At 72.2% G+C, this 57,671-nt stretch carries 47 protein-coding genes and 2 pseudogenes (2 of these 49 cut by a window edge); 21 read left to right on the forward strand and 28 right to left on the reverse strand.

Annotated elements, in window-relative coordinates:
- On the reverse strand, positions 1-2,650 hold the 5' portion of the coding sequence (locus Actob_RS07215; RefSeq protein ID WP_284919280.1) for an AfsR/SARP family transcriptional regulator. It extends 119 nt beyond the left edge of the window; 2,650 of the gene's 2,769 nt are visible here — the first part of the coding sequence; it begins with the start codon at positions 2,648-2,650; the stop codon falls past the left edge of the window.
- Positions 2,651-2,732: 82 nt separating this feature from the next.
- Here Actob_RS07215 and Actob_RS07220 point away from each other — a divergent pair, with 82 nt between their 5' ends.
- From Actob_RS07220 to Actob_RS07240, 5 genes are all read left to right on the forward strand, one after another.
- Positions 2,733-3,479 (forward strand): hypothetical protein, encoded by a 747-nt coding sequence (locus tag Actob_RS07220; RefSeq protein WP_284919281.1) that lies wholly within the window; start codon positions 2,733-2,735, stop codon positions 3,477-3,479.
- Positions 3,480-3,492: 13 nt separating this feature from the next.
- Positions 3,493-5,286, forward strand: a complete 1,794-nt coding sequence (locus Actob_RS07225) for a hemopexin repeat-containing protein (RefSeq protein ID WP_284919282.1) — start codon at positions 3,493-3,495, stop codon at positions 5,284-5,286.
- Positions 5,287-5,298: 12 nt separating this feature from the next.
- On the forward strand, positions 5,299-5,919 hold the full coding sequence (locus tag Actob_RS07230; protein WP_284919283.1) for a hypothetical protein: 621 nt from the start codon (positions 5,299-5,301) through the stop codon (positions 5,917-5,919).
- A gap of 14 nt (positions 5,920-5,933) precedes the next feature.
- A complete protein-coding gene (locus Actob_RS07235; protein ID WP_284919284.1) occupies positions 5,934-6,470 on the forward strand; it encodes a M23 family metallopeptidase in 537 nt (178 codons plus the stop codon).
- Positions 6,471-6,566: 96 nt separating this feature from the next.
- Positions 6,567-9,026 carry a LamG-like jellyroll fold domain-containing protein gene (locus tag Actob_RS07240; RefSeq protein WP_284919285.1) on the forward strand — a complete coding sequence of 820 codons (2,460 nt, stop codon included), beginning with the start codon at positions 6,567-6,569 and terminating at the stop codon, positions 9,024-9,026.
- A 62-nt stretch (positions 9,027-9,088) separates the two neighbouring features.
- Here the strand turns inward: Actob_RS07240 and Actob_RS07245 are convergent, their stop codons facing one another.
- On the reverse strand, positions 9,089-9,976 hold the full coding sequence (locus tag Actob_RS07245) for a LysR family transcriptional regulator (RefSeq protein WP_284919286.1): 888 nt from the start codon (positions 9,974-9,976) through the stop codon (positions 9,089-9,091).
- 260 nt (positions 9,977-10,236) lie between these two features.
- On the opposite strand from Actob_RS07245, the gene Actob_RS07250 reads away from it, so the two are divergent.
- On the forward strand, positions 10,237-10,398 hold the full coding sequence (locus Actob_RS07250; protein ID WP_284919287.1) for a hypothetical protein: 162 nt from the start codon (positions 10,237-10,239) through the stop codon (positions 10,396-10,398).
- Positions 10,399-10,487: 89 nt separating this feature from the next.
- On the forward strand, positions 10,488-12,263 hold the full coding sequence (locus Actob_RS07255) for an aKG-HExxH-type peptide beta-hydroxylase (protein WP_284919288.1): 1,776 nt from the start codon (positions 10,488-10,490) through the stop codon (positions 12,261-12,263).
- Positions 12,264-12,370: 107 nt separating this feature from the next.
- Here the strand turns inward: Actob_RS07255 and fxsT are convergent, their stop codons facing one another.
- The 3 genes from fxsT to Actob_RS07270 are packed head-to-tail and all read right to left on the reverse strand — an operon-like array spanning position 12,371 to position 19,198.
- Positions 12,371-16,645 carry an FxSxx-COOH system tetratricopeptide repeat protein gene (gene fxsT / locus Actob_RS07260; protein WP_284919289.1) on the reverse strand — a complete coding sequence of 1,425 codons (4,275 nt, stop codon included), beginning with the start codon at positions 16,643-16,645 and terminating at the stop codon, positions 12,371-12,373.
- A complete protein-coding gene (locus Actob_RS07265) occupies positions 16,645-17,697 on the reverse strand; it encodes an AAA family ATPase (protein ID WP_284919290.1) in 1,053 nt (350 codons plus the stop codon). Before Actob_RS07265 ends, fxsT begins: the two co-directional genes overlap by 1 nt.
- On the reverse strand, positions 17,690-19,198 hold the full coding sequence (locus Actob_RS07270; RefSeq protein WP_284919291.1) for a VMAP-C domain-containing protein: 1,509 nt from the start codon (positions 19,196-19,198) through the stop codon (positions 17,690-17,692). Before Actob_RS07270 ends, Actob_RS07265 begins: the two co-directional genes overlap by 8 nt.
- 276 nt (positions 19,199-19,474) lie before the next feature.
- Between Actob_RS07270 and Actob_RS07275 the strand changes: the two genes are divergently transcribed.
- From Actob_RS07275 to Actob_RS07295, 5 genes are all read left to right on the forward strand, one after another.
- Positions 19,475-20,725 carry a DUF7402 domain-containing protein gene (locus tag Actob_RS07275; RefSeq protein ID WP_284919292.1) on the forward strand — a complete coding sequence of 417 codons (1,251 nt, stop codon included), beginning with the start codon at positions 19,475-19,477 and terminating at the stop codon, positions 20,723-20,725.
- Positions 20,726-20,775: 50 nt separating this feature from the next.
- Positions 20,776-21,084: a hypothetical protein gene (locus tag Actob_RS07280; RefSeq protein ID WP_284919293.1), complete on the forward strand. Its 309-nt coding sequence runs from the start codon at positions 20,776-20,778 to the stop codon at positions 21,082-21,084.
- Between the two features lie 6 nt (positions 21,085-21,090).
- Complete coding sequence (locus Actob_RS07285; RefSeq protein ID WP_284919294.1) at positions 21,091-21,966, forward strand: GDSL-type esterase/lipase family protein; 876 nt, start codon at positions 21,091-21,093, stop codon at positions 21,964-21,966.
- A 68-nt stretch (positions 21,967-22,034) separates the two neighbouring features.
- Positions 22,035-23,222: an extracellular solute-binding protein gene (locus tag Actob_RS07290; protein ID WP_284919295.1), complete on the forward strand. Its 1,188-nt coding sequence runs from the start codon at positions 22,035-22,037 to the stop codon at positions 23,220-23,222.
- Between the two features lie 43 nt (positions 23,223-23,265).
- Entirely contained in the window at positions 23,266-23,625 is a 360-nt protein-coding gene (locus tag Actob_RS07295) for a hypothetical protein (RefSeq protein WP_284919296.1), read from the forward strand.
- Here Actob_RS07295 and Actob_RS07300 read toward each other — a convergent pair.
- A complete protein-coding gene (locus Actob_RS07300; RefSeq protein ID WP_284919297.1) occupies positions 23,553-24,461 on the reverse strand; it encodes a hypothetical protein in 909 nt (302 codons plus the stop codon). The genes Actob_RS07295 and Actob_RS07300 overlap by 73 nt on opposite strands.
- A gap of 27 nt (positions 24,462-24,488) precedes the next feature.
- Positions 24,489-24,941 (reverse strand): protein-tyrosine phosphatase family protein, encoded by a 453-nt coding sequence (locus Actob_RS07305; RefSeq protein ID WP_284919298.1) that lies wholly within the window; start codon positions 24,939-24,941, stop codon positions 24,489-24,491.
- Positions 24,942-25,135: 194 nt separating this feature from the next.
- Between Actob_RS07305 and argS the strand changes: the two genes are divergently transcribed.
- Both argS and Actob_RS07315 read left to right on the forward strand, forming a co-directional pair.
- Positions 25,136-26,815 (forward strand): arginine--tRNA ligase, encoded by a 1,680-nt coding sequence (gene argS, locus Actob_RS07310; protein ID WP_284919299.1) that lies wholly within the window; start codon positions 25,136-25,138, stop codon positions 26,813-26,815.
- A 120-nt stretch (positions 26,816-26,935) separates the two neighbouring features.
- Positions 26,936-28,729, forward strand: coding sequence for a bifunctional metallophosphatase/5'-nucleotidase (locus Actob_RS07315; RefSeq protein ID WP_284919300.1), 1,794 nt, complete (start codon positions 26,936-26,938; stop codon positions 28,727-28,729).
- A 7-nt stretch (positions 28,730-28,736) separates the two neighbouring features.
- Here Actob_RS07315 and Actob_RS07320 read toward each other — a convergent pair whose 3' ends face one another.
- The 5 genes and pseudogenes from Actob_RS07320 to Actob_RS07345 all read right to left on the reverse strand — a co-directional run bounded on the left by Actob_RS07320 (position 28,737) and on the right by Actob_RS07345 (position 33,153).
- On the reverse strand, positions 28,737-29,540 hold the full coding sequence (locus tag Actob_RS07320) for a hypothetical protein (protein ID WP_284919301.1): 804 nt from the start codon (positions 29,538-29,540) through the stop codon (positions 28,737-28,739).
- Between the two features lie 82 nt (positions 29,541-29,622).
- A complete protein-coding gene (locus tag Actob_RS07325) occupies positions 29,623-30,483 on the reverse strand; it encodes a MerR family transcriptional regulator (protein ID WP_407653573.1) in 861 nt (286 codons plus the stop codon).
- Positions 30,484-31,249: 766 nt separating this feature from the next.
- Positions 31,250-32,011, reverse strand: a pseudogene (locus Actob_RS43870) (serine/threonine-protein kinase); the annotation flags it as partial.
- A 74-nt stretch (positions 32,012-32,085) separates the two neighbouring features.
- Complete coding sequence (locus Actob_RS07340) at positions 32,086-32,676, reverse strand: YdeI/OmpD-associated family protein (protein WP_284919302.1); 591 nt, start codon at positions 32,674-32,676, stop codon at positions 32,086-32,088.
- 63 nt (positions 32,677-32,739) lie between these two features.
- Entirely contained in the window at positions 32,740-33,153 is a 414-nt protein-coding gene (locus Actob_RS07345; protein ID WP_284919303.1) for a hypothetical protein, read from the reverse strand.
- A gap of 295 nt (positions 33,154-33,448) precedes the next feature.
- Here Actob_RS07345 and Actob_RS07350 point away from each other — a divergent pair, with 295 nt between their 5' ends.
- A complete protein-coding gene (locus Actob_RS07350; protein WP_284919304.1) occupies positions 33,449-33,799 on the forward strand; it encodes an STAS domain-containing protein in 351 nt (116 codons plus the stop codon).
- 422 nt (positions 33,800-34,221) lie between these two features.
- Here the strand turns inward: Actob_RS07350 and surE are convergent, their stop codons facing one another.
- From surE to Actob_RS07375, 5 genes are all read right to left on the reverse strand, one after another.
- Positions 34,222-35,070, reverse strand: a complete 849-nt coding sequence (gene surE / locus Actob_RS07355) for a 5'/3'-nucleotidase SurE (RefSeq protein ID WP_284919305.1) — start codon at positions 35,068-35,070, stop codon at positions 34,222-34,224.
- Positions 35,067-36,011: a PfkB family carbohydrate kinase gene (locus Actob_RS07360; RefSeq protein ID WP_284919306.1), complete on the reverse strand. Its 945-nt coding sequence runs from the start codon at positions 36,009-36,011 to the stop codon at positions 35,067-35,069. The genes surE and Actob_RS07360 overlap by 4 nt, the downstream gene beginning before the upstream one ends.
- Positions 36,012-36,067: 56 nt before the next feature.
- A complete protein-coding gene (locus tag Actob_RS07365) occupies positions 36,068-36,376 on the reverse strand; it encodes a hypothetical protein (RefSeq protein WP_284919307.1) in 309 nt (102 codons plus the stop codon).
- A gap of 52 nt (positions 36,377-36,428) precedes the next feature.
- Entirely contained in the window at positions 36,429-38,552 is a 2,124-nt protein-coding gene (locus Actob_RS07370; RefSeq protein WP_284919308.1) for a HelD family protein, read from the reverse strand.
- 154 nt (positions 38,553-38,706) lie between these two features.
- Positions 38,707-39,648: an alpha/beta fold hydrolase gene (locus tag Actob_RS07375; RefSeq protein ID WP_284919309.1), complete on the reverse strand. Its 942-nt coding sequence runs from the start codon at positions 39,646-39,648 to the stop codon at positions 38,707-38,709.
- A gap of 148 nt (positions 39,649-39,796) precedes the next feature.
- Here Actob_RS07375 and Actob_RS07380 point away from each other — a divergent pair, with 148 nt between their 5' ends.
- Positions 39,797-40,405 carry a carbonic anhydrase gene (locus Actob_RS07380; protein WP_284919310.1) on the forward strand — a complete coding sequence of 203 codons (609 nt, stop codon included), beginning with the start codon at positions 39,797-39,799 and terminating at the stop codon, positions 40,403-40,405.
- 93 nt (positions 40,406-40,498) lie between these two features.
- On the opposite strand, the gene Actob_RS07385 is transcribed toward Actob_RS07380, so the two are convergent.
- The gene (locus Actob_RS07385; protein WP_284919311.1) at positions 40,499-40,825 is read right to left on the reverse strand and encodes a hypothetical protein; all 327 of its coding nucleotides are present in this window, start codon (positions 40,823-40,825) and stop codon (positions 40,499-40,501) included.
- Positions 40,826-41,070: 245 nt separating this feature from the next.
- Between Actob_RS07385 and Actob_RS07390 the strand changes: the two genes are divergently transcribed.
- Both Actob_RS07390 and Actob_RS07395 read left to right on the forward strand, forming a co-directional pair.
- On the forward strand, positions 41,071-41,562 hold the full coding sequence (locus tag Actob_RS07390) for a DUF3145 domain-containing protein (protein ID WP_284919312.1): 492 nt from the start codon (positions 41,071-41,073) through the stop codon (positions 41,560-41,562).
- Positions 41,563-41,586: 24 nt separating this feature from the next.
- Positions 41,587-43,329 (forward strand): glycoside hydrolase family 3 protein, encoded by a 1,743-nt coding sequence (locus Actob_RS07395; protein ID WP_284919313.1) that lies wholly within the window; start codon positions 41,587-41,589, stop codon positions 43,327-43,329.
- Positions 43,330-43,343: 14 nt separating this feature from the next.
- Here the strand turns inward: Actob_RS07395 and Actob_RS07400 are convergent, their stop codons facing one another.
- From Actob_RS07400 to Actob_RS07425, 6 genes and pseudogenes are all read right to left on the reverse strand, one after another.
- Positions 43,344-44,591 (reverse strand): carboxyl transferase domain-containing protein, encoded by a 1,248-nt coding sequence (locus tag Actob_RS07400; RefSeq protein WP_284922253.1) that lies wholly within the window; start codon positions 44,589-44,591, stop codon positions 43,344-43,346.
- A gap of 99 nt (positions 44,592-44,690) precedes the next feature.
- On the reverse strand, positions 44,691-45,917 hold the full coding sequence (gene fabF / locus Actob_RS07405) for a beta-ketoacyl-ACP synthase II (protein ID WP_284919314.1): 1,227 nt from the start codon (positions 45,915-45,917) through the stop codon (positions 44,691-44,693).
- 1 nt (position 45,918) lies between these two features.
- Positions 45,919-46,161 carry an acyl carrier protein gene (locus tag Actob_RS07410; RefSeq protein ID WP_215795843.1) on the reverse strand — a complete coding sequence of 81 codons (243 nt, stop codon included), beginning with the start codon at positions 46,159-46,161 and terminating at the stop codon, positions 45,919-45,921.
- 54 nt (positions 46,162-46,215) lie between these two features.
- Entirely contained in the window at positions 46,216-47,163 is a 948-nt protein-coding gene (locus Actob_RS07415; RefSeq protein WP_284922254.1) for a beta-ketoacyl-ACP synthase III, read from the reverse strand.
- 37 nt (positions 47,164-47,200) lie between these two features.
- A pseudogene (locus tag Actob_RS07420) lies at positions 47,201-48,127 on the reverse strand (ACP S-malonyltransferase); the annotation flags it as partial.
- A gap of 154 nt (positions 48,128-48,281) precedes the next feature.
- Positions 48,282-49,490 carry a PucR family transcriptional regulator gene (locus Actob_RS07425; protein WP_407653574.1) on the reverse strand — a complete coding sequence of 403 codons (1,209 nt, stop codon included), beginning with the start codon at positions 49,488-49,490 and terminating at the stop codon, positions 48,282-48,284.
- A gap of 235 nt (positions 49,491-49,725) precedes the next feature.
- On the opposite strand from Actob_RS07425, the gene Actob_RS07430 reads away from it, so the two are divergent.
- Entirely contained in the window at positions 49,726-49,956 is a 231-nt protein-coding gene (locus Actob_RS07430; protein ID WP_284919316.1) for a hypothetical protein, read from the forward strand.
- A gap of 320 nt (positions 49,957-50,276) precedes the next feature.
- A complete protein-coding gene (locus Actob_RS07435; protein WP_284919317.1) occupies positions 50,277-50,849 on the forward strand; it encodes a TetR/AcrR family transcriptional regulator in 573 nt (190 codons plus the stop codon).
- A gap of 556 nt (positions 50,850-51,405) precedes the next feature.
- On the opposite strand, the gene Actob_RS07440 is transcribed toward Actob_RS07435, so the two are convergent.
- The 3 genes from Actob_RS07440 to Actob_RS07450 all read right to left on the reverse strand — a co-directional run bounded on the left by Actob_RS07440 (position 51,406) and on the right by Actob_RS07450 (position 54,844).
- Positions 51,406-52,152 (reverse strand): hypothetical protein, encoded by a 747-nt coding sequence (locus Actob_RS07440; protein WP_284919318.1) that lies wholly within the window; start codon positions 52,150-52,152, stop codon positions 51,406-51,408.
- Positions 52,153-52,457: 305 nt separating this feature from the next.
- Positions 52,458-53,870, reverse strand: coding sequence for a glutamate--tRNA ligase (gene gltX, locus Actob_RS07445; RefSeq protein ID WP_284919319.1), 1,413 nt, complete (start codon positions 53,868-53,870; stop codon positions 52,458-52,460).
- Entirely contained in the window at positions 53,867-54,844 is a 978-nt protein-coding gene (locus tag Actob_RS07450; protein WP_284919320.1) for a winged helix DNA-binding domain-containing protein, read from the reverse strand. The genes gltX and Actob_RS07450 overlap by 4 nt, the downstream gene beginning before the upstream one ends.
- Before the next feature lie 76 nt (positions 54,845-54,920).
- On the opposite strand from Actob_RS07450, the gene Actob_RS07455 reads away from it, so the two are divergent.
- Complete coding sequence (locus Actob_RS07455) at positions 54,921-55,454, forward strand: dihydrofolate reductase family protein (RefSeq protein ID WP_284919321.1); 534 nt, start codon at positions 54,921-54,923, stop codon at positions 55,452-55,454.
- Positions 55,455-55,491: 37 nt separating this feature from the next.
- On the opposite strand, the gene aceE is transcribed toward Actob_RS07455, so the two are convergent.
- Positions 55,492-57,671: the 3' portion of a pyruvate dehydrogenase (acetyl-transferring), homodimeric type gene (gene aceE, locus Actob_RS07460; protein ID WP_328518419.1), read on the reverse strand. The gene runs 559 nt beyond the window's last position; the window shows 2,180 of its 2,739 coding nt (coding positions 560-2,739); the start codon falls outside the window, past its right edge — the gene reads right to left on this strand; it ends in the stop codon at positions 55,492-55,494.

Here is a 57,671-nt window from a genome sequence, read left to right on the forward strand (position 1 = left end):
CGTCGCCCAGCGAGGCCGTGCTGTCCGCCTCGTTGTACCGGTCATCAAACTCCTGGTACAGCGCCACCGCTGTCCGGTACGCGTCGATCGCCTCCCGATGCCGGCCCAGGCGCTGGCTGGCGTACCCGAGGCTGTCCCACGTCTCGGCCTGCCCGAACCGGTCGCCGGCGGCGGACTGCAGGCGCAGCGCCGCCCGGCAGACGGTGACCGCCTCGGCGTAGTCGCCTAGCATCGCGTGGAACCAGCCGATCGCGTTCAGCCCCCGGCCCCGCCCGGCCCGGTGCCCGGCCGCGGTGAACAGCTCGACGGCCTGCTCCGCGTGCCGCAACGCCTCCCGGTACCGGCCGCGCACCTCCAGCAGCCACGCCTGATGCCGGTGGGTGTGCGCCCGGCCGACGATGTCGCCCGCCTCCCGGTAGAGCCGCAGCGCCTCGGTCAGGTGGCCGTCGGCCTCGTCCAGCCGGCGCAGCCGCAGGTACGCGCAACCCAGGTACCGGTGGGCGAAGGCCGCCTTGGCCGGCTCACCGAGCCGCCCGGCGGCGTCCAGCGCCGCGGACAGCGCCTCGATCGAGTCGTGCCACCGGCCGTGGTACGACAGGTACCGGGTCAGCACCCAGGCCAGCTGCCACACCGTCTCGTCGTCCGCGCCGCCGCGCAGCGCCGCGAGCATCACGTGGTACTCGGCGCCGAACCAGGCCAGTGCCTCCGGCTGCCCGGCCGGCCGCTCCGGCGTGGTGCCGGCCGGCAGCGGCGGCGGCCCGGCCGCCGGCTCGTCCCGCAGCGGGTTGAGCAGCAGGTCGGCGGCGTACGCGCTGTGCAGGTAGTAGGCGAGCACCCGGCGCCGGGTGGCGGCCCGGTCCGGCTCCGGGTCGAGCGTGCCGGCCAGCTCGGTGGCGTACGCCCGGAGCAGGTCGTGCAGCGTGTACCGGCCGGCCGCCCGCTCCAGCAGGTGCGCCCGGGTGAGCTCGTCCAGCACCGGGCGGACCGCGGCGACCGGCGCGCCGGCCAGCGCGGCCGCGGCCGGGGCGCCGAGGTCCGGGCCGGGATGCCCGGCCAGCCGCCGGAACAGCTGCGCCGCGGCCGGGCTCAGTTGCCGGTACGACCAGGAGAACACCGCACGCACGTTGCTCTCCAGGTCCGGATCGGTGAACTCGGCGAGCCCGCCCTGCGCCTCGCGCAGCTCACCGGCGAGCGCCGCGAGCGGCACCTCGGGTGCCACGGCCGCGCGGGTGGCCACGACGGCCAGGGCCAGCGGAAGCCGCCCGCAGCGCGTCACGATCTCGTCGGCGGCGCCGGGTTCGGCGGCCACCCGGCGGCCCCCGATCCGGTACGCCAGCAGGTCCCGGGCCTCACCGGCCGGTGGCAGCCCGAGCGCCAGCGGATGCGCGCCGGCCGTGGTGACCAGCCCGGCCAGCCGGTTGCGGCTGGTCACCACGGCGAGACAGCCGGGCGCGCCAGGCAGCAGCGGCCGGACCTGCTCGGCGTCGCGGGCGTTGTCGAGCAGGATCAGCACCCGCCGCCCGGCCAGCAGGCTGCGGAACAGGCCCACCCGGGCCGCCAGGCCGGCCGGGACGCGCTCCGGCGGCACGTCCAGCGCGTCGAGGAAGCCCCGGACCGCCTCGGCCGGCGTGACCGGGTCCCCGGTCGCGTCGAAACCGCGCAGGTTGACGTAGAGCTGCCCGCCGGGGAAGTGCCGCGCGGCACGGTGCGCCCAGTGCACGGCCAGGGTGGTCTTGCCGATGCCGGCCATCCCGTCGATGGCCACCGGCCGGGCCGGCGTCGCCGCGCGGACCGCGTCCAGCTCCCGCAGCTGCGCGGTGCGCCCGGCGAAGCCGTAGACGTCCGGCGGCAGCTGGGCCGGCACGGTCACCGCGCGGCCCGGCGGGGTGCGGGCCCCGCCGGGCGCCTCGCCGCGCAGGATCGCCTCGTGCAGGGCGCGCAGCGCCGGCCCCGGATCGGCACCCAGCGCCTCGGCCAGCCGGGTGCGCACCGCCGCGTACCGGTCCATCGCCTCGGCGTCCCGCCCGGCCAGGTGCAGCGCCTCCATCAGCAGCGCCTCCAGCGGTTCGGCGAGCGGGTACTCGGCGATCAGCGGTGGCACCGCCTCGATCACCGCGTCGGTGCGGCCGAGCCACAACTCGGCACGGGCCCAGGCGACGACGGTGTCGAGCCGGCGCTGCTGCCAGGTCTGCCGGACGCCGGCCGCCCAGTCACCGGTGAGTGCCGCCAGCGGCGCGCCGCGCCACAGGCTCAGCGCCTGGGCCAGCGCCGCCGCCCGGTCGGCCGCCGGGCGGTCCGGGTCCCGGCCAAGATCGGTGAGGCGGCCGAAGCGGTGCAGGTCGACCCGCTCCGGGTCGATGTCGAGGACGTAGCCGGCGTGCCGCCGGTCGAGCCGCCCAGGGTCGTCGTCGCCGAACACGACCGCCGTGCGGAGCAGCCCGCGGATCCGGCTGATGTGCGAGTAGAGCACGTTGCGGGCCTCGGCCGGCGGGTCGTCGCCCCAGACCCGGTCGACGAGCGTCGCGATCGGCACCGGCCGGCCCGGTTCGACGGCCAGCGCGGCCAGCACCGCCTGCTGCCGCGGGGTACCGGTGTCGAGTTGCCGGCCCGCGGCGAGCAGTTGGACCTCCCCGAGCAGCCGAACGTCCACAGCGCGCCCCCGTACCCATGCTTTCCTGCGCCGCAAGGTGGCCGCAAGGTACGTGAGCAGGACAGGGGACGACCGTTCGGGCATGACTGACCACCACCATCACCCGAACGGTGAGTGCGACACCACCGGACGCCACGGCATGCTGCTGTTCGGTGCCGGTCCGGTCTACCTGTCGCACCTGCCGATGTACCACTGCCCGCATCACTTCCAGGTCCTGCTCGAGGCGGAACTGCCGGCCGGCGCGCTGGACACGCTGACCGCCGACCGGGCGCGGCACGGCGACGGGCAGTACACCTTCGACCCCGACCCGTTCCCGATCGCCGAGCTGGAGCCGGGGAGCGACGGCGTACCGGCCCGGACCACGCTGACCGGGACGGTGTTCCGTGGCCACTTCGAACGCGGCGGCACCCCGATCGTCAAGGGCGTGCCGGTGACCGTGCGGGTGGTCTGGTTCCGCGACCTCGAGGAGGCGGCGGCATCCGGCGACGGGCTGCCGTACCTCTGCTTCGGCCGCGGCGAGCAGGTCTTCCTGGCCCACGAGCTGACCACCCGGCCGAACTTCGACCAGGTGCTCGCCGTCCGGTTCGTGCCCGGCACGGTACGCACCCAGGTCGGCCACCCGCTCGACGACGACGTCGCCGAACTGCGCTTCGCGCGGGCGCAGCCGGTCTCGTTCGGCCGCGACGACGGCGTCGACCGGCGGCTGCACGACGGCGAGGTCGCCACCGGCCTGTTCCGGCTGACCCGGTCGCCCAGCGCCGCCCGCGGCTTCAGCGTCGGCGTCGAGGTCGAGCGGGAGCTGTACCTCGAGATCGACGAACTCGCCTGAGGGGTGCGCCGCGATGACCGATCAAGCGTTCACGGTGTCCCTCGACCCGGGCACACCACAGGTGAGACCCCTTTTCGCCATCTCGCCCTCGCTGCCGGAGAGCATCGAGGCGCAGCTCAAACCGGTACGGATCGCGCTCGATGTGGCGCCGTCGGCCTTCCCGGCGCGACTGGGCGGCTTCGCGAGCCCGGCCGATTCGCCGTACGCCCGGCGCAAGGGCGCGTTCGGCTGCGCGGTCCGGGGTTTCGGCGGTACCGCTGATCGCATCTGGTTCTTTCGTGGCAAGCGGTACCTGAGGTACTTCGAGAAGCCGGAACGCCGCGACGAGACGTCCGACTGGTTGCCGATCGCCGGCAACTGGAACCTGCCGCCGGCCTTCGCCAACCGGGTCGACGCGGTGCTCACCGGCGGCATCCCGCCGTTCGAGGGGCACGTCTGGCTGTTCAGCGGCGACCAGTACCTGCGTTACGACCCGAACGACGACGTCGTGATCATCGGCGCCCAGCCGATCGAGGGCAACTGGGGCCTGCCGCCGGAGTTCTGCTCCGACCTGGACGCGGCGGTCCACGGTGTCGGCCCGTTCCTCGGCATCGTCTGGTTCTTCAAGGGCGGCAGGTACGTCCGCTACAACCTGCGGGACGACGTCACCGAGTTCGGCCCGGCCGACATCGGCCTGAAGTGGAACGGCTGGCCGGACGCCTTCGCCGACGGGGTGGACTTCGCGTTCTACGGCACCGGACCGCACGAGAACCACCTCCACTTCTTCCGCGGCGACCAGTTCATCAGGTACGACCTGGACGCCGACCGGGTGGTGGACGGCCCGGTCAAGGCCACCGAGGGCTGGCCCGCCCTGGGCCGGTTCATGCCGGTGCCGCAGCTGTTCCTCGACGAGCGGTACAAGCTGTTCACCTTCCACGGCCAGCTGGGCAACGGCGGCATGGTCGACAACAAGAAGATCGAGGCGCGCAGCCGTACCGAGGTCTGGATCATCACCCGCCGCCAGGAGCAGGTCGACACGAAGACCTCGTCGAACGTGCTGGAGAGCAACTCGCAGCAGGTCGTCGACAACTTCGCCGACCAGGTCCGGCGGGACGACGCCGAGCAGCGCAGCCGCGACGACTACGACTACGGCACCGATGCCTCGTTCCACGGCGAGGCCGAGGCCACCGGCCTCACCGGCGGCGAGGTGGACGCCGACCTGCACGTGCGGGGCCAGACCCACGACGTGCGGTCGTCGTTCGCCAAGGCCGTCGGCAGACAGATCGACCGGGCCAAGCAGGAGTCGCAGGAGCGGCACACCCAGCAGGTCCGGATGGAGGAGAGCGACAAGAGCATCAACCAGCAGACGGAGATCGGTTTCCGGCAGGTGGTGGACAACGCGTCGAGCGCCGAGTCGCTCAACTTCGTGCTGTTCCAGCTCACCCAGGAGTACATCCTGGTGCTGAGCCTGGTCGACGCGCAGCTCGTCTTCCGCAACGGCGACGACCGGGCCACCGTCGCGGCCCCGATCCGGGACATGCGCCGGCTGCTCGACTCGGTCGTCGAGGACCCGGGCGTGCGGGCGGACGTGGCGCGGGCGGTGACCGCCGCGCTGACCGCTGTCACCGACGCGACCACCGACACGGAGCGTTCCCTGCTGAACGCCGCCGGGACCGCTGTGGATCCCAAGGTGCGCACCACCTTCCAGGTCACCGACACCGAGGGCCGGCCGGTGCGCGCGATCGCCGTCGACGGCATCGTCGTCGGCGTGGACCGCCCGGTCGTCCTCACCCCCAACACCGCTATCGCCCCCATCGGCGTCTTCTGATCGGACAGTGACATGACACTCGAACCCGGCGACCACCTGTGGTACTGGGAGATCACCGGCCGCGTCTCGTTCGGCCTGAACATCCCGCAGGCCGAGTGGTTTCCCGGCTTCCAGGGCCCGACCGACTACCAGGGCCACGGCGCGGAGATCTACAACTACGTCGTCTACGAGTCGGAGATCGTCCGCGGCCGGCCGCACATGCGCCACCACCCCGGCACGTACGCCTGGCTGAACAACAACCCGGGCAACCTCACCGGGCAGCCGGGCGGCCCGGACTTCGGCCAGTACCCGGACAAGTTCAACTGGCACCACTTCCTGATCTTCCCGACCTGGGAGACCGGCTTCGCCGCGATCGCCCAGCTGCTGCGCGGTGGCGGTTACGCCGGGCTCACCCTGCTCGCGGCGTTCCAGAAGTACGCGCCGGCCTCGGACGGCAACGACCCGGCCCGGTACGCCAAGGACGTCGCGGCCGCGGCCGGCGTCGACGAGTCGGCGATCGTCGGCGACCTCGACGACGACCAGATGCTGATCATGCAGAACAAGATCACTGAGATCGAGGGCGCGGTGGCCGGCGAGACGTTCGCCTACGACGCGCCGGACCTGCCGGCCGAGATCGCCGCCCTACTGCCCTGAGAGGACCCGTCATCATGGAACCGTTCGACATCGACATGTCCGCGCCGGTCGACCCGTCCGGCGCGGGAGCCGGCCTGGGTGGCCCGGGCGACGGCGGCCACACCGGCCCGAACTGGTACATCGCGTTCGGCATGGATCTCGGCGCGGAGGAGGGCACCCAGGTCTTCGCCGCCTTCGACGGGCACGTCACCAAGTTCCAGCCGCACCAACCGGCCGCCGACACCGCCAAGGTCTACGGCGCGCAGATCTTCATGCGCTCGCCGAACGACGGCATGGGCGGCTTCTACACCCACCTCACCGGCACCCCGGACGGCCTGGGCATCGGCACCGAGGTCAAGCGCGGCGACCTGCTCGGCACCGTCGTCCGGCACGGCACCACCGCGACGCACCTGCACCTGGCGCTCTGCGAGGTGCTCGGCGGGGTGGACGGCGAGCGCCGCGGCGTCGACCTGTACCGATTCTTCCTCGACCTGGAGCAGTCGGGGCCCGGCACCGTCATCCCGGTGACCTTCGCGCAGGACGGCTCCGCTCCGATCCCGCGAACCGACTGACGCAAGACCTTGACGACGGTCGATCTCTGTTGTTCAACTGTGTTTGCTCACGATTGAACACGAGCGCTTCTTAACCGTCCTCAAGGAGCATCGCGCGTGAAGAAACAGATCCTCACCCTGGCGGCCGTTGTCGCCGTCGTCCTGGCGGCGGCGCCACCGGCCGCCGCCGATCCCGAACCCGTCTGGCACGCCGGCGTCCCGCCGCTGGCCACCCCGTGGACCGACCAGGTCGGCCCGGACAACGCCCTGCCCGAGTACCCGCGCCCGCAGCTCACCCGCGGCCGGTGGCAGAGCCTCAACGGGATCTGGCAATTCGCCAAGGCCGCCACCGGCCAGGCCGTGCCGACCGGGACCACCCTCGGCGAGCGCGTGCTGGTGCCCTACCCGATCGAATCCGCGCTCTCCGGCATCCAGCGCCACGAGGACCGGATGTGGTACCGCCGCACCTTCACCGTCCCGAGCGGCTGGGACATCAACACCGGCAACCGGCTCCGGCTCAACTTCGGCGCCGTCGACTACGACGCCAAGGTCTACGTGAACGGCAAGCTGGTCGCCACCCACCGCGGCGGCTACGACAAGTTCGACGCCGACGTCACCGACGCGCTGACCGGCGGCGGCGAGCAGGAACTGATCGTCTGGGCCGAGGACCTCACCGACGCCACCGGCCAGCCGATCGGTAAGCAGCGCCGGACCAGCGACCACGGCATCTTCTATCAGGGCAGCTCGGGCATCTGGCAGACCGTCTGGATGGAGCCGGTCCCGGCCAGCGGCATCACCGGGCTGCACCTCACCCCGGACCTCGGAGCCGGCGTCCTGCGGCTCACTGTCGACGTCGCGGGACGCGAGGACCTGCAGGTCAAGGCCGTCGCGCGGGGCAGCGGCACGGTGGCCGGCAAGATCCAAGGCGCTTCCGGTACGGAGTTGGCCCTCCCGGTGACCCGCCCGCACCTCTGGTCGCCCGACGACCCGTACCTCTACGACCTCGACGTCTCCCTGGTCGACGGCAGGACGACGGTCGACAAGGTCGGTTCGTACTTCGGGATGCGCTCGGTCGGCACCACCAAGGGTGAGGACGGCCGGCTGCGGATCACCCTGAACAACAAGATCCTGTTCAACATGGCCAACCTCGACCAGGGCTTCTGGCCGGACGGCCTGTACACCGCACCCACCGACGCGGCACTCAAGTGGGATCTCCGCAAGGACAAGGAGATGGGCTTCAACGCGGTGCGCAAGCACATCAAGGTGGAGCCGGACCGCTGGTACTACTGGGCCGACAAGCTGGGCCTGATGGTCTGGCAGGACATGCCGGCGGCGAACACCGGCCCGATCCCCGCGGAGTGGCGCGGCCAGTTCGAGGCCGAGCTGCACGAGATGGTCCGCGAGCACCAGAACTGGACCTCGATCGTCGCCTGGGTGCCGTTCAACGAGGGCTGGGGCGAATGGGACCGGGCCGCCACCGGCCGGATCGCCGACGAGGTCAAGGCGCAGGACCCGACCCGCCTGGTCAACGCGCACAGCGGGGTGAACTGCTGCAACTCCAAGGGCGACGCGGGCCGCGGCGACGTGATCGACTTCCACCAGTACCTCGGCCCGGCGTCACCGCGGCCGACGACCGAGCGGGTGTCGATCGACGGCGAGCACGGCGGATACGGCCTCAAGGTGTCCAACCACATGTGGTTCGGGGACGGCAACGCGTACCAGATGACGCCCGACAAGGCGACGCTGACCAGCCGGTACGTGCAGAACCAGGAGGACGTGCTCACCTCCGCGCAGCGCTGCGGGATCAGCGCGGCGATCTACACCCAGCTCTCCGACGTCGAGGGTGAGCTGAACGGCTTCTTCACCTACGACCGCCGGGTCACCAAGATGGACCTGGCCCAGGTCAAGGCGATCAACCAGAAGATCATCGCGGGCGCCGACGGCACCACCGCCGGCATCCCGCAGCCGGGCCCCGGCACGCCGGGGCTGAGCGGGGTCGCGTTCTGGCCGCTCGACGGGTCGTTCGGCGACCTCACCGGAGTCAACGGCCCCACCTTCACCGACGGGCACACCGGCCAGGGCGTCGCGTTAAACGGCAGCGACCAGTACCTGGACGCCGGCCGCGCGGTCCTGAACACCGCCGCCGACTACTCGGTCGCGGCCTGGGTCAAGCTCGACAAGGCGGACGGCGCGTTCCAGACCGTGGTCAGCCAGGACGGCGCCGCCAACAGCGACTTCTTCCTGCAGTACTCGGGCGCCGACCAGCGCTTCGCGATGAGCAACGCCAGCGTCCGGGCACTCGGCCCGGCCAAGCCCGAGACCGGCCGCTGGTACCACCTGGTCGGCGTGCGCGACTCGGTCAGGGGCGAGCTGCGCCTCTACGTCGACGGCGCGCTCGCCGGCACCGCCGACGCCTGCCTGCCGCAGGCCGCCCCGACCGGCCACACGGTGATCGGCCGGGGCAGGTTCGGCGGCAACCCGGTCGACTACCTGGACGGCACCGCCGACCAGGTCCACCTCTACGACCGCGCGCTGTCCGCCGCCGAGATCCAGCAGCTCTACGCCACCAACCAGTAGCGGACACGAAAGGGGCCGGTGCGATCGCACCGGCCCCTTTTCCGGTACGCCCGGTGGCCGGCTCAGCGACCCGGCACGACGTCGTCCACGGCTCGCAGGAACGCCCGGAGCAGCGGCGTCTCGCCGGCTCGGCGCCAGACCGGCGCGTACTCGAGCACCGGCGCGTCGGCGATCGGCAGGAAGACCATGTCCGGGCGTACCCGGGAGACGGTGGCCTGCCTGCCGATCGGCGAGATGACGCCGCCGGCGCTGATCGCGCTGAACGCCTCGTTGAGGGTGGACACCGGGGTCCCGCGCCGGATCGGCCGCCCGGCCGGGGTCACCGGCGGGGTGTGCGCCGCCCAGACGTAGTCCGGGATCGGCCCGTCCGGACAGACCACCGGGTGGTCGCCGAGGTCCTCCATCTCGACCTTCTCCCGGCCGGCCAGCGGGTGACCGGGCGCGACGGCGAGCACCAGCGGCTCGGTGAACAGGACCGGCCCCACGGCCAGGTCCGGTTCGCGGACGGGCAGCCAGAGCAGCGCCACGTCGGCGCGACGGTCGCGCAGCACGCCGAACGGGTCGACCGGGAGCGCCTCCCGCATGCGCAGGGTGGCTTGCGGATGCCGCTGGCGGAACAGGTCCAGGACGGCGGTGAGCTCCTGATGGTGCGTATCGAAGGCGGCCACGCTCAGAGTGCCCGCCTGACCGCTGGCGATCGAGGTGGCCTCGTCGACACCCGCCATGATCTCGGTGTACCCCGCGGTGAGCCGCTCGCGGAGTCCCTCGCCGAGGGGCGTGAGCCGGACGCTGCGGCTCGTCCGCTCGAACAGCGCGCCGCCGATCCGGCGTTCCTGCTGCTTGATCGACTGGCTGACCCGGGCCTGCGAGACGTGCAGCCGCTCCGCCGTACGCCCGAAGTGAAGCTCCTCGGCCAGGGTCAAGAAGATCTCGATGTCGCGTAGTTCCACCTGGCCTCTTCCTCCGGTCGCCGACGCGCGAGTCTACGACCGTACGAAAACCGTGCGGTGTCCCCGAGTCGGCTGAGTTCCGGCGGGTCGCCGTTAGTGATCAACATCGCCGCGTACGATCCCATGCGGTATAGCCGTACCCTCTGCCGACGATCCGCTCGCTGTCCGGTAGGGCTTCGTTGGCCGTCGCGAGGCCGCGGGTGGAAGGACTGCCACAGATGCCTGGATCCTCACAAGAGGTCGAGTGCGAGTTGATCGACTTGTCGTCTGTCGCTCTCGCGGAACTGCGCCAGATCGATCTCACCGAGGCCGCGGCCCGCGTTCTGCTCCGCCTGCGGAATTCCGGTGGCAGCATCAGCGGTTACAACGGCAAATTCGCCGAGCCGGGCACGGCGGCGCCGACCCACGCGCCAGGGTCATGACTGTTGAGTCGGTTGCCGCGCTTGCCCGGCATCGCCTGAGCGGTGACAGTTTCCGCACTCTCTCCGCCGGCCTCGGCGACGAACGAACGGTGGGCGAGCTTCGTTCCGCCGAGCGCAGCTGGCGCATGATCGTGCTGTCCCTCCTCCTCGACGCGCTCGGCGGGGACACCCCGACGGGTGAACTCGCCCCGGCCGCCGACGCCTGGCAGCTCGTCGTGGCGGCGGACCGGGCGGCCTCGGCGGCAGCCGACGACGTCCTGATGCGACCACCCGTCGGGATCTGGGCCGCCCACATGCTGCGCCGGATCCAGAGATCGGCAACTGGGCCGGTGCCGCTGTGGGTGGAGGCCGGGTACCTGCACGCGCTGGCTGCGGCCGCAGCGATCCGCGCCGGGCTCTCGTTCGAGTTGACCGTGCCGGCCCGGCACGGCGTCGCGGTGCTCCCCACGCTCGGCCACTCGGTCCTGCCCGTCACCACGCCGTGGTCCACGGTGCGGGTCACGTGTCGTGATGGGGTGTTCGAAGTTCGCACCACCGACGGAGCCTCGGTGGGGCCGGGCACCCCCGCCTGGCGGGACCCGGTCATCGTGACGGCGACCGCCGACGGTCAGGAGCTGACCGTCGAACTGATGGACTGTGATCCCTATCGGGACCTCCGCGGCCCGACCCCGCCCCACCCGCTCCCGCCCGCCGAGATCGAGCACTGGCAGCGGCTGCTGACGGCGGCGTGGTCCCTGCTCGTCCGGGAGCAACCGGACCGCGCGCCGGCGATCGCCGCGACCGTCCGAGCGTTCACCCCCGTCGAACCCCGCGAGCGGTTCCGTCATCTGTCGGCCTCCGGCGGCGAGGCGTTCGGCAACGTGCTGCTCTCCGATCTCGACGACCCGGTGGACCTGGCGGTCACCCTGGTCCACGAGGCGCAGCACCAGAAGCTCGGCGCGCTGCTGCACCTGCTCACGCTCAGCGACGAGGATCCCGGGCATCGCTACTACGCCCCCTGGCGTGATGATCCGAGGCCGCTCGGTGGCCTGCTGCAGGGTGTCTACGCGTTCGCCGCGATCACCGAGTTCTGGGGCGGCCACCGGTCGCCCGAGCACGCCGCCCTGGCCGCCTTCGAGCTGGCTCTGTGGCGCGGTCAGACCGCCGCCACGATCCGGACACTGCTCGCCGGCGAGCAGCTGACGTCCTGGGGGCGCCGGTTCGTCGAGCACCTGCGCGAGCCGGTGGCCGCCTGCCTGCGCCGGCCGGTGCCGGAGCACGTGGACCGCCTGGCGCGGCTGGCAGCGCTCGACCACCAGGCCATGTGGCGCGGGCATCACCTGGTGGTGGAGCCGGCCACCGTGGCGGCTCTGGCGCAGGCCTGGCGACACGGCGCCCCGGCCCCGGCCGTCCCGGCCGACTCCCGGGTCACCACGTCGGCCAGTCCCGAGGTGGGGCGCTTCGACACGCGGGCGGTGCTGATCCGCTACCTGCTCACCGACCCGGACCGGTTGCGCCGGCTGCGCGACGATCCGGAGCTGCTGGCGACCGCCGTGACCGGGGCGCAGCCGGCCGACGCCGACCTGATCCGCGGTGACCGGGCCGCGGCGGCCGTGGCGTACGCCGGGCTCGTCACCGCCGACCCCGCCAGCGTGCACGGCTGGGTGGGCCTCGGCCTGGCGCTGTCCGACCAGCCGGACAGCGCGGCGGCACGTGCCCTGCTGAGCCGGCCGGAACTGGTCCGCGCGGTGGCGTGCCGGCTGGCCACCACCGCCGGCCCGGACGAGGCTCGCCCGGATCCGGTCCGGCTGGCCGCCTGGCTCGGCGCGGACCTGCCGGCGGCCTCGCCGGAGATGCCGGTGCCCGCGGTCTGGCCGGTCGCCTGACCATCAGCGCCGGTCACCGACCGGCAGCGCCGGTCGCCTGACCATCAGCGCCGGTCACCGATCCGGCAGCGCCGGTCGCCTGGCCCGTCGGCCGGTTGCCTGACCGGTCAGAGGGGCAGCGGGTCGATGTCGCAGTTGGCTCGCAGGCCGGCCGCCGCGCTGACGGTGGCCGGGTGGGACGCGCCCAGGACGGCGCCGAAGCGGGTCAGGGTGTCGGCCAGCAGCCGCTCCCCGTCGTCGCCCCGGCCGACCCGCTTGAGGTCCATGGCGACGTTGACAGCACAGGCCAGGGTCGTCGGATGGTTGGCACCGAGCAGGTCCCGGCACTGCCGGAGCACGATCACCCCCTCGTCCAGGGCGAGCCGTGCCTCACCGACGGCGTGGTAGTCGCTGACCACGTTGATCCGGGCGTGCAGGACGACCGGATGCTCCGGGCCCAGCCGTGCCGTGAGCCGGCGCAGGGCCCGTTCGTCGAGTTGCCGCACCGCCTCGATCTCACCCTGCAGGCGCATCGTGACGGCCAGGTTCATCTCGGCGCTGGCGGTGTGCGGATGATCGGGTCCCAGGAGGTCGCGCAGCTGGTCGGCGGCGAGCTCACCGGCCTCGCGCGCGGCGCTCAGGTTGCCCAGCACCCGCTGGTCGATCGACACGGTCAGCCGCGCGAGCGTGGTGTCCGGATAGCCTTCGCCGTAACGCTCCTGGTAGCGGATCAGAACGCCCTGGGACAGCGTCAGCGCGTTGCTCAGGTCCCCGGCCTTGCGCCGGGTGACCGCCAATTGCTGTGTCTGGCTGAGTAGCAACGCGTGCCGCTCATCCGGCAGCAGGCTGCGCAGCAGGGCGACCAGGGTCTCCTGGTCGGTCCGCGCGGTAACGTGCTCACCGAGCTCACGCCGGTCCAGGTTGATGCCGCCACGGGTCTGCAGGGTGTCCAGATGGTCGGCGCCGAGCACCTGGATCAACTGGAGGTGGGTTCGCTCGCCGAGCTGCAGGGCTCGGCTGAACATCCCCGACAGGCGGAGGCTCACCGCCAGGTTGTGGGCGGCTCGGAGGGTGAACGGCTCGCCCTCCCCGAAACCGGCGCGGGCGCGCTCGTAGACCGTCAGTGACCGGTCCAGCGCTCCGGAGAAGTCACCGGCGACCCGCAGATCCGCGGCCACCGCCCCGATGGCGTTCAGGGTCTCCTCACGGTCGTCGCCCAGGGCTTCCCGATACAACTGGAGCGTGTCGGCGTTCAACTTGGCGGCGGCCCGGTAATCGCCCACCGAGAACTGCATGTAGCCCAGCCAGTTGGCCATCCGCAGGGCGTCGAGATGGGCCGGCCCCTCGATGCGGACCAGCACCTCGTAAGCGTGCATGGCCAGGTCGCGGGCGCCCCGGAAATCACCCCAACGGGACAGGTACCGCGCCTCGTTGAGCACCAGGTCACGCACGTAGCCGTGCCGGCACTCGGTGGCGTCCGACGCCAGTACGTGCGGGTACAGCTCGGCGTACCGGGGCCAGTGGTCGGTCTCCTCCGGCAGGTTGGGGTCGTTGGCGGCCAGCAACAGGTGGGCGCTGTGGCGCAGCAGCTCCCGCTCGTCCGGCTCCATCTGGGCGATGAGCACCCGCTGGACCAGGCGGTGCATGTGCAGTGAGTTGGTCCGGTAGTCCACCCGGGCCAGCGAGTACCGGCCGATGGTGCGTACCGCCTGGTTGAACCGGGTCGCGTTGCGCAGCACTGGATCAAGGTCCGGGTGGATGCCCAGGCCCCGGGCGTTGGACAGCAGGATCCGGCTGATCGGCTCGGGTGCGAAGAACGCGCAGACCTGCAAGAGGCGCAGCGCCGCCGGTTCCCGCTCCCGCAGGCCGATCAGCGACATGCTCCACGCCGCCGCGACCTCCTCCGGGTAGTCCAGCGGCGGCGCGGCCGTCGGCGTACCGCCCACCGCCTCGGTCAGCGACGGCCGGCCGGCATCCAGCAGGCGCAGGTACTCGTCGGTAGCCATGCCCGTCTCGGCCATCCACGCGGCGGCCAGTTCGACCGCGAGGGGAAGGTCGCTCAACGCCTCGGCCAGCCGGGCGGCGTCGCTCTCGGCGAGGGTGGGCGCGCGCCGCCGCAGCAACTGGACGCTCTCCGCGCGGCTGAACACGTCGACCTGGATCGGGCTGGCCACCTCGACCCATTCCGGATTCCGCGAGGTGACCATGATCTTGCCGGACTCGCTGGAGGGGAAGAACGGCTGCACGTCCTCCGGGAGCTCGGCGTTGTCGAACACCAGCAGCCAGGACGCGGAGGGCCGGCCCCGGCTCAGCGCGTCGATGACCGCCGGCACCGCCGAGCCCGCCAGCGGCGGCACCGGCAGCTCCAGACGTTGCGCCAGCTCCACGAGCGCGGTGCGGATCTGGGCCGGGCGTTCGGCAGGTATCCACCAGACGATGTCGTAGTCGTGCTGGTAGAGGTGGACGTACTCGATAGCCAGCTGGGACTTGCCGACTCCGCCGAAACCGTGGATCGCCTCGGGCAGCACGGCGGTCGTCCCGGAACCGAGCCGTGTGTGCAGGACGGCGAGCAACTCGGTCCGTCCGGTGAAGTTCACGTTCCGGGGCGGGATGTTGCTGATGGTGGCGACCTGACGGCTCTCCCGTGTCGACACCGGCTCGGCGTCGATGCCGATGCCGAAATCGGCGCCGCGGCGGCGCTCGGGTCCGAGCAGCTCGTCGAGCCGGGCAGCGGGAATCTCCGACACATCGCCCGGCGGCACCATGGTGCCCAGCCTAGAGCCTTCCTCCCGGACCGCCGGGCGTTCCGCCAAAAGCCCCTTCAACTGGTTGGCCGCGTCCAGGTGCGGCCCGCTCAACGCCTCGTTGACCGCCAGCTCCACGCGCAGGAACGGGCGGCTGCCCTCGGTCAGGGCCGGATGATCGGCGGCGGCCGGCGCGGCGATCCGGCGGCTCAGCCCGCGCACCGCCGCCACCTCGTCACCCAGTTCGGCCTCCACGGTCCGGAGGACGTCGAGGGTCCGGTCGCGGTGACCGAGTTCCAGCAGCCGTTTCCGGACACCCTCGGCGAAGTCGAAGGTCACCCGGACCGGATCGGTCACCTCGCCGTCCGGCACCACCGGACGGATCAGCCCGCTGGTGAGCACCTCGGCCAGCTCGGCCGGGCCGGCCCGGGGCAGCCTGCGCTGCACGGCCAGCATCGTCCGCACGTTGAGCGGCGCGGCGGCCAGCGCCACCGCCAGCCGGACCGCGGTGGGTGAGGCCATCGCCCGGAACCGCGCGACCGCGTACTCGGCGGGCTCGCCCAGGCGGTCGTCCGCCGCGGCGGTCGCCCGGGGGTGGCTGGCCGAGACCAGGATCGCCGGCAGCGCCACCACGCCCGGCCCGATCCCGGCGACCAGATCCGCCCACCGGCGTACCCACCCGCTGTCGATCTCCAGTACCGGCACCGCGATCGGGTCGACCAGGCGGGTGGACGCCGTGCCCACCGTGTCGATCGCCGACCTGGTCCAGGTGGTCAGCGCGGTCGGGGTCGGCCCGGTCGTCCGCAGCCAGGTCCGGCGCGGATCGAGCGCGGTCTGCGACCAGCGTTGCTGTGGCAGCGGGTTGAGCACCGCGACGACCATGTGCGCGGCCCACAGCGCGACCGCCGACTGCGCGACGCCGGTCCACCACAGGTCCGAGTAGCCGTCGGTGAAGACCAGCACCACCGTCCGGCCGGTCGGGTCCACGATGCCGCCCGGCGTCGTCGTCACCCGGCCGGCGCCGGACCCGATCTCGACGCCGCCGTGCCCGTCCGAGCCCAGCGTCCGCACCCGGACGTCGCGGAACACCCCCTGGCGTTCCAGCAGCGCGGAGATGGCCGTGGCGTGCCCGGCCCAGATCCACATCGACGGCCCGGTGTCGACCAGCAGCACGACGTTCCAGCGGCGCTCGGTGGCCTGGCGCAGCATCGGCAGCCAGCGGCGGTCGATCATGCCGCGTTCCGCGGTGGCCTCCTCGTCGAGGATCATCTCGGTGCTGGACGGCACGTCGTGGCGCAGGCTCGCGAAGAAGTCGGTCCGCCGCTGCGCGATCGGCACGGCGGCGCGCGGTTCCCGCGGCGCCGGCTGCCGCGGGCCGGGCGGGGCCACGGCCTCGGTGCCGTCGACGGACGGCGACTCGGCCGGGGGCGGGCCGGCGGCCGGGGGAGTCCCGTCGGGCTGCTCCGCGCCGGGCCCGGGACCGGTCGTGCCGACCGGCGGGACGGTCTCGTCCGGAGCCGGCGGGGCCGGCCGCTGGGCGCCCTCGAAACCGTCGCGGCTGGCCAGCCAGAGGGCGTCGGCGATGTCCGACCAGTGCAGCGCCGTCGGCCGCGGCCACCGCTGCGGCCGCTGGTCATCGGCTCCGGTCGGCGAGGTCATCACACACCGGTCGCCGACAGGTTGCGCCACACCGTCTCGAGCAGGCGCGTCCAGTCCGCCTCGTTTCCCGTCGCGTGCGCGCCGGAGACGGCCAGGAAGATCGCGTTGAGCAACTGGTCCGCCGCCAGCGGGCCGCGCGCGCCGCGCCGCTCGATGAATGTCCTGATCAGCTGCCGGGCGTTCTCGTCGGTGCCGGGGAAGTGGGCGGAGACCAGGTCGGCGAGCCGGTGCTCGTCCGGGTCCGGCAGGTCGAGGCGGATGCACCGGCGCAGGAACGGGGCGGGGAAGTCGCGCTCGCCGTTCGACGTGATCACCACGATCGGGAACACGTGGCAGGTCACCACGCCGTCGCGGATGACCGCGCGATGTCCCGGATCGGCGGTGTGCACCTCGACGGCGGGCATCCGGTTGCGGGCGCGGATCAGCTCGGGGATCGAGAACGTACCGTCCTCGAAGACGTTCAGCAGGTCGTTCGGCAGGTCGATGTCGCTCTTGTCCAGCTCGTCGATCAGCAGGACCCGCGGCCGGCGGTGCGGCAGCAGGGCGGTGCCCAGCGGTCCGAGGTGGATGAACTCGCCGAGCGTCGACTCGGGGCCGGCCGCCGTCTGATCGCCGGCGGGTCGTTCGGCGGCGGCCTGCGCGCGCCCGATCGCGTCGTAGTCGTAGAGGCCGGAGCGCAGATTCGACCGGGAGGTGATCGGCCAGTGCAGGACCCGGCCCAGCCCGAGGTCGCGGGCGAGTTGATAGGCCAGGCTCGACTTGCCGGCGCCCGGGCGCCCGGTCACCAGCAGCGGACGGAAGAGCAGCAGTGCCGCGTTGATGACGTCCAGCTGGTTGCGGTCGGGACGGACCATTCCCGGTACGCCGAGCCGGCGCGCGGTCTCGTCCGGGTAGTCCGGTGGTGGCGGCAGGTCGGGACCACCGTGGAAGGCCCGCCAGTGCGGTGGTTCCGGCCAGTCGCCGGCGTCGGTTGCCCCGCCGGGCCGGCCGGTTCCGTCGTACAGCCACCAGCCGGCGGCCGGGGGCGGGACCTGCTGGTTCCGGTCAGTCATCGCGAGCCTCTCTCGGTGCGCTGTCTGATGGCCAGATACGACCGGGCTGCCGATCCGGATCGTCCCACAGAACGGCGATACCGTGCCCGACGTGTTGCTCCCGGCGGCCCGCGTCCTCACTCCACGCCCGCTGCCGCAGCCGGGCCATCCGGACCGGTAGTTGCGCCAGTTCGGACGGTCCGGACGCGCCGCCACCCAGCAGCGCCGCGACCGCCGACCGCAGGCCCGAATCGGCTGCCTGGCTGCGGTGCCAGATGAGGATCGGCAGGCCGGCCCGGAGCGCGGCGAGGGCCTGGCTCTCGCCGAGACTGCTCGGTGTCGGCGGCTGGTGGAGGACCATCGCGACGATGCCGGCGTCGCGCTTCAGCATCGCCTCGAGTCGTAGATCGGTCTGATCGGGTTCGGCGAAGTGGATCGGATGCGGCTGCCGTGGATTGTCGGTCAGCAGCCGCCAGCGTGATCGCCACAGCCGGTGCCACTCCCGGGTCTGCAGGCGTTCCAGGCTGCGGACCACCACCGGGTAGTCCATCGCCAGCGGCGTCGGTGACCGGGACGCGAGTTCCTTGCGCCAGGCCTCCACCGGGGTGTTGAGCAACTCCCAGGGCAGTACGAACTCGATCGTGACCGGCCCGTCCTTCTCCGCCCAGTCCCGCTCGGTCCGCAGCACGATCCGGTCGACCGCCGCCTCCAGCTCGTCGCGGCCGACCCGCTGGTCCTCGCCGCGGACCGGCCGCCAGACCCGCGAGGCCCACTGCCGCCAGTGCGAGACGATGTACGACTCGTCGTCGCCGCCGTACTTCTCGAACTGGATCACCAGGTACGCCATGCTGGGCCCGGGCGACGGCGCGGGCAGCTGGGCTCGCAGGGCGGCCAACTGGGCGGACAGCTTCCACTGCGCGGCCAGCGCGGTGGTCAGCTCGCGCAGCCGGGGCTCGGTCTCGGGCGGGAGCAGCGGCGTCACGGTGTGCAGGCAGCGCAGCCAGGGCGGCATGCCGTCGACGGCGTTGAGCCCGGTCAGGTAGGCGAGGACGTGCCAGGCGTCGGCGCAGTACGACGGCGCCTCGGCCGATCGGGTGGCCGCGACCAGGTGGCGCAGCGCCTCCCGCCCGCGCAGCCGGTGCAACTCCTCCCGCAGCCACGCGATGTCGTGGCCGGCGAAGATCTCGGTCACCTGCCACTCGTCCACCAGCCGGTAGAGGCCGGCCACCTGCTCGGTGTTCGGCTCCAGCAGTTCGAGGCACTCGACCAGCAGCCGTAGGCCGCCCGGCCGGGCGGCGCAGGTGGTCACCACCTCGACCAGTTGCAGGTGCGGGACCTCGTGGTCGCGGGGGAGCGGCGGCCGGCCCAGGGCGGTGTCGGCCTCCTGAAGGAAGAGCTGCCGTCCGGAGCGGCTGCGGATCGTCGGTGATTCCTCCAGGAGCGCGACGAATCGGCTGCGGAGGAGCCGGCGCTGGTGCGCACCCACTTCCGGCCCCGGAGCGGAATCAGGTGTCTCCGGCATGCGGCTGAGCACCGTCCAAAAGCGTCGTAGCTCGGTTGGGTCGTAGCTCGGTTGGCCTTCCCCTGAAGGCATGCTAATTGGTGGGCATGCGTACCGCGCAAGCGTTGACAGGCATTCACGTTCGCCGATCGGAATGACCTCATCCGTCCGGTCCATGTCACACGACTAAGTCCGGCAACCGCGCCGGCGACCGATGACTCACCGTCACCCGATCCGGCGCTCGACCCGGTGGCCGCCGGCGCGGTACCACTGAGGCATCGCGACGAGAGGAGTGCCGTGCCCTGGGCCAGGCTCGCCGTTGTCACCCTGACCCTGGTCGCCGGCCTGGCGGCACCCGCCGCGGCCGATGCCGGCCGGGGAACGCTCACCGTCGTCGCGCACGAGGACGACGACCTGCTCTTCGTCAACCCGGAGATCAGCGACGACATCGCGGCCGGCCGCCGGGTCACCACCCTGTACGTCACCTCCGGCGACGCCGCCCGCGGCCCGGTGTACTGGCGCTCCCGGGAGCGGGGCGAGATGGCCGCCTACGCCCGGATGGCCGGCCGCCCGGCCCGGTGGGCGGAGGACACCCTGGTCGCCGCCGGGCATCCGGTCCATCGGGCCACCCTGGCGGGTGCCGGGGTCACCCTGCTCTTCCTGCGCCTGCCGGACCGGGTCGGCGGCTGGCCCGACCAGACCCTGCAGATGCTCTGGCTGGACCCGGCCGCCCGGACGCACACGCTGGACACCGGCCACCTCTACAGCCGGGCCGCGCTGCTGGACGTGCTCACCGCGGTCCTCGGCGACTACCGGCCAGGGATCATCCGGACCCTGGATTTCCGGGGGGCCTACGGCGACGGGGACCACGACGACCACCACACCGTCGCCTACCTCACCTACGCGGCTCAGCAGCGCTACCGCGCCCCGCACCGGATCGTCGGGCACGCCGGTTATCCGGTCGCCCGGCGGCCGGTGAACCTGACGCCCGGCCGGTACCGCGCCAAGCTCGCCACCTTCCTCGCCTACGCGCCGCACGACCGGGTGGTCTGCCAGACCGCCGACTGGTGTGCTCGCGGCGAGTACGGCGCCTACCTGCGGCGGAACGCCCCCATCGCGGCCGGGTCCGGTCCGGGCCGCAACGTGGCCGGCCAGGCCGTCCCGGCCGCCTCCTCGGGCAACGAGGCCACCGTGGAGGTGGCGGCCAAGGCCGTCGACGGGCGGCGGGACGGCGACCTGCTCGGCGAGTGGGTCACCGTCGGCGAGCGGGCCGGTGCCTGGTTGACCCTGACCTGGCCGTCGCCGCAGGTGCTGGACCGGATCGTCCTCTACGACCGGCCGGACCCCGGCGACCAGGTCACCGGCGCGACCCTGCGGTTCTCCGACGGCAGCGTCGTCCCGGTCGGTGCGCTGCCCGACGACGGCTCCCCGCTCACCGTCCGGTTCCCCCCGAAGACGGTGACCGGCCTGCGGTTCACCGTCACCGGCGTCTCCGCCACGACCCGCGACGCCGGCCTGGCCGAGATCCGTGCGGTGACCGCCGCCTGATCGGCGCATGGTGGCCCGAGCGGCTGGTGGTCGTGTGTCAGACTGCGCGAATGCTTGACGATGCGAAGCCGCCGGTCATCGCCGCCAACATCTTCGGCCGCACCATGCTGGCCCTTCCGGTGTTCCTGCTCGTCGCCTGGACGGCCGCCGCCCAGGAGGAGGGCGACACCTGGTTCAACGGCGACGGTTACGGCGCGATGATCCTGTCGCTCGGCCTCGCCGTGGCCGGCCTGATCGCGATGCTGGTGGCCCCGCTGAACAGGTTCCGCCGCGCCCGGCCGGCGGTGGTGGCCGGCTGGGCCCTCGGCGCGGTCATCACGGTGTCCGCCGTCACGGCACTGACCGCCACCACCGTGTGACGTCCGATGCCGCGCCGCTGGCACCTGCTCGTCCTGGCTCTGCTCGGGGTCTTCGCGCTGGCCTGTGAGGGTGGCGCGGGCGCTGCCGGCGAGCCGTCGCCGACCGAGGGCCGGACCAGGCCGCCGTCGAGCTCCGCGTCCCGCTATCCCGCCTCGATGGCCGCGCTGGGCGACTCGATCACCGCCGGGGTGGGCAGCTGCCTGGCCTACCTGGCGTGTGCCAAGAACTCCTGGGCGACCGGTGACGGCGACGGCGTCCAGAGCCACTACCAGCGGATCCTCGCCAAGAACAGCAAGATCAAAGGCCATGTGTACGACTTCGCCGAGCCGGGGGCGGAGTCGGACGCGCTCGCCGCCCAGGCGCTCCGGGCGGTGGACGCCGAGGTGCGGTACGTGACGGTGCTGATCGGCGCGAACGACGCCTGTGCCGGGCAGGTCGGCGACATGACCCCGGTGGCGACGTTCCGGGGCCGGGTGGACCGCGCGCTGGCCACCCTGAGAAAGGGGCTGCCCAAGGCGCGGGTGCTGGTCGCCAGCATCCCGGACCTGTACCGGCTGTGGCAGGTCGGCCGGGACGAGCCGAGCGCGGTGCGGCTCTGGGACAGCCTGGGGATCTGCCCGTCCATGCTGGCCGATCCGACGTCCACGGCGAGCGCCGACAACCGCCGGCGGCGCGCGGTCCGGGACCGGATCGACGCGTACGACGAGGTGCTGCGCGCGGCCTGCGCGAGATATGGCAGCAGGTGCCGCTGGGACGGCGGGAAGGTGCACGACCTGCGGTTCACCCTCGACCTGGTGAGCCCGCTCGACTACTTCCACCCCAGCCTGGCGGGCCAGAACGAGCTGGCCGAGCGGACCTACCCCGGCTCGTTCACCTGGTGAGGTAGCCGGGTCGTCCGCGCGGACGAACGGGGCCGGGCGGACGCTCGGCATCGAGTAACGTGGATCACATGCCGGACCTGTATTCGCGGCGTTCCTTCATCGCCGGAGTCCTGACCGCGGGGATGCTGTCCACCGCTGCCGGCTACCTGTTCACCCGTCGCACCCCGGTCACCCTCACCCTGGTCACCGGCGTGGACAGCACCGGCGGCCGGAACCTGCTGATCAATCTGTGGAACAGGTTCCATCCGGACGTGACCCTCGAGGTGGTCACCGTCAACAGCTCCACCCAGGACCAGTACGACAAGTTCGTCAGCACCCCGGCCGACATCTACAACCTCGACGTCATCCACCTCCCGCGCTTCGCCAGCCGGGACCGGATCGCGCCGATCGACCCGCCGGACGGCATCACGCTGCTGCCGCCGGTGCAGCGGGTCAGCCAGGTCGAGGAGGGGTCGGGGCGGCTCTGGGCGGTGCCGTTCAACACCGACGTCGGCATGTTGTACCGCCGGGTCACCGACAAGGCGGCCGCCGACCCGGAGCCCACACTGGACACCGTGATCGCCGGGCGACGCCAGTTCACCGGGCAGCTCACCACCGAGGGCTCGGTCACCGACGAGGCGTTCGTGATCAACGTGCTGGAGCAGGCCCTCGCCCAGGATAGGACCATCCTCGACGAGCGGGGCGTCGTCTCGACGAGCCTGGGCCAGTGGCAGCGGGCCCTCGCGCCGCTCGCCGAGGCGCTGCGCGGCGACCGGATCGTGACGGCGGCCGGCGAGGAGAACACCAACGCCGCGTTCCAGACCGGCACCCTGCGGTACATGCGGAACTGGCCGGTCTGGTACCCGAAGATCGACCGCGAGGAACGGGCGAAACCCCGCACCGCGGCGATCCGGCTGGGCCGGCTCCCGGTCGGGATCCTGGGCGGCCAGGGGCTGGCGATCGCCAAGGACACCGAGCACCGCGACGAGGCCGCCGCGGTGATCCACTTCCTGACCGGCATGCCGGCCCAGAAACTGCTGGCCACCTACGGGTTCGCGCCGACCGCGCAGGAGGCCTACAACGATCCGGAGGTGAAGGCGGCGGTGCCACACCTGGACATCGTCAGGTCCGCTGTGGAGGACGCGCACCCGCGCCCGATGAGCGCCGGTTACGCCGAGTTCGCCAGGGTCTTCCGCCAGCACACCTACGACTACCTCTACCGCCGGGTCGAACTGACCGACGGCTTCGTCGAGGGCATGCGGGGAGCGTTGCGATGAGCGGCTGCGCACCACTCCGCCGGGCGCGGGCCGGAGTTCCGCGGTGATCGACGACAGCGGGCTGCAGGCATGGCTGGTCCCGGTCTTCGTGACCGCCGCGATCATCCTGGTGGAGACGGTCGTCTGGCTGGTGACCAGCCGCCGCAAGCCGAACCAGTCCAACGGCACCCTCCGGGACCGCCGGGGGCAGACCATCGCTCTCGGCCTGCTGGTCCTGCTCGCCCTCGCGGTCGCCGGCATGGCCAGCCTCGGCCCGAACCTCGCCGACCAGCTGGCCAGCGTCATCGCCGCCCTGCTCGGCGGGGTCTCCGCCTTTCTCACCTACCTGTCTTACAAGTCCACCCTGGACGCCAAGGCCGCCGCCGGGAAGTCGCCGCCCGCGGACCCGGACGAGCCCGGCTGAGCCCGCCGATCGGTGAACCGGGCGCGCAGCCGCAGGACCGTGGCCCAGCCCCAGGCGAGCAGCCCGAGGAGCGCCGGCAGCTTGAAGATCGGATAGCCCTCCCAGGGCGCGCCCGGCACGTCCGGCGGGATCGGCGCGGTCGGGGAGAGCAGCTCACCGAGGACCGCGAGGGTGGGCAGCGCCAGCAGCGCGCCACCGGCCCAGGCCGGCGCGTTCCACGGGCGGCGGCCGGCCTGCCGGGCGGTGAATCGCAGCGCCAGCCAGCCACCGAGCAGCAGACCGGCCAGCCCGCCGATCAGCGCCAGCGGCCGCACCAGGGCCGGCTCGGGACGTTGGAAGACGATCCCGGAACCCTCCGACCAGCTGTCGCGGAAGACCGCCAGCTCCACCCCGTCGCGGCGCGCGGTGACGAACTCCACCGTCTGCACGTCGGAGAGCCGCTCCACGCCCGCGCCCGGCAGCAACCGCCAGCCGGTCCGCTCCAGGGTCCGGCGGACCGCCGCGAGGTCCGGCACGGACACCGGGAGCAGCACCGAGCCGCCGTCGTACTCATCGTCGGTGAGCAGCCGGGTCTCCCAGGACGGCTGCCGGTCGCCGAAGATCGCATCCCACCTGTCGATCTCGTCCACCGGGGCGCCGGGCAGCACCTCGGCGGCGATCGCGACGGCGCGCTGATCGCTCGGCAGCGGATCGGCGTCCCGCCACCCCAGCCACGCCCCGGCCGAGGCCAGCGCGCCGGCGAACACCAGAGCCACGACGACCACCGCGACCCAGCGCACCAGCCGATGCCCGGCCGGTCGCCCGGTGTGCCGCACATCGCTGGCGAGAATCGACATGCGGGCACCATAGTCCCGGAACCGGCGCTATGGCAGCGGACCGACGCTTTCGAAGCGGGCGACGAACCGCCGCTGCCACGGCATCTCCACCGCCTTCCGGTGATAGTGCCGGCGGACGTAGGCGACCGCCTCCCGCGCGGGCACGCCATCGAGGACGGCGAGGCAGGCCAGCGCGGTCCCGGTCCGCCCCCGGCCACCGAAACAGGCGATCTCCACCCGCTCCCGGTCCGCTCGGGCCAGGGCTTCGATCAAGACCGATCTGGCGTACGACGGGTCGGCCGGCACCCAGAAATCCACCCAGCGCACCCAGCGGCTCGGCCACCCGAACTCCGGCGGCGGCGCGCCCAGCAGGTACACCCCGAACCGGGGCGGATGCCCGGACGGCATGGGTTCGCGCAGGCCACGGCCTCGGATCAGCTTGCCGGACGGCAGGCGCAGCACGCCGGCCCCGTCGTCGTCCCACCCGGAGTCCGCGCTCATCGCCGGAAGAGTACCGGGCGGCGGAAACCGCTGTCGGGCCGTTATAGTCGCCGCATGCACAGCCACTTCAGCGCGCGACGCCGGCGTCCCCCGGGCCGCCGCTGATCTGTGCTTTCCGCCGGCGGGTCGATCCCGCCGGTGACTGTCACGTCGCTGGTCGACCCGCTTCGTTCGTACGCCGAATGGGGTTGATCGTGAATCTTGAAGTTCTTCTGCACGACCGGCTGGCGCCCGCGCTCGAAGCGGTGGCGGGCCGGAGCGTCGATCCGGCGGTGCGGTCCTCGCCGCACGCCGACTTCCAGTCAGGTGCGCCGCTCGCGCTGGCCCGGGAGCTGGGCCGGGCGCCCCGGGAGATCGCCGCCGAGGTGGCCGGAAAGGCCGATCTGGCCGGACTCGCCGCGATCGAGGTCTCCGGCCCAGGTTTCCTCAACCTGACCGTTGCCGACAGTCTGCTCACCGAGGCGCTGCGGGCCACCGCCGCGGACGCCCGGCTCGGCGTGCCCGCCGTGGCGGTGCCGGAGCGGATCGTCGTCGACTACTCCGGGCCCAACGTGGCCAAGGAGATGCACGTCGGCCACCTGCGGTCGACGATCATCGGGGACGCCCTGGCCCGGACGCTGGACTGGCTGGGGCACGACGTGATCCGGGTGAACCATCTGGGCGACTGGGGCACGCCCTTTGGGATGCTGGTCGAGCACCTGGTCGACAGGGGTGGCGCGGCCGATCACTCGATCCGGGACCTGACCGCTTTCTATCAGGATGCCCGGGTCAAGTTCGACTCCGACGAGGACTTCCGGACCCGGGCCCGGGCGCGGGTGGTGGCGCTGCAGTCCGGCGATCCGCTCTCCCGGGAGCTGTGGCGACAGCTGGTCGCCCAGTCCGAGGTCTACTTCCTGGACGTCTACGCGCGGCTCGGCGTGACGCTCGGCCCGGACGACTTCGCCGGCGAGAGCCGGTACCAGGACGACCTGCCGGTGCTGCTGGCCGAACTGCGGGAGAAGGGGCTGCTGGCGGAGAGCGACGGCGCGCTGTGCGCGTTCCCGGCCGGCTTCACCGGGCGGGACGGTGAGCCGCTGCCGCTGATCGTGCGGAAGGCCGACGGCGGGTTCGGCTATGCGGCGACCGACCTGGCCGCGATCCGGCACCGGGTCGGGCTGGGCGCCGACCGGCTGCTCTACGTGGTCGGCGCCCCGCAGCGGACGCACTTCGCGATGGTCTTCGCGGTGGCCCGGGCGGCCGGCTGGCTGCCGGACGGGGTGGTCGCCGAGCACCTCGGGTTCGGCTCGATCCTGGGCGCCGACGGCAAGATGCTGAAGAGCCGGGCCGGCGACACGGTCAAGCTGGCCGCGCTGCTCGACGAGGCTGAGTCGGTCCGCGGCGGAAAACAAAATGACAATCGTGGGGGAAGCCGCGCCTCGGCCCCCGCCGTCGGCATCGGCGCGATCAAGTACGCCGATCTCTCCGGGGACCGGCGGGGCGACTACGTCTTCGACTGGGACCGGATGCTGGCCATCACCGGGAACACCGGTCCCTATCTGCAGATGGCGCATGCCAGGGTCCGGGCGATCTTCCGGAAGGCGGGCAGCGCGCCCGGCGGGATCACCGTGACCGAGCCGGCCGAGCGTCACCTGGCGCTGACCCTGCTCGGCTTCGAGACGGCGGTGACCGCGACCGCCACCCTCGCCGAACCGCACCGGCTCGCCGGTTACCTGTACGAGCTGGCCGCCGCCTTCTCCGGCTTCTACGAGAGGTGCCCGGTGCTGCGGGCCGCGCCGGAGGTGCGGGCGAGCCGGCTGGGGCTGGCCGACCTGACCGCGCGCACGCTGCACACCGGCATGTCCCTGCTCGGTATCGAGGCGCCGGACGAGATTTGAGCAAACTTGACGGTCACGCAACCCTTCGTTGATCGACCGATGGCCTGATCCCCCGTTAGGGTGCTGTGTTCGCGGCATCCACGAGATGCCCGCACGGAAAAGAGATGCGAGAGGTTCGCAATGACGCTTCCCAACGGCGTATCGCGGCGCAGCGTGCTGGCCGCCTCGGCGGCCGCCGCCGCGGCACCGCTCGCCTTCCCCGGCGCGGCCGAGGCCCATGGCAAGGGCGGCCCGAAGACTCCGGAAACGTTCCACCTGACGGTGCTCGGCACTTCGGACACCCACGGCAACGTGTACAACTGGGACTACTACAAGGACGCCGAGTACGACGACTCCGCGCACAACGACGTCGGCGTCGCCAAGCTGGCCGCCCTGGTCAACAAGCTGCGCGCCGAGGCGACCGGCGCCACGCTGGTGCTCGACGCGGGTGACACGATCCAGGGCACCCCGCTGGCGACGTACTACGCCAAGCAGGAGCCGATCACCACGACCGGCGAGAAGCACCCGATGGCCAAGGCCATGAACGTGCTGCACTACGACGCGGTGACGCTGGGCAACCACGAGTTCAACTACGGCCTGCCGCTGCTGAACCTGTGGATCCGGCAGCTCGGCTTCCCAGCCCTGGCGGCGAACGCGGTGAGTGCCAAGACCGGCCGGCCGGCCTTCACGCCGTACGTGATCAAGAAGGTCTCGCTCGGCAAGCACGCGCCCACCCTGCGTGTCGGCATCCTGGGCCTGACCAACCCGGGCGTGGCGATCTGGGACAAGGACAACGTCGAGGGCAAGCTGAAGTTCCTCGGCATGGTGGAGACCGCCGCCAAGTGGGTGCCGATCATGCGGGCCCGCGGCGCGGACGTCGTCATCCTGTCCGCGCACGGCGGCGACAGCGGCACCTCCAGCTACGGCCCCGAGCTGCCGAACGAGAACCCGGTCCAGCTGATCGCCCAGCAGGTGCCGGGGATCGACGCGATCCTGTTCGGGCACGCGCACCAGGAGATCGCGCAGCGGTTCGTCACCAACACCGCGACCGGGCAGCAGGTGCTGACCTCGGAGCCGTCGAAGTGGGGCCAGCGCCTCACCAAGATGGACTTCGAGCTGGTCCGCGAGCACGGCCGGTGGAGGGTCACCAGCAAGGCGGCGGCCACGCTGAACACCAACACGGTCGAGGCCGACCCGAAGGTGCTCGCCGTGGTGAAGAGCCAGCACGACAAGACCGTGGCGTACGTCAACCAGGTCGTCGCCACGTCGACCGAGGAACTCTCCGCCGCCACCTCGCGGTACCAGGACACCCCGATCCTGGACTACATCAACAAGGTGCAGACCGACGAGGTGACCAGGGCGCTGGCCGGCACGTCGTACGCGAGCCTGCCGGTCCTCTCGATCGCCGCGCCGTTCAGCCGGACCGCGGTGTTCCCGAAGGGCGACGTCAAGATCAAGGACGTCGCGGGGCTCTACATCTACGACAACACCCTGGAAGCTGTCGTGCTGACCGGCGCCGAGGTGCGGGCGTACCTGGAGTACTCGGCGAAGTTCTTCAAGACCCTCGCGGTGGGCGCCCCGGTCGACGTCGCGAACATCAGCGACAGCGCGATCCCGGACTACAACTACGACATCCTCTCCGGGGTCGACTACGACATCGACATCAGCAAGCCGATCGGCAGCCGGATCACCAAGCTGCAGGTCGGCGGGGTGGACGTGGCCGCCGACGCGCAGTTCGTGGTCGCGGTGAACAACTACCGCCGGTCCGGCGGTGGCGCGTTCCCGGGCATCGTGAAGACCCAGGTCTACAACGAGCAGAAGGAGATCCGCCAGCTCCTGATCGACTGGGCGCAGGCCAAGGGCCACATCGACCCGGCCGACTTCTACGTCAGGAACTGGCAGCTCGTCCGGGAGGGCGTGCCGGTCACCTTCTGACCGGCAGTCACCGCTTCGGCGTCTCCCAGTTGCCGCGCAGGTCCGCCATGATGCTCATCGTGGCGGACCTGCCGTCGGCCAGCTGGAACGTGCAGTCGTAGGCACGCAGGCCGTCGGCGCCACGGTCACCGGCCGGCACACAGCCGCCGGACTTGACGGTGGTGCCGACCGCCGCCTCCACCCGGCCGTCGCCGAGCACCTTGCGCTGCACGGCCTCGGTCGCCTGGGACTCGACGTGGTGCCGGTACAGCGGCAGGGCCACGTCGGACACCAGCGCCGACCAGAACGCCGCGCCGCCGGCCAGGGTGAGCAGGAAGGCCACGTAGTAGGGGAGGCGGGTCCGGCCGTACGCCTTCGCCTTGCCGGCCCGGCGCATCGCCGGGATCACGCCCAGCACGCTGAGGAAGAACGTCCAGGCCACCACCGGCCGCCAGGACGGGGCATCGGGCCGGGCCGCGCCCAGCACCTCGTGCGGGAAGCGGACCAGCAGCTGGCCGTGCTTGTTGCCGGGCGAGCCGTACGGCGGGACCGTGCCGCCGAAGGGCAGTGCCCCCAGCTCGGCGGTCTCCGCCTCGGACGCGCCCGATGCCGGCCCGGCGGCCCATGGAGCCGCGGTTTCCGGGTGGCCGTTGGCGGCCCACGGAGCCGCGGTTTCCGGGTGACCGTTGGCGGCCCATGGAGCCGCCGTTTCCGGCTGGCCGGCGCCGGCCCACGGAGCCGCCGTTTCCGGCTGGCCGTGCACGGCCCACGGCGGCGCCACGGAGTACGCGCCCGGCTCATACGGAGTCTGGTGAGTCTCGACGGTCGTCATGGTGGCGGCCCTTCCCGGTAGCGGCTCGGGTGCTTTTCCGTGCCACCCGAGTTCATCGGCCGGGCCGCGACCCAGTTGAGGATTAGTTTTCCCGGGTTGCGATTCCGGTGCCGTCCAGCGGCACCTGCATCTCGGTGAGCCACTCGTCGAAGCAGCCCGGCGGGCAGTGCAGGTAGACCTCGCGGGCGTAGCCGGGCGGCACCGGCCGGAACCCGTTGTCCTCGATCCAGGCGGCGATCCGCCCGCCGGTGCGGAACGCCTCCGCCATCGGCCCCTCGTGCACCGCCGTGGCCGCCTCGATCGGCGGCAGCACCACCACGTCGAACCCGGCCCCGGTGACCTCCGCGTCGCCGATCGGGAACGCCGCGTGCACGGTGATCGTCTCGTCCTCCGGCCCGGTCGGCGCCGGCCGGTAATAGGCCAGCGGGGAGCCGGTCGTCGTGACACCCGCCTGCTCCATCAGCTCCATCAGGCGCGGGTAGAGCGGCGACAGGTTCTCGGTGATCGACGCGGGGTGGTCGTACCCCAGGGCGGTGGCGGACAGCTCCGCCACCCGCACCGCCGGAACCCGCTTCAGGATGATGTCTCCGGTGTTCATGTGACCCTCCGACTCGATCATCCGGAGACGTGCGTCGACCAGGGCCAGACGGGCGCTGTCCCGTTCCACCTGGGCGGTCAGCTCGGCCCGGCGCAGCCGCAGCATCCCGCGCAGCTCACCGAGATCGACCTTCTCCTCCAGCATCACCCGCACCTGCTGCAGGCTGAAGCCGAGATCCCGGAGAGCCAGGATCCGGTTGAGCCGCAGCAGCTGCTCCGCGGTGTAGTAGCGGTAGCCGCTGTGCGGGTCGACGTGGGCGGGACGAAGCAGGCCGATGGCGTCGTAGTGGCGCAGCATGCGCACCGACACCCGGCCCAGGCCGGCGAAGTCTCCGATACTCAACATGGTCGCTCCACCGTCCCGCCTGACACGGGGAGAGAGTCAAGAACCGGTGCCGGCTCCGGTTCCGGAGCCGGTCCCACCCCCCGGTGCCCGGGTCGTCCGGGCCGGTCGAGGTCGGCGCGGTCGTCGGACTCTTCGTCGGCTCGGTCGTCGGGTCGTCGGTCGGCTCGGTCGTCGGGTCCTCGGTCGGGGTGGTGGTCGGGGACTCGCTGGGGGTCGCCGAGGGGGCGGAGACGGACACCGAGGGCTTCGACGTCGGGTTCTTCGTCCGCCGGGTGGTGGTGGTCCGGTGCGTGGTGGTCTCCACCTCCGGCACCTCGCTCTCCGACTCCACCGGATCGGTGGTCTGCTCCACCGTGCTCGTGGTGGCCGACGATCCGCCGGTCGGGCTCGCGTCGGCGGGCGTCCGGTCGCCGCTCATCGCCCAGGCCACGCCGAGGCCCCCGGCCAGCACGAACAGCGCGATCACGGCGATCATCAGGCTGCGCTGGGCGCGCGGCGCCACCGGCACCACGTTGGGCGCCGGCATCGGCGGCGGGGCCGGCGACATCCGCGGCCGCTGGACCGGGTGGGTGGGCATGGCGGGGCTGATCGGCGCGGTGGCCGGCGCGGGACTGGTCGGGCGGATCAGCGCGGTGCCGGTCAGCCGTTTCCAGTCCTGCGGGGCGCCGACCGCCGCGTACGCCGCCTCGGCGAACTCGGCGGCGCTGGCGAACCGGTCGGCCGGCTGCTTGGCCATCGCCCGGGCGATCAGCTCGCGCACCTCGACCGGCACGTGCTCGGGCAGCGGGTCCGGCTCGTCCTCCAGGTGACGCAGCGCCACCTGCAGCGCGTTGTCGCCGTCGAACGGCGGCCGCCCGGCGATGCAGTGGTAGGCCACCGCGCCCAGCGCGTAGACGTCGGTGCCGGGCGTCAGGTTGCCCTTGGCGACCTGCTCCGGGGCCATGTAGAGCGCGGTGCCGACGATCGAGTTGACGCCGGTCATGCTGGTCATCGCGTTGGACCGGGCGACGCCGAAGTCGATCAGGATGACCGCGCCGGACGGTTTCACGATCAGGTTGCCGGGTTTGATGTCGCGGTGCACGATGCCCACCTCGTGCGCGGCGTGCAGCGCCTCGGCGGCCTGGGCCACGATCGACAGCGTCTCGCTGACCGGGATCGGGCCCTGCTTGACCCGGTTCGACAGCGGCTCGCCCTCGACGAACGCCATCACCAGGTAGGCGACCGTCTCGGGGCCGCCGGAGTCGCCCGCCTCGGCGTAGTCGTAGACCTCCACCACGCCCGGGTGCCGGAACGCGGCCATCATCCGGGCCTCGCCGTAGAACCGGGCGGCGAACTCCGGGTCGTCCAGCATCGCGGTGCGCAGCACCTTCACCGCGACGACCCGGCCGAGCACCACGTCGGTGCCACGCCACACGTCGCCCATGCCGCCGGTCGCGATCCGTTCGTCCAACCGGTAGCGGTTGTCCAGGAGATGTCCCGCACTGAGCACCAGGTGGACCTTTTTCTGATCGGGCGGCCCGGGCCGCATGGCGAAGTGGTGACCGACTTCCGAGCATTCTTTGATCGAACGCGGTGCCGCTCAACTGTACAGAGCCGCGCCGATCAACGGGAGATCAGCGGCGGCACCCGTCGACCCGCTCCGGAATCCGCGATGAGCTGGGCCAGGCGCCGTTCCCGGGTGTCCGCCCGCTTGGCGCCGAGCACCCAGTGGGTGGCGGATCTCCGGTACGCCGGGGACTGCCCGGCGAACCACGTCCAGGCGCCCTGATCGGCCTGGAAGCGGGCGAGTTGAGCGTCGTCGAGGGTGACCGGCGCGGCCTGCTCGTAGGAGTACTCGCCGACCCGGGCCGGGCGCCGCTCGTCGAAGGCGCGCCGCCCGGCCGGCCGCAGCAGCCCCCGCTCGGCCAGCTCGGCCATTTTGGTGACGTTCACCTCGCTCCACACGCTGCCCTTGCGGCGTGGCGTGAAGCGCACCCGGTAGCGCCGGTCGTCGATGCGCCTGACGACGCTGTCGATCCAGCCGAAGCAGAGCGCCTGCTCGATCGCCTCGGGATGGGAGACGCCGGTCTCACCGGCGCCCTTCTTCCAGTAGCCGACGAACAGCTCGGTCGCACTCTCGTGGTTCTCCTCGAACCAGGCGCGCAGGGCGGCGGCGTCGGGGAAGAACGTGGCGGCGGTGCTGGGCTCGGCCATCGCACCAGGGTATGGCGACCGCGCACGGTCGCCACACCCCCGCGGTTCAGCTCGTCCGACCGGTCATTTCTGGTCGTACGTCGGGGTCACCACCACCGCCGTCTCGGCCAGTTCGAGCTGCTCGTTCTCGGCCTGCCGCTCGATCGCGGCGCGCGCGGTGGACGCGGCGGCCCAGCCGGCTGCCAGCCCGAGCAGTCCGATCCCGGCGATCAGGCCCCACGGCCGGCCCGGCTTGCGGCCGGCCAGCGCGGCGGCGGCGGCGTTCGCCCGCACCCACGCCTCGTCGGCCGCGCCACTGGCGCGTTCTGCCAGGTAGGAACCCTTTTTGCTGGCCTTGCGAGCCAGCCGTCGGCTCTTCTTGTCGACCTTGGCCGCGGTGTCCTTGCCGGTCTCGCCGGCGCTGGCCATGGCAGCCGACAGGTGGTTCCACGCCTCGGCGGCCGTCCGTTCAGTCCGGTTCTTCCTGGTCGCGAACATCGTCGGTTACCTCCTGCGCTAGCCCTGTCATCGAAACCGTGCCCCGATGCGGGCCACGGCAAACGTCCGGTATGGACGGCATCACAGTTCGAAAACGATTTGACGGCCCGCAGTACTGTTGACCACGCCCACACGGGCCACTCAGGTGTCTAACAGGTTCGGGGCCTAACCTTTCGGTCAGTTTCACCGAACCTTCCGGGGGTAGTCCATCCGCCCTGCTCACCAGGGCGGTCGTGACGATCGCGGACAGAGGAACAACGCCCCGGATTGACCCGGGCGGGTGGAGGGAAGAGGCGTGACGCTGTCGATAACGACGTCGACGCTTGCGGACGGCGCCGTCGAGGTTTCGCCGCGAGGCGAGATCGACGTCGAGAACGCGTACGAGATCCGTGAGGCCGTGGCGGCTCAGCTGGCTGACGGCTCCCCGGTGCGCATCGAGCTCAACATGCAGCACGTGACCTTCATCGACTCGGTCGGCATCAGCGCCCTCGTGGCCGCCTTCCAGCTCGCCGGCGTGAGCGGCGTCAAGGTCGTGGTCACCCACCCCAGCCGGTTCGCCCACAAGCAGCTCTGGGTGACGGGCCTGCTCGGGCTCTTCGGCAACCCCCAGCCCCACCAGGACGACGCCGCCCTCTCCGGCGCCTGACGGCCCGGCGGGCGCGAGCGTCCCGGGAGCGCGGCCGAAACGGCGCTTGATCAGGCCGCCCAGCGGAGGGGCCGGGGCGCGCGGCCGAAACGGCACCTAGCCGGGAGGCCCAGTAGAGGGGCCCGGGGACGCGCGGCCGAACGGGACCCGACCGGGCATCCGGACAGGCCCGGGAGCGGCCGGACAGCCCCTGGCCGAGCCGCCCGGCGGAGTACCCGGAGCGGGATCCGGGTTTTCGGTGACCACCCGCGGACAGTGAAGAGGGCGGCGATCGCCCTGGACGCGCAGCGGCCAGATCGCCGCCCTCGGCCCGCGCGGGAGCATGCGATCCGCACCACAGCGGACCCGCGTATCCGAAGATCTTGAAGTTGATCTTCGTCTGGGAACTCGTGAACTTGACTCGCGCCTCGACCCTGTCCCACTCAATATGCCGTCTGGATGCGGATGGCGCCGACGTTGATGCGGATGTCGGTGTCCTCGTGCGGCGCCCGCAGCGGCGTGACCACGGCGAAGTTGTCGGCCAGCGCGGCCAGGTCGGTGCCCGGGTCGAGCTCCTCCTCGGCGGCCTGCACAGCGGTGCGGACATACCCGTCGCCCGCCTCCGCGATGCTCATCTGCACCTGGCCGAACCGGGCCAGAGCCGCCTGTTTCAGCCCACGGATCCCGTCCACGTGCAGATCCGGGACGTTCAGGTTGAAAACCGTGCCGGGCGGGGTGTGCAGCAGTGACGGCAGCAGCCGCACCGCCAGCTCGGCGCCGCTGGCCCAGTGGTGCTTCTCCTCGTCGGCCTTGTGGATGGCGTCGATCGCGGCGCCCCCGCTGGCCGCTGTCGCCTGGGCCGGGGTGAGCACGTCCAGTGAGACGGCCAGCCCGCGCAGCCCGGCGTGCGAGGCGGTCAGGGTGGCGCCCACGGTGCCCGAGTGCACCACCGCGGCGCCGGCGTTGGCCCCTCGGTTGATCCCGGAGACGACCAGGTCCGGTGGCGGGCCGAAGGCCTCCCGGAGGGCGAGCAGGACGATGTAGGCGGGGGAGGCGGCCACCCCGTACGACGGGATGTTCTTGGCACCGGCCAGTTCGTGCGGCTCGGACACGATCTTCCCGTCCTGCACCACGGCGGTCATCGAGGCGCTGCTACCGCTGGACTCGCTGAGCGGGGCGGCGACCACCACGTCGTACTCCGCGTGGGCGAGTGCCCGGGCCAGCCAGCGGATGCCCGGTGCCTCGATGCCGTCGTCGTTGGTGATCAGGATGCGCGGGTGGCGAGGGGTCATGATGCCTTCTTGATCGGGGTCAGCCGGACTCGTTCGGTGAGTACCCGGACGGCGTCGACGTGCCCGGTGCCGAGACCGTGCCGGGTGACGTTAAGGGCGCCGGCGGCCGCGCCGGTGCGGACCGCGTCGGTCATCGAGCCGCCGCGGGCCAGGGTGGCGGCCACCCCGGCGGTCATCGAGTCGCCGGCGCCGCGGTGCTCGGCGGCGGTCAGCCGGGGCAGCGAGACCGAGAAGATCTCGTCGTCGATCAGCGCCAGGGCGCCCTCGTCGGCCCGCGACACCAGGACCGCCTCGGCGCCCTCCGTGTTGATTTTCACGAGGGCGGCCATCAGCTCCCGGGTCGACCCGTCGGCGGCCAGCCCGTCCTTGATCAGCTCCTCGTGGCTGATCTTGACGACGTTGAGGCCGGCCTCCAGCACCGACTCCAGGTAGCGCCCGCACAGGTCGGCGATCACCCGGCAGCCGTTGGCGCGCAGGTCGGCGGCGAGCCGGCCGTAGACCTCCGGCTTGATCACCGAGGGGTGCGCCGGCCCGCTGAGGACGGCGATGCCGGCCCGCAGGCCCTCGGCCAGGGTGAGGTTGTAGAGCTCGTCCAGTTCGTGCCGGGAGAGCGGCACGCCGGGCCGCTCGGCGAGTTCCTGACGGCTGCCGCTGCGCCGGTCGTGCACGTACCACCCGCTGCCGTGCTCGCGGGCCACCAGCCGCATGGTCACCCCGTGCAGATCGGCCATCAGCGGGGCCAGCACCCGGCCCACCTCGCCACCGGCGGCGGTGCAGAGCGTCACCTGGGCGCCCAGCGACGTGATCATGCGGGTCTGCCAGATGCCCTGACCGCCCGGATGCACGTGCAACTCGGGTTCGTCGTGGTGTTGCTCGATGGTCACCGTCAGCTGGGGAGCCGGCGCGAAGACCATGACCCGGCCGTCACTCATGACTCGCATTCTCATCTTTTCGCGCATCCGGCGTGGCGGTTCGCAAAAAGAACAGAAGCGACGTTTTACAACTCGAAGCTCTCGGCGGTCAGATCGACGATCGCGCCGGCCAGGTCCGGCCGGGCCTGGAGCAGATCCTGCAGACGCCACCGCCACTTGCCGGCCTCCACGTCCATCGGGTACCGGTCACCGTCATCCCAGATCCCGGAGGCGATCAGGTAGTCGCGGGTGGCGATCAGCTGTTCCTGGACGTCCGGGCCGAGCCGGTCCCGCACCCGGCGGCTGAACTCGGCGAAGTTGTGCCGCGTGGCCGCCCGGACGAAGGCTCGCGCCCCGTCCCAGGCGACCCGCGGCTGGTGTTGCACATGTGTCATGCAGTGATCGTGCTCGGCCGATGTGATGATCGCCATACCCGCCGGTGTGGTTTTACGGGTGCCAGGCCGGGTCGGCGCCGACAGTGGTGAGGCGCTGGGTGGCACGCGACAGGGCGACGTAGAGGGTGCGCACGCCGGCCCGGTCGACAGCGATCTCACCCGGCTCGACCAGCACCACGGCGTCGTACTCCATGCCCTTGGCCTCCAGCGCGGTGACCACCTGGACGCGTTCCGGCAGGCCGGTGACCCAGCCGGCGACCTCGTCGCGGCGCGGCACAGGGGCGATCACACCGATCGTCCCGTCCACGTCGGCCAGCTGTTTCTCGGTCAGCTCGCGGACCGTGCCGGGCAGCGCCGCCCGGCCGGCGACCACGTCGACCGGGTCCACGCCGGTGGACCGGACGGCGCGGGGCAGCGGCAGGTCGGGCAGGATCGCCCGGATCACCCCGGCGGCGACCGCGAAGATCTCCGAGGAGTTCCGGTAGTTGGTGGTCAGCGCGTAGCTGTTGCGCTTGCGCGAGCCGAGCGCCTTCTCCCGGGCCCGGTCCAGCTCGGCCGGGTCGCCCGACCAGGCGGTCTGCGCCGGGTCGCCGACGATGGTCCAGGACGCGTACTGCCCGCGGCGGCCGATCATCCGCCACTGCATCGGCGAGACGTCCTGCGACTCGTCGACCACCACGTGCGCGTAGTCCCGGTAGTCCTCCTCGCGCTGCACCTGCTGCGCCCGCTGGGCGGCCTGCCGGTCGGCGAACGTGCTGACCTCCTGGATCCCGTCCCGCACGTGGAACGGGTTCTTGGTCTTGCGCTGCGGCTGGCGCGGGCGGCCCATCAGCTCGTCCAGCTCGTCGAGCAGCGCCACGTCGGCGATCGTCGGGCCGTGCTCGGCGAGACCGTCGAACGAGCCCTGCAGGGTCGCGATCTCCTCGCGGGACAGCACCCCGTTGGCGTACGCCCGGAGCCGTCTCGGGTCGGCCAGCCAGCGCAGCACCCGCATCGGGGTGAACCGCGGCCACCACGCCTTCAAAAAGTCCCGGAAGTCGGTCCGGTCGGCCAGCTCGGCCTCGAACTCGCGCTTCTCCGGCAGGCCCGTCACCTTCTGCTCGCGGGCCTGCGCCCAGAGCGCGTCGAAGATCCGGTCGAAGCCCTGACCGCGGACCTCGTTGCGGCGGGCGCCGCGCTGCAGCACCTTGCGCCGGATCTGGTCCAGCTCCGGCGTGCCCAGCCGGAGCAGGGCACCGCGGTAGAGCAGGCGCAGCTCGGCGGGACCGCCCGGCACCGCGTCGTGCGAGGCCCGCTCCAGCACCCGGCGCATCCGCAGCGAGCCCTTGATCGCCGCCACCTCGCCGGCGTCCACCCGGGTCGCGTCCCATCCCGGGACCAGCGAGCCGAGCGAGCGCAGCGTCGCGGTGTCCTCGCCGAGCGAGGGCAGCACTGTCGCGATGTACTCGACGAAGACGCCGGACGGGCCGACCACCAGGATGCCGCCGCCGGCGAACCGGCTGCGGTCGGAGTAGAGCAGGTAGGCGGCGCGGTGCAGGGCCACGGCGGTCTTGCCGGTGCCCGGGCCGCCGGTGACGATCGTCACGCCGGAGGCGGGGGAGCGGATCGCCTCGTCCTGCTCGCGCTGGATGGTGGCGACGATGTCCCGCATCCCGCGGCCGGTCGCCTTGGCCAGGCTGGCCAGCAGCGCGCCGTCGCCGACCACCCGCATCCCGGGCGGGGCCGACTCCGGGTCGAGCAGGTCGTCCTCGATGCCGGTGACCCGCTCCCGGCTGGACTGGATCATCCGGCGGCGCACCACGCCCAGCGGCTCGGCCGGGGTGGCCTGGTAGAAGGCCGCGGCGGCGGGCGCCCGCCAGTCGACGACCAGCGGTTTCGAGCTGTCGTCGCGGATACCCATCCGGCCCACGTAGTGGGTGGCGCCGGTTTTCAGGTCGAGGCGGCCGAAGACCAGCCCCTCGTACTCGGTGTCGAGCGCGTGCCGGCGCCGGGCCGCGTGGTAGACCATCGCGTCGCGCTCGACCAGCGCGCCGAAGGTGCCCACCCCGGCGAGCTGGTAGCCCTCCTTCTCGGCGCGGGACGCATCCTGGCGCAGCTCGGCGAGCCGGGCGTACACCCGGTCCACGTGCTGCTGTTCGACCGCGATCTCCTGTTGCAGGACGGTGGCGTCGCTCAAGTCGGTCGTTCTCCCTTTCGTGCGCACCACCAGCGCGCTCGCGCGAAGGGGGCAATCGAACTTACTCCTGCCCGGCAACGCGCGTCACAGCGGCCCGGTGTTCGCCGCGTTGTTCGAGCCTTTCAGAAACGACCGGGGGTGGGCGGATGTTCCGCTAAGCCGCCTCGGGGTAGGCCGTGCGGCGGTGTGCCCTGCGGGTGCCGCGGTTCACCCGGCGGACGATGCTCAGCAGCGCGGCGGAGACCTCCTCCGGGCGCTCCAGCGGCAGCATGTGGCCGGCGCCGGGGCAGACGGTCAGCTCGGCGCCCGGCAGCGCGGCGGCGATCGACTCGGCGCACGGCGGCGGAGTCAGCCGGTCCCGGTCGCCGACCAGCACCGCGGCCGGGATCCGGCCCACCGTGGCCAGGGTGTCCAGCCGCTGCTGGGCGCCGATGGAGCTGCGGAACCCGCCGATCGACCGCAGCGACGCCCGGCCCACGCTGCGCAGGGTCAGGCCCAGGTCGTCCTCGCCGCACCGGTCGCCGAACAGCAGCCAGCGCAGCGCCGGCGCCAGCGCGGGCAGCACCGCCCGGTGCGGGCGCCAGGCGCCGGACCGGGCGAGCAGGCCGGCACCGAGCGTCTCGCCGGCCCGCAGCACGCCGGCCACGGTGGGCGACAGGCCGTACCGGGTGTGGGTGTGCCCCTCGGCGGTGGTGGAGACCAGCAGCAGCCCGGCCACCCGGTCGGCGAACTCGGCCGGGTGGCGGTGCGCGTACTCCATGATCGTCATGCCGCCCATCGAGTGGCCGCCCAGCACCACCGGCCCGGCCGGGGCCAGCCGGCGCAGCACCTCGGCCAGGTCGTCGCCGAGCTGGTCCAGGGTGGCCGCGTGCCGCCGGGTGGCCGAGGAGCGCCCGTGCCCGCGGATGTCGTAGGTGATCACTCGCGGCTGCCGCCGGCCCAGTCCGCCGAGCGCGTCGACCTGGCGCCGCCAGGTGCGCCGGTCCAGGCACCAGCCGTGCAGCAGCACGACGGTCACCGGGGCGTCCGCCGGGCCGGAGACCTCGGCGTGCAGCCGTACACCGTCGGCGAGGGTGATCTCGGTACGCTCGAACATGGGCACCTCCGCGTTGTTCACGGCCCCGTCGTACCCACGGGTAATAATCATCACTCGCGATCACGGCGTACGCCACTCATCCGGACGTGTCGCGTGACCTGCCTCGCAATCACTTTCGCCGGCCGTCCGGGCAGCGAGAATCGACGGCATGGCAGGCATCCACACCGTCCCGGCCCTCACCCCCGCCACGGCCCTGGGTGAGCTGATCACCGGCAACAAACGATTCGTGTACGGCAAGCCGCACTACGGGCACAACGTCACCCAGGCCGCCGCGACGGCCGGCGGCCAGCAGCCCCACTCGGTGGTGCTCGGCTGCATCGACTCGCGAGTACCGCTCGAGGCGGTCTTCGACCAGCCGTTCGGCGCGATCTGCGTGGCCCGCTCCGGCGCGCACGTGCTGGACCGGTCGGTGCTCGGCTCGGTGGAGTTCGCCGTCGACGCGCTCGGCGTCTCGCTCGCCCTGGTGGTGGGGCACAAGCGGTGCGGCGCGGTGACCGCGACGGTCGGCGCGGTGCGCTCCGGCGACCGGCCGGGCGGCGACGTCGGCTATCTGGTCGACGAGATCGCCCCGGCGGTCGACGGGGTCGACCTGGACGACCCGGGCGCCGCCGAGCTGGCGATCCGGGCGCACGTGATCCGGACCGTGGAGCGACTGCGGGAGAACGAGGGCCTGGCCGCCGGGATCGCCGAGGGCCGGCTGAAGGTGGCCGGCGCGATCTACGACCTGGACAGCGGCTGGGTCGAGTTCCTCGACTGAGCCGGTCCTCGCCGACCCTTTGAGCTGATCTTCGTCAGATGCGAAAAGGCACCTCCCGGTCGGAACCGGGAGGTGCCTTTACCGCGTGTCTGCTCAGCCCTCGAAGACGCCGGCGTCGACGAGCCGCTTCTCCGTGTCGGCCCAGCCGTGCTCCGGGTTGACGGTGTGCAGCGCGCCCAGCTCGGCGCGGATCTTGGCGCCGTGGCCGGCCGCGGCCAGCGTGCGGATCTCCTCGACGAAAGCGTCCGAGGTGGTGCTGAGGTGCGTGGTCTTGCCGTTGGTCAGGTTGCGCACGTACGCGTAGCGGCCGTTGGCGAGCGGGATGAGGTACTTGTACTCACCGAGCACGCTGAGGGCGCCACCGGTGCCCTGGCCGGCGCGGACTGATGCGCGGGCGGTCTTTGAGGTGTTGCTCGCCACGGCGGTACTCCTTGAGGAAAAGCTCGAGACAGAGAAAAAAGGCCGTGGCAACTCTACACGACGCCTGGTGAACCGCACCGTCGGAGCAGGTACGAGCGTTGGACCGGATATGCCACTACGGCGGCTCCCATAGTCGATGTTGCGGATTCTCTGGCGCACCATCCGTACCAACCGGCATCATGGGACACGATCAACCGCGGTCGAGGTCGTAGGGGAAGACGCACCTCGGTCTCCGGGAGGTCACCGTGCCAACGTGTGGCGTCGTATACGTCCACTCATCTCCGCTCGCCGTGTGCCAGCACGTCGAGTGGGCCATAGCGCGCGTCCTGACCGCGCCGGTCAATCTCCAATGGACCGTGCAGCCGGTCGACCCCGGCATGCGCCGTGCCGAGTGCAGCTGGACCGGACGCGCGGGAACTGGCGCCGAGCTGGCTGCTGCCCTCCGGCAGTGGCCCATGATCCGTTTCGAGGTGACCGAGGAACCAAGTCCCGGGCTCGACGGCGAGCGGTTCATGCACGTCCCGGGCCGGGGGCTGTTCCACGGCACGATGGGCGCCTCGGGCGACATCCAGATCGGCGAGGACCGGCTGCGGGCCATCATGGCCTCGGCCCGGGCCCCCGAGGCGCTGACGCATGCCCTGGAGAAGGCGCTCGGCAGTGCCTGGGACGCCGAGCTGGAGCCGTACCGGTACGCCGGCGACGGGGCTCCGGTCACACTTCTCACCCGGGTCGGCTGACGGCGGTTTTCCCGACCTGATTCGATGGCTGGTGTGAAAAAGCTGGCCCGTGTCGCATTTGTCGCCCCGCTGCTGCTGCTCGCCGGAGCGTGCGGCGACAATGCCGACGCGCCGGAGAACCCGCCGCCGAGCGCCGCACCGGTGAGCGCCTCGGCGCCCGCCCCGATCTCCGAGTCGGCGTCCGCGCCACCGGCCGATCCGGCGGCGCGCGCGGCGGCGACGGTGGCCGGGCTCAGCGACGAGGACCTGGCCGGGCAGGTGCTGATGCCGTACGCGTACGGCGGCTCGGCCACCCAGGTGGACGCCGGATCGGCGGCCGGCAACCGGGCCCTGGCCGGCGTGGACACCCCGGCCCAGATGATCGCGAAGTACCGGCTGGGCGGTCTGATCCTGGTGTCGTTCACCCCGGACGACCCGACCGGCAAGACCAACCCCACGTCGAACGTGGAGAACCCGAAACAGGTCCGGGCCCTCACCGACGGCCTCCAGGCGGCCGCCCGCCAGCTGCCGGCCGCCGCCCCGCTGATGATCGGCACCGACCAGGAGTACGGCATCGTGACCCGGGTCGCCGACGGCGTCACAGCGCTCCCGTCGGCGTTCGCGATCGGCGCGGCCGGCCGGCCCGAGCTGACCGAGGCGGCCTGGCACGCGGCCGGCGAGGAGCTGGCCGCGATGGGCGTCACCGTCGACTTCGCCCCGGTCGCCGACACCCTGGGTACGGCGGGCAGCTCGGTGATCGGCTCCCGGTCGTACGGGACGGACGCCAAGGCGAACGCCAACCAGGTCGCCGCCGCGGTGCGTGGCATGCAGGCGGCCGGCGTCTCGGCGGCGCTCAAGCACTTCCCCGGACACGGGCACACTACCGGGGACAGCCACGACGAGCTGCCGCTGATCAAGCAGAGCCTGGCCGCCTGGAAGGCGCAGGACCTGCCGCCGTTCCAGGCCGGGGTGCAGGCCGGCGCGGGCGTGGTGATGTCCGGCCACCTCAACCTGCAGGCGGTCGACAAGGGCACTCCCGCGACCTTCTCCCACAAGATCATGACGGACGTGCTGCGCGGCCAGCTCAAGTTCAGCGGGGTGGCGATCACCGACGCGATGAACATGGCCCCGGCCCGGAAGTGGCCGGCCGGCGAGGCGGCGGTCCGCGCCCTGAACGCCGGCAACGACATGCTGCTCATGCCGCCGGACATCGGCGCCGCCCGGGACGGCATCGTGGCCGGCCTGCGGAGCGGCGCGCTCAAGCGTGAGCGGCTGGTCGAGGCGGTCACCCGGATCCTCACGCTGAAGTTCCGCACCGCCGCCACCCCGCAGCCGGACCTGTCGGTGCTCGCTTCGGCGCCGCACCAGCAGGCGGTGGCGGCACTGGACGCCGCCTCGATCACGGTGCTCCGCGGCAAGTGCTCGGGCCCGCTGGTCAACGGTCCGGTCACGGTGACCGCCCCGTCGTCCCGTGAGACGGCCCGGGTCAACCTGGTGCACGCCCTGCAGGAGGCCGGCGTCGAGGTGCGGGCCGCGGGCGGCGCGGAGATCCGCCTGGTCGGGTACGGCGACAAGCCGGTCGACCTGTCCCCGGAGGCGGCGGTCACGGTGATGATGGATCTGCCGGGGCTGCTGGCGTACGCCAAGTCGCCGACCCTGGTGGCCACCTACTCGTCCAGCAAGCTGTCCCTGACCGCGCTGGCCGCGGTGATCGCGGGGAAGACCACGGCGCCGGGCAGGTCGCCGATCGCGGTGGCCGGGCTGCCGCGCAGCGCCTGCGTCAAGTAGGCGCCGCCGGCCGGCTACAGCGGGATGTTGCCGTGGGCGCCGCGAGCCGGGGGCGCCTCGGCGAGGGCCTCGGCGATCCGCCGGCGGGTCTCGTCCGGGTGGATGACGGCGTCCACCACGCCGGCCTGCAGGGCCGGCTGGACGCCGCCGGTGGCGTCGACGTGCTCGCGGATCAGGCGTTCGCGGAGGGCGTCGCGGTCGGCCGGTGGCGCGGCGGCGAGCCGCCTGCGGTGCAGGACGTGCACCGCGGCGCCGGGGTCGAGCACCGCGACCTCGGCGTCCGGCCAGGCCAGCACGGCCGAGGCGCCCAGGGCGCGGGAGTTCATCGCGAGGTAGCCGCCGCCGTAGGCGCGCCGGGTCACCAGCGTCACCCGGGGCACCACCGACTCCGCGAAGGCGTGCACCAGCTGGGCGCCGCGCCGGACCACCGCGTGCGGGTCCTGGTCGGGCAGGTAGCCGGGGGTGTCGACGAGGACGAGCAGGGGGACCGCGAGCGCGTCGCACATCCTGACGAAGTGGGCGGCCTTCTCGGCACCTGACGCGTCCAGGCAGCCGTTGAGGTGCCGCGGGTTGTTGGCGACCACGCCGACCGTGCGACCGGCGAACCGGCCCAGGGTGGTCACCACGTTCGGCGCCCAGCGAGCGTGTGACTCCAGGCCGGGCTCGTCGAGCAGGGCGCGGATCAGTGGGCGTACGTCGTAGTTCCGGTCGTGCAGCAGTGAGTCGAGCGGACGTCCGATCGTGCTGCCGGGCCGGACGTCGGACGGCGACAGCCGGCCCTGATGGCCCAGCAGCCGGATCAGCCGGCGGGCCTCGGCCAGCGCGGCCGGTTCGTCGTCGGTGGTCACGTGCGCCCACGAGGTGGCGGTGCCGGACGGGACCAGCCGGCCGGCCCGGCTCATGATCACCAGGTCGGTGAGCACCGGGCTGTACGCGGCGCTGCCCGCGGCCGGCCCCAGCACCACCGAGACCTGCGGGATCCGGCCGGAGGCCCGCACCATCGCGGCGAACACCCGGCCGGCCGCGTCGAGCGAGCTCACGCCCTCGGCGAGCCGTGCCCCACCGGAGTGCCAGAGGCCGGCCACCGGGACGCGATCCCGCACCGCGCCGTCGATCGCCTCGACGATCCGCCGGCACCCCGCCACGCCGATCGCGCCGCCCATCCGGGTGGCGTCGGTGGCGAAGGCGACGGCGGGGGTGCCGTCGACGGTGCCACGGGCGGGCAGCACGCCCGACTCGTCCCGGGGGGCGAGCAGGCGCATGGTGCCGCGGTCGAAGAGGGCGATCAGCCGCAGCTCGGGATCACGCCGATCGGTGACCGAATCTGTCCCTCCGGGGGTGAAGGGCACGACTCCTCCCGGTCAGGGGCGCGCGAAGACCAGGGCCACGTTGTGACCCCCGAAGCCGAACGAGTTGTTCACCGCGGCCGGGATGTCGAGGTGACGGGCCTTGTGCGCCGCCACGTCGAGATCCAGCCGCTCGTCCGGGTCGTCCAGGTTGATGGTGGGGGGAACCACGCCGTCGCGGATCGCCAGGATGGTGGCGATCGACTCCAGCGCGCCGGCCGCGCCGAGCAGGTGCCCGGTCATCGACTTGGTCGACGTGACCACCGGGTGGTCACCCACCGCTTCACGGATGCCCTTGATCTCGCCCATGTCGCCGGCCGGGGTCGAGGTCGCGTGGGCGTTGACGTGCTTGATGTCGGCACCGGTCAGACCGGCGTCGCGAATCGCCATCCGCATGGCGCGGATGCCGCCGGCACACTCCGGATCCGGCTGGACGATGTCGTAGCCGTCCGAGGTGACCCCGGCGCCGGCGAGCCGGGCGTACACCCGGGCACCGCGGGCGGCGGCGTGGTCGGCACGCTCCAGGATGATCGCGCCGGAACCCTCACCGAGGACGAACCCGTCCCGGTTCTTGTCCCACGGCCGGGACGCCCGCTCCGGATCGTCGTTGCGCGTCGACATGGCGCGCATCGAGGCGAAACCGGCGATCGGCAGCGGATGGATGACGGCCTCGGTGCTGCCGGCCACCACCACGTCGGCACGGCCGGCCCGGATCAGGTCGAGACCCAGGGCGACCGCCTCGGCGCCGGTGGCGCAGGCGCTGGCCATCGCCCGGACGCCGGCCTTGGCCCCGAACTCCAGCCCCACGTAGGCGGCCGGGCCGTTGGGCATCAGCATCGGCACCGTGTGCGGGCTGACCCGCCGCGGTCCCGACTGCTCCAGGATGTCGTCCTGGTCCAGCAGGGTGATCGCCCCGCCGATGCCACTGCCGAAGCTGACCGCCAGGCGCTCCTGGTCCAGCTCGACGCCCTCCAGCCCGGCGTCCGTCCAGGCCTGCTTCGCGGCGATGATGGCCATCGCCTCGCTGCGGTCCAGGCGGCGCATCCGGACCCGCTCGATGACCTCCGACGGTTCGACGGCGAGTCGAGCGGCGATGCGTACGGGCAGCTGGCCGGCCCACTCCTCGGTGAGGGTGCGCACTCCGGAGCGGCCGGCCAGCATGGCGTCCCAAGTGGACACGACGTCCCCGCCCAGCGGGGTCGTCGCGCCGAGCCCGGTGACGACGACGTCTACAGTGCTCATCTCAGTGGTTCGCCTCGATGTAGTTGACCGCGTCACCGACGGTCTTGAGGTTCTGCACCTCGTTGTCCGGGATCTTCACGCCGAACTTCTCCTCGGCGGCCACCACGACCTCGACCATCGACAGCGAGTCGACGTCCAGGTCGTCGGTGAAGGACTTGCCCTCGGCGACGTCGTCCGGGTTCACCCCGGCGACCTCCTCGAGGATCTCGGCGAGGCCGGAGGTGATCTCTTCGCGAGTAGCCATGGTTGTTCTTTTCCTCTCGGTTTTTACGGTTTTTCCGGTATCAACCGGAAAAGCTTACGGGCAGCGGACGACCTGGCCCGCGTAGGTGAGGCCACCGCCGAAGCCGAACAGCAGCACCGGGGCCCCGGAGGGCACCTCACGGCGCTCGATCAGCTTGGACAGGGCCAGCGGCACGCTGGCCGCGGAGGTGTTGCCGGACTCGACGAGGTCCTTGGCGACGATCGCGTCCGGGCGCAGGCCCAGCCGCTTCACGATGCCGTCGATGATCCGGGTGTTCGCCTGGTGCGGCACGAACGCGGCCAGCTCGGAGGGCTCCACGCCGGCCCGGCGGCACGCCTCGATGGCGAACGGGGCCAGCGCGGTGGTCGCCCAGCGGAAGACGATCTGGCCCTCCTGCTTGATGTACGGCTGCCAGCCCTCGATCCGCAGCACGTCGCCCTTGTCCGGGGCGGAACCCCAGAGCACCGGGCCCACGCCGACCGCCTCCTGGTCGGTGACCCCGGTGACCACGGCCGCGCCGGCCGCGTCGCCGAAGAGCACCGCTGTGGTGCGGTCGGACCAGTCGGTGACGTCGGAGAGCTTCTCCGCACCGATCACGATGGCGTTGCGGGCGGCGCCGGCGCGGATCGCGTGGTCGGCGCTGGCCATCGCGTACGAGAAGCCGGAGCAGGCGGTGTTCAGGTCGTACGCGGCCGGGGCGACGATGCCCAGCTTGTTCGCGACCCGGGTCGCCACGTTCGGGCAGCGGTCGATCGACGAGCAGGTCGCGACGACCACCAGGTCGATGTCGGCGGCGGTGAGGCCGGACGCCGCGAGGGCCTTCTCGGCCGCGAAGGTGGCCATGTCGGCGACCGTCTCGCCGTCGGCGATCCGCCGCTCGGCGATGCCCACCCGGTCCCGGATCCACTCGTCGTTGGTGTCCAGGGTCTTGGTGAGGTCGTCGTTGGTGACCACGCGCGAGGGCTGGTAGTGGCCCATCGCGACGATGCGGGAACCCGCGATCATCCTGTTCCTCCTTCAGTCGCGACTGCGCGCGTCAGTGCTGTGCCGTGCCGTGCCGGGCGATCAGGTCGCGTGCGGCGCTCAGATCGTCCGGCGTGTTCAGGGTGACGATCTCCGGCGCGCCCTCGCCCTTGAGCTCGCGCTTGACCAGACCGGCCAGGGTGCCGGCCGGGGGCAGCTCGAGCACCGCTGTGACGCCCAGGTCCTTGAACGTGCGCATGCACAGGTCCCAGCGGACCGGCGCGGTGACCTGGCGCACCAGGCGGCTCAGCATCTCCGCGCCGCCGGACACGGCAGTGCCGTCCAGGTTCGACAACAGCGTCCGGGCCGGATCGGTGACGCTCACCCCGGCCGCCGCGGCCGCCAGGGCGGTCTCGGCGGGTGCCATGTACGGCGTGTGGAACGCCCCGGCCACGGCCAGCGCGATCACCCGGGCCCGGGCCGGCGGGGCGGCGGCGAACTCGGCGAGCGCGTCGAGCGCCCCGGCCGCCACGACCTGGCCGGCGCCGTTGCGGTTGGCCGGGTGGAGCCCGTGCTTCTCGATGGTGGCGATCACCTCGTCCGGGTCGCCGCCGAGCACCGCTGACATGCCGGTCGGCTGCAGTGCGCACGCGGCGGCCATCTCCCGGCCCCGGACGCCGGCCAGCGTGATGGCGTCCGCCGGGGTCAGCACCCCGGCCACCGCGGCGGCGCCCAGCTCACCGACGCTGTGACCGGCGACCAGGCCGACGCCGTCCAGCGGCAGCTGCTCGGCGGCCAGCAGCGCGGCGGCGATCAGCAGCGGCTGGGTCCGGGCGGTGTCCTTGATCTCGTCGGCGTCGGCCTCGGTGCCCAGGTGCACCAGATCGACGCCGGCCAGCGCGGACCACGCGGTCAGGCGGTCCCGGGCACCGGGGAGGTCGAGCCACGGAGTGAGGAAGCCGGGTTTCTGAGAACCCTGGCCGGGGGAGAGAACGGCGAGCACGTCTTCGACTCTTCCGGATCGGGGGGCGTTCCGGGGTTGCCGGGCGCGACCAAACCCTACGACCAGCCTTGTAGGATCCCTACAAATCGTAGGGGAACTTGCCCGGGTTGAGCACTATTTGACGCGCTGCTCGTTAGTCGCTAATCCCTGTGACTCATGTCGCAGGTTCCAGCCGTCCGATGGTCAGCGCCAGCCGCAGGGCGAAGGCGTCCCGCCCGTCCAGCGGGGAGAGCCCGCTGACCTCGGCCACCCGCCGCAGCCGATATCGGACCGTGTTCGGGTGCACGTAGAGCTCCCGGGCGGCGCTCTCCAGCACCCCGCCCGCCGCGAAGAACGCGTCGAGGGTCTCCAGCAGGCCACCGCCCGCCCGGGCCAGCCCCGCGTAGACGTCGTTGCGCAGTTTGCGCCGGGCGTCCATGTCGCCGGCCAGAGCCCGCTCCGGCAGCAGGTCGTCGGCGGCGACCGGGGTCGGCGCACCCGGCCAGGCGGCCGCCGCGCGGAACCCGGCCAGCGCCGCCCGGGCGGACTCGGTGGCCTGCTCCAGGGTCGGCACCGCCGGGCCGGCCACGATCGGCCCGTCGCCGAAGCTGGGGCGCAGCGCTGTCGCCGTGGCAACCGGGTCGGCCGCGCCGCCGACCACGGCGACCAGCCGGTCGCCGTGCACCCCGCCGATCACCTCGAGCCGGGCCCGCCGCGCCGCCCGGTAGACCGCGTGCAGCACCGCGGTGATGTCGCCGCCGGGGGAGCGGCCCACCACCACCGCCACCGGCGGCGTGTCCACCCAGCCCAGCGCGGCCGCCCGGCTGGCCAGCACGTCCGACGAGTCGCCGCGCAGCAGGGCGTCGACCAGCAGCGCCTGCAGCCGGGCGTCCCAGGCGCCGCGCGACTCGGCGGCCCGCGCGTAGACCCGGGCCGCGGAGAACGCGATCTCCCGGGAGAACCGGAGGATCGCCTGCAGCAGCAGGTCGTCCTCGCCCTTGGCGGCGAAGCCGGGCACCTCGGCCTCGGCCACGTCGATGGTCACCTTGATCAGTTGCACGGTCTGGGTCAGCGTGATCGCCCGGGCCAGCGCGCGCGGCGCCGCCGCGAACACCTCGTCGGAGATCTCCTGGGTGCTGGCCGCCACGGTGGCGCCCGAGCGCAGCCACTCGACCAGGGACCGGACGCCGGCCTGTGCGACGAGCATCACCCAGGACCGCTGGTCGGCCGGCAGCGCCCGGAACCAGGGCAGCGTCTCCTCCATCCGGACCACCGCGGAACTCGCCAGCGCCCCGGCGTGCCGCTCGATCCGGCGCAACGTCGCAGGTTGCAGAGGGTTCGCCGGGGCCTCCGGCGCGGCATCAGTGCTTCGGCTCTCGGCCACGGGCCCAGCGTGTCACGCCACGATCGGCTGACGCGAACCGCGCTGTTTTAAGCAAATTTATTACTTTTGTCCGGTGTAGCGGTGCGCCCCTCCCGCGATTCCGGTCGGTGACCTGGCATCGTGTCCGACTAGTGCGTAGCGCCCCGGCGTTCAACCCGGGGCCGGGCGTGCCGATGAAGAGACGGTGCCGAACAACCTGTCGACAGCCGAACCCGCGGATCGAGGAGGCGAGATGATGGACCGGGACGATGCGCTGCGGGCCGAGATCGACCCCACCCTCGAAGACCTGCCACCGGTGGCCGAGGAGGAACCGCTGCTCCTGTCGGAGCAGGTCATCGGTTCGGAGCCGGGCCGGGTCGGGTGCCGGACCGAGCTGCGCGGCTGGGCCGGCGCGCACCTGCACGGCGCGGTGCGGCCGCGTCGCCGGGCGGCCGGTCGAGGCCGTCCGCCGGGCCGCTGGTGCTGAGCTGATCTTCTCCGCCGGGCCGCGCGAGGCCCGGCGTCCCCCCGGCCGCCGCGCGGCTCACGGTTCGTCTCGCGCTTCGCGCCCCTGGGGTACGCCCGGAGCCGCCCGCCCAGCGTTTCACGACTTTTCCGTACGGACCTCGCGGAACGGTCGCCCTCCGTGCGTGGCCTGCGGATAGTTTCTTTTCGGACGTCCGCTCCCACCGTGCCGGAACCGCGCCGGGCGCGCGCCCGGTGGGGTGCTCACCCCGACGGGTGAGTGGCGGCACCGGCCCGGGCGCGTTTCCCCGGTCCGGGCCCCCCGGCTGGTCAGGTGAACACGTGGACGACAAGAGACGGCTGATCCTGGACCAGGCGCTCGCCCTGGTGGACGAACGAGGTCTGGCCGCCATGTCGATGCGGGCGGTCGCCGAGCGGGTCGGGCTCACCTCGATGGCGCTCTACCCGTACGTCGGGGGCAAGGACGCTCTGCTCGACGGCCTGGTCGACCTGCTGCACCTGGAACTGGGCACCGCGGTCGGCGACGACCTCGCGGACATCGACTGGCGGCGACGGCTGCGGGCGCTGGCCCGGGCCGTGCGGTCGCTCGCCCACGCCCACCCCAGCGCCTTTCCCCTGCTGCTGAACCGCTCGGCGGCCGGCGCCTCGGCGTCCTGGCTGACCGCGGCGTTGCGCGCCATCCTGCTCGACGCCGGCGTGCCGGACCGGGCGGTGCCCCGGCTGGCCCGGATGATCTGCGCGTTCCTGCTCGGCTACACCACCGGCGAGGTCACCGGCGGCCTGCCTGTCGTGGAGTGGGCGGGACAGCCCGGCGACGCGGACTTCGAGGCGGACGTGGAGGACCTGCTGGCCCTGGTCGAGCGTGCGGTGTGCACCCCGGAACGAGCCGGCTGACCCGCCACCGCGACAGCCCCACGGCCCGGCTGGCGCTCACGGTGGTGTCCCGACCCGGGATACCACCGTCACCCCCAGCCGGTCCCCGCCCGCGGTCCGGGCTGGTCGTCACGGTGGTGTCCGGGCCTGGGATACCACCGTGGGTGCCAGCCGGTCCGGCCCGTGGTCTGGGCTGGTCGTGACGGTGGTGTCCGGGTCTGGGATAGCACCGTGAGTGCCAGCCGGTCCCGGCCTGTGGTCTGGGCTGGTCGTGACGGTGGTGTCCGGGTCTGGGATAGCACCGTGAGTGCCAGCCGGTCCCGGCCTGTGGTCTGGGCTGGTCGTGACGGTGGTGTCCGGGTCTGGGATAGCACCGTGGGTGCCAGCCGGCTCGGTTCTCGACGGGCGTCGCCGGTGCGGGGCTTGCCCGACAAGGGGCGCGCCCGGCGGTGACTGTGGACGACGCCCGGGGTTCGCCCGGGGCGGGGCGCTCCGGGCGTACCGAAATCGGGGTGAAAAGCGAGACGCCCTGGCTCGCGGGATGACCGGGAGCCAGGGCGGACGTCACGTCCGGATGCTAGACGCGCCGGCGGATCATGAACGCCATGCCGGCCAGGCCGGTCAGGATGACCAGCAGGACCGCCCCGTTGAGCAGCAGCAGCTGGCGCATCTGCCCGAACAGGTGGCCGGCGCCGGCGACCGGGTCGACCTCGGACTGGTCCAGGCTCTCGCCGACACCGCCGCCGATGCCGCCGTTGACCACGTCCGGTTTCGCCTTCAGCGGGACGCCGCTGAGCCGCAGCGACTCGGACATCGACTGCCGGCCGTAGAACCAGCCGTCCTGCTGCCGCTTGGTGCCGGCCGGCTGCTGCGCCGGCCGGTGCGCCCGCGGGCCGCCGGCGGCCAGCGGGTACAGCTCGAACTCCTGGGTCGCCTTGTCCCCGGTCAGCACGTGGACGACGTATCTCGGACCCAGCTTGGCGCTCTTGCCGGGAGGTGAGGCCTGCGGCTGCGCCGCGGCGAGCCACCCCACCTCGGTGAACAGCATGCGGAACAGTTTCGGGTCCTCGGCCTGCAGGACCTTGATCCCCTCGTCCGGCACGCCCTGGCCGGTGATGTGGATCCCGTTCGGCTGCGGTTTCGGTTTGGCCGGCGGTTTGGCCGGTGGCCTGGTCGTCGGTTTGGCCGCCGGAAGGACGCCGGTGATCTGCCCGGCGGAGGTGGCTTGCGCCGCCGCCGGGGTGGTGCCGAGTGCCAGTGCCGCCGCGATCGTCACTGCGCCGGCCGCCGTCGCCACCCGTTTCATAGCTCGTCGAACCACCATCCGACCTCCCCCGCCCGTGGATGACATGGTTACGTGAACCGCTGCTCGTGCACCGGGGATGACCGGTGCGCGGCATCGGCCTCTCCAGCCTTCCCGAGCACCGGCCCTGTCGCATCCAGAGACAGGGTTAATTGGAGCTATGTGGGGGGACGGCCGCGGAGGACGGTGAAGCCGTTGATCAGCGGCCGAATATTACCCAGTCCGCGCAACGCGTGGGGGTGGCGGCCACCCATGTAGCGGACCGCATCACCGCATTCGACGACCAGCTATGGCGGCCGGCCGTCGAATGCGGTAAAAGGGGGCGATCAGGCGGAAAGTCGCGCCCGGGCCGCCGCGATCCGGGACAGCGTCCGCTCCCGGCCGAGCAGCTCGATCGATTCGAAGAGCGGAAGTCCGACGGTACGCCCGGTGACGGCGACCCGGACCGGTGCCTGGGTCTTACCGAGCTTCAGCCCGCGCGCCTCGCCGACCTGCTCCAACGCGGTTTTCAGCGGCTCCGCGCGCCAGTCGGTGAGCGCGGCGAAGGCCTCGGCGGCGCCGTCCAGGATGTCGGCGGCGCCCTCCTTCATCGCCTTGGCCCAGGACGCCTCGTCGTCGACCGGCTGGTCGAGGAAGAGGAAATCGACGTTCTCCACGATCTCGGAGAGCACCGCGATCCGGGTCTGCGCCAGCGGGGCGATGGTGGTGAAGATCTCCGCGTCGAATTTCGACGGGTCCCACGGCGGGGCCGGGATGGTCCCGGTGCCGGTCAGCCACGGCGCGCAGACCTGGGTGAACTCGGCCGGGGTGAGGGCCCGGATGTACTCGCCGTTGAACGCGCGCAGTTTCTTGACGTCGAAGAAGGCCGGGGCGTGGTTGACGTCCTCGATCCGGTACTCCTCCTCGACCACCGACCACGGGACGATCTCCCGGTCGCCGGTGGGCGACCAGCCGAGCAGCATCAGGTAGTTGCGCATCGCGGCGGCGAGGTAGCCCTCGTCCCGGTACGACTCCAGGGCGACCTTGTCCCGCCGCTTCGACAGTTTCTGCCGCTTCTCGTTGACGATGACCGGGACGTGTCCCCAGACCGGCGGGGTGACGCCGAGCGCCTCCCAGAGCAGCTGCTGCTTCGGCGTGTTCGGCAGGTGCTCCTCGGCGCGGAACACGTGGGTGATCCCCATGCTCATGTCGTCGACCACGTTGGCCAGCAGGAACACCGCCGAGCCGTCGGAGCGGGCGATGACGAAGTCCTCGATCAGCTTGTTCTCGAAGGTGGGCTTGCCGCGGACCAGGTCGACGACCACCGTCTCGCCCTCGTCCGGCGTGCGGAAACGCAGCGCGCGACCCTCGCCCGGGCCGAGCGCCCGCTCGCGGCAGAAGCCGTCGTAGCCGGTGTGGGTGTTGCCGGAACGGGCGGTCACGTCCTCGCGCTTGCAGTCGCAGTAGTACGCCTTGCCCTCGGCGTACAGGCGGGTGGCGGCGGCGGTGTGGTCGGCCGCGTACGAGGACTGGTAGTAGGGGCCCTCGTACGTCCCGCGTTCGATGCCGATCCAGTCGAGCGCCGAGATGATGCCCTCGGTCCACTCGGGTTTGTTGCGGGCCGCGTCGGTGTCCTCGATCCGGAGCACGAAGACGCCGCCGTGCTGCTGGGCGTAAATCCAGTTCTGCAGCGCCGAGCGGGCGCCGCCGACGTGGAACATGCCGGTGGGTGAGGGGGCGAAACGTACGCGAACAGTCACGGTGCCAGCCTACCGAGATCGGCGAGCGCATTACGGACCCAGCCCGGCTGGTCGCGGAACAGGGTGATGGTGCCGGTGTCCCAGGTGCCCTCGATCCGCCCGTTCACCAGGACGACCGGGGAGATCCAGCCCTGTGGCCGCGACACCGCCGACCGGGGGCCGCTGCTGATCGCCTCCAGCTGGCGCAGGGCGCCGACGGTGTAGGGGTCGAAGGCCGGCAGCAGGTGGACGGTGTCCTCGGCCGCGGCGTCCGAGATCTCGGCTCTGACGCGCTGGAACGCCTGCTTGGCCAGTGGCGGGCGCAGGTCGAACCAGCGGGCGAACTCCGCCGGCTCCGCCGGGCCGTAGGCGCCCAGATAGTCCAGCGCCAGCCGGTCGACCGCCTCCTCCAGGTCGACCGGCTCCTGCTCGCCGAGCCACTCCCGCGGTGCCACGAAGGTGACGTTGCGCCCACGGGGCGGCCCGGAGCAGAGCAGGCCGCGGAAGGCGAGCGGCTTGAGGATCGCCCCGAAGCCCTGGGTGAGCGGCTCGCGCAACTCCTCGTGCCCGGTCGCGGCGATGATCGCGGCAGCCAGTTCCTCGCGGGTCATCGGTTCGCCGCCGAGCACATCGGGTACCGCCGAGATGATGTCGGCCATCTGGTCCACGGTGACCCCGTGGTACTTCAGCCACGAGCCCTTGGTCTCCCGCTCGCGGGTGCTCATCGCGGCCACCCAGTACGGCAGGTCGGCGGCCGGCAGCAGGTGCAGCGTGCCCCGGGCCGCCCAGGTGCGGACCAGTGTGCGGTCGCGGTACAGCGCGGCGTCCAGGTCCGGCGGGGTGTCCATCCGCAGGTCGGCCGCGGCCTGGGCGCAGGACGCGACCTGGGCGTGGATGCCGCAGAGCCGACGGGCCAGGGCGACCGGGTCGGTGGCCTTCACGGAGCCGAGGTGGTGGCGGTGGACGCGCCAGCGGAGAACGTCGTCGAGCTGCACTTGACACACGCTAGCCGACCGGCTTACTTTACCAATGAGTTAATTAACCAACACGTCAAATACAGAGGTGAGCGAGATGGGCAAGGTTGTCGCTGTGGAGTACGTGACGCTCGACGGCGTCTTCGAGGAGCCGGCGTGGAGCGGCCCCTACTTCAACGAGGAGCTCAGTGGCTGGCAGGCGGAGAACCTGCGGGAGGCCGACGCGCTGCTGCTCGGCCGCCGGACCTACGAGGGCTTCAAGCAGGCCTGGCCGCGGATGGAGGAGGCCACCGGCGACTTCGGCGTGCGGATGAACGCGATGCCCAAGCATGTGGCGACCACGACGCTGAGCGAGCCGGAGTGGAACGCGACGTTCATCGAGGGCGAGGTGGCCGACGCGGTGGCCAAGCTCAAGACCGAGCCGCGCACGCTGCTGATCAACGGCAGCGGGACCCTGGTGAACTATCTGACCAGGCACAACCTGATCGACGAGTACCGGATCATGGTCTTCCCGGTGGTGCTGGGCGAGGGCCGGCGGCTCTGGGACGACGGCACCAAGATCGCCCTGTCGCTGACCGGGTCGTGGCGCACGGCGACCGGCGTCGAGGTGGTGACCTACGTCCCGGCATGAGAAAGGGCCCGCCGGAGCGGGCCCTTTCCACTGATTGCTAGCTGTCGCCGCCGGTCTCGCCGACCGGCGCCGCGTTCACGTCGTCGATCGCGTACTTCTTGGCGGCCTCGCCGGGCACGTGCCCCGGTACCTTGCCGCGCAGCGCGAGCTCGCGCAGCGTGGCCACGGCGACCGACTCGCCGTCCACGTGGAAGTGGCGGCGCAGCGCGTGCCGGGTGTCGCTCATGCCGAACCCGTCGGTGCCCAGCGAGGTGTACCCGTTCGGCACCCAGCGGGCGATCAGGTCGGGCACCGCCCGCATCCAGTCGCTGACCGCCACCGACGGACCCTCGGTGCCCTCCAGCTTCTGCTGGATGTACGGCTTGCGCGGCTGGTCGCTCGGGTGGAGCAGGTTGTGCTCCTCCGCCTCGATCGCGTCCCGGCGCAGCTCGCCCCAGGAGGTGACCGACCACACGTCGGCGCTCACGCCCCAGTCCTGGGCGAGCAGCTCCTGTGCCTTGAGCGCCCAGCGCATGCCGGTGCCGGAGGCGAGCAGCTGCGCTTTCGGGCCGCCGGTCGCCGGGCCCTCGGAGTAGCGGTAGATGCCCTTGAGGATGCCCTCGGCGTCGACGTTCTCCGGCTCGGCGGGCTGGATCGCCGGCTCGTTGTAGATGGTGAGGTAGTAGAAGATGTTCTCCTGCTTCTCGCCGTACATGCGATGCAGGCCGTTCTCCATGATGTGCGCGATCTCGTACGCGAACGCCGGGTCGTACGCCACCACGGCCGGGTTGGTCGCCGCGATCAGCAGCGAGTGCCCGTCCTCGTGCTGCAGGCCCTCACCGTTGAGCGTGGTGCGGCCGGCGGTGGCGCCGAGCAGGAAGCCCCGGGTCATCTGGTCGGCGGCTGCCCACAGCTCGTCGGCGGTGCGCTGGAAGCCGAACATCGAGTAGAAGATGTACAGCGGGATCATCGGCTCGTCGTGCGTCGCGTACGACGTACCGGCCGCGATGAAGCTCGCTGTCGAACCGGCCTCGTTGATGCCCTCGTGCAGGATCTGGCCGTTCGTCGCCTCCTTGTAGGACAGGAACAGCTCCCGGTCCACCGAGGTGTACGTCTGGCCGTGCGGCGAGTAGATCTTCTTGGTCGGGAAGAGCGAGTCCATGCCGAAGGTACGGGCCTCGTCCGGGATGATCGGCACCCACCGGGCACCGAACTCCTTGTCCTTCATCAGGTCCTTGAGCAGGCGGACGAAGGCCATCGTGGTGGCCACCTTCTGCTTGCCGCTGCCCCGCTTGACGTCGGCGAACGCCTTCGAGTCCGGGATCGCCAGCGACTTGGCCCTGGTGCGCCGGGACGGCACGTAACCGCCCAGATCGCGGCGGCGTTCCTGCATGTACTGGTATTCGTCGGACTTCTCGCCGGGGTGGTAGTACGGCGGGAGGTACGGGTTCTCCTCGAGCTGCTTGTCGCTGATGTCGAGGTAGAGCCGGTCCCGGAAGCCCTTCAGGTCCTCCAGGGTCAGCTTCTTCATCTGGTGCGTGGCGTTGCGGGCCTCGAAGTGCGAGCCCAGCGTCCAGCCCTTGATGGTCTTGGCGAGGATCACCGTCGGCTGCCCGGTGTGCTCGGTGGCCGCCTTGTACGCCGCGTAGAGCTTGCGGTAGTCGTGGCCACCACGCTTGAGGTTCCAGATCTCGTCGTCGGTCATGCCCTCGACGAGCTTGCGGGTCCGCGGGTCACGGCCGAAGAAGTGCTCCCGGACGTACGCCCCGGACTCGCCCTTGTAGGTCTGGTAGTCACCGTCGGGCGTCACATTCATCAGGTTGACCAGGGCGCCGTCGGTGTCGGCGGCGAGCAGCGGGTCCCACTCGCGGCCCCAGACCACCTTGATCACGTTCCACCCGGCGCCGCGGAAGAAGGACTCCAGCTCCTGGATGACCTTGCCGTTGCCGCGTACCGGGCCGTCGAGCCGCTGCAGGTTGCAGTTGACCACGAAGGTGAGGTTGTCCAGCTCCTCGCGGGCGGCCAGGCCGATCGCGCCGAGCGACTCGACCTCGTCCATCTCGCCGTCGCCGAGGAACGCCCAGACGTGCTGCTGGCTGGTGTCCTTGATGCCGCGGTTGTGCAGGTAGCGGTTGTACCGCGCCTGGTAGATCGCGTTCATCGGGCCGAGGCCCATGCTGACGGTGGGGAACTCCCAGAAGTTCGGCATCAGCCGGGGGTGCGGGTACGACGGGAGGC

The organism is Actinoplanes oblitus (assembly GCF_030252345.1).
Lineage (GTDB): Bacteria > Actinomycetota > Actinomycetes > Mycobacteriales > Micromonosporaceae > Actinoplanes > Actinoplanes oblitus.

Bases quoted from the DNA above. Each gene is read 5' to 3' on its own strand.
- Actob_RS07220 (WP_284919281.1), top strand. From the start codon at position 2,733: ATGACTGACCACCACCATCACCCGAACGGTGAGTGCGACACCACCGGA.
- Actob_RS07225 (WP_284919282.1), top strand. From the start codon at position 3,493: ATGACCGATCAAGCGTTCACGGTGTCCCTCGACCCGGGCACACCACAG.
- Actob_RS07230 (WP_284919283.1), top strand. From the start codon at position 5,299: ATGACACTCGAACCCGGCGACCACCTGTGGTACTGGGAGATCACCGGC.
- Actob_RS07235 (WP_284919284.1), top strand. From the start codon at position 5,934: ATGGAACCGTTCGACATCGACATGTCCGCGCCGGTCGACCCGTCCGGC.
- fxsT (WP_284919289.1), bottom strand. From the start codon at position 16,645: ATGACCTCGCCGACCGGAGCCGATGACCAGCGGCCGCAGCGGTGGCCG.
- Actob_RS07265 (WP_284919290.1), bottom strand. From the start codon at position 17,697: ATGACTGACCGGAACCAGCAGGTCCCGCCCCCGGCCGCCGGCTGGTGG.
- Actob_RS07270 (WP_284919291.1), bottom strand. From the start codon at position 19,198: ATGCCGGAGACACCTGATTCCGCTCCGGGGCCGGAAGTGGGTGCGCAC.
- Actob_RS07280 (WP_284919293.1), top strand. From the start codon at position 20,776: ATGCTTGACGATGCGAAGCCGCCGGTCATCGCCGCCAACATCTTCGGC.
- Actob_RS07285 (WP_284919294.1), top strand. From the start codon at position 21,091: ATGCCGCGCCGCTGGCACCTGCTCGTCCTGGCTCTGCTCGGGGTCTTC.
- Actob_RS07290 (WP_284919295.1), top strand. From the start codon at position 22,035: ATGCCGGACCTGTATTCGCGGCGTTCCTTCATCGCCGGAGTCCTGACC.
- Actob_RS07300 (WP_284919297.1), bottom strand. From the start codon at position 24,461: ATGTCGATTCTCGCCAGCGATGTGCGGCACACCGGGCGACCGGCCGGG.
- Actob_RS07305 (WP_284919298.1), bottom strand. From the start codon at position 24,941: ATGAGCGCGGACTCCGGGTGGGACGACGACGGGGCCGGCGTGCTGCGC.
- Actob_RS07315 (WP_284919300.1), top strand. From the start codon at position 26,936: ATGACGCTTCCCAACGGCGTATCGCGGCGCAGCGTGCTGGCCGCCTCG.
- Actob_RS07320 (WP_284919301.1), bottom strand. From the start codon at position 29,540: ATGACGACCGTCGAGACTCACCAGACTCCGTATGAGCCGGGCGCGTAC.
- Actob_RS07325 (WP_407653573.1), bottom strand. From the start codon at position 30,483: ATGTTGAGTATCGGAGACTTCGCCGGCCTGGGCCGGGTGTCGGTGCGC.
- Actob_RS07340 (WP_284919302.1), bottom strand. From the start codon at position 32,676: ATGGCCGAGCCCAGCACCGCCGCCACGTTCTTCCCCGACGCCGCCGCC.
- Actob_RS07345 (WP_284919303.1), bottom strand. From the start codon at position 33,153: ATGTTCGCGACCAGGAAGAACCGGACTGAACGGACGGCCGCCGAGGCG.
- surE (WP_284919305.1), bottom strand. From the start codon at position 35,070: ATGACCCCTCGCCACCCGCGCATCCTGATCACCAACGACGACGGCATC.
- Actob_RS07360 (WP_284919306.1), bottom strand. From the start codon at position 36,011: ATGCGAGTCATGAGTGACGGCCGGGTCATGGTCTTCGCGCCGGCTCCC.
- Actob_RS07365 (WP_284919307.1), bottom strand. From the start codon at position 36,376: ATGACACATGTGCAACACCAGCCGCGGGTCGCCTGGGACGGGGCGCGA.
- Actob_RS07375 (WP_284919309.1), bottom strand. From the start codon at position 39,648: ATGTTCGAGCGTACCGAGATCACCCTCGCCGACGGTGTACGGCTGCAC.
- Actob_RS07380 (WP_284919310.1), top strand. From the start codon at position 39,797: ATGGCAGGCATCCACACCGTCCCGGCCCTCACCCCCGCCACGGCCCTG.
- Actob_RS07395 (WP_284919313.1), top strand. From the start codon at position 41,587: ATGGCTGGTGTGAAAAAGCTGGCCCGTGTCGCATTTGTCGCCCCGCTG.
- Actob_RS07400 (WP_284922253.1), bottom strand. From the start codon at position 44,591: ATGCGCCTGCTCGCCCCCCGGGACGAGTCGGGCGTGCTGCCCGCCCGT.
- fabF (WP_284919314.1), bottom strand. From the start codon at position 45,917: ATGAGCACTGTAGACGTCGTCGTCACCGGGCTCGGCGCGACGACCCCG.
- Actob_RS07410 (WP_215795843.1), bottom strand. From the start codon at position 46,161: ATGGCTACTCGCGAAGAGATCACCTCCGGCCTCGCCGAGATCCTCGAG.
- Actob_RS07430 (WP_284919316.1), top strand. From the start codon at position 49,726: ATGGACCGGGACGATGCGCTGCGGGCCGAGATCGACCCCACCCTCGAA.
- Actob_RS07440 (WP_284919318.1), bottom strand. From the start codon at position 52,152: ATGGTGGTTCGACGAGCTATGAAACGGGTGGCGACGGCGGCCGGCGCA.
- Actob_RS07455 (WP_284919321.1), top strand. From the start codon at position 54,921: ATGGGCAAGGTTGTCGCTGTGGAGTACGTGACGCTCGACGGCGTCTTC.